This is a genomic window from Arenibacter latericius DSM 15913, assembly GCF_000424985.1.
Classification (GTDB): Bacteria; Bacteroidota; Bacteroidia; order Flavobacteriales; family Flavobacteriaceae; genus Arenibacter; species Arenibacter latericius.
Window position 1 is genome coordinate 57,672 of the sequence record NZ_AUKX01000011.1, and the last position, 55,178, is coordinate 112,849.

Annotated in this window: 52 protein-coding genes (1 of these 52 only partly in view); 27 read left to right on the top strand and 25 right to left on the bottom strand. The window is 36.5% G+C overall.

The features are described from left to right. The 3 genes from yidC to H344_RS0106955 form a co-directional block, all read left to right on the top strand. Positions 1-1,332, top strand: partial view of a membrane protein insertase YidC gene (yidC, locus tag H344_RS0106945; RefSeq protein WP_026809654.1) — the 3' portion only. 525 nt of this gene lie to the left of the window's left edge; 1,332 of the gene's 1,857 nt are visible here — the last part of the coding sequence; its start codon lies beyond the left edge, outside the window; the stop codon is at positions 1,330-1,332. Between the two features lie 264 nt (positions 1,333-1,596). Continuing rightward, complete coding sequence (gene mnmA, locus H344_RS0106950; protein WP_026809655.1) at positions 1,597-2,787, top strand: tRNA 2-thiouridine(34) synthase MnmA; 1,191 nt, start codon at positions 1,597-1,599, stop codon at positions 2,785-2,787. Between the two features lie 115 nt (positions 2,788-2,902). Beyond that, positions 2,903-3,844 carry an NAD(P)H-dependent flavin oxidoreductase gene (locus H344_RS0106955; protein ID WP_026809656.1) on the top strand — a complete coding sequence of 314 codons (942 nt, stop codon included), beginning with the start codon at positions 2,903-2,905 and terminating at the stop codon, positions 3,842-3,844. 28 nt (positions 3,845-3,872) lie between these two features. On the opposite strand, the gene H344_RS0106960 is transcribed toward H344_RS0106955, so the two are convergent. The 10 genes from H344_RS0106960 to H344_RS0107010 all read right to left on the bottom strand — a co-directional run bounded on the left by H344_RS0106960 (position 3,873) and on the right by H344_RS0107010 (position 13,890). Further along, the gene (locus tag H344_RS0106960) at positions 3,873-4,379 is read right to left on the bottom strand and encodes a DinB family protein (RefSeq protein ID WP_026809657.1); all 507 of its coding nucleotides are present in this window, start codon (positions 4,377-4,379) and stop codon (positions 3,873-3,875) included. Positions 4,380-4,393: 14 nt separating this feature from the next. Beyond that, positions 4,394-4,630, bottom strand: coding sequence for a putative signal transducing protein (locus tag H344_RS0106965; RefSeq protein WP_026809658.1), 237 nt, complete (start codon positions 4,628-4,630; stop codon positions 4,394-4,396). 103 nt (positions 4,631-4,733) lie between these two features. Next, positions 4,734-5,393 (bottom strand): SCO family protein, encoded by a 660-nt coding sequence (locus tag H344_RS0106970; protein WP_026809659.1) that lies wholly within the window; start codon positions 5,391-5,393, stop codon positions 4,734-4,736. Between the two features lie 53 nt (positions 5,394-5,446). Next, the gene (locus H344_RS0106975; RefSeq protein WP_026809660.1) at positions 5,447-7,192 is read right to left on the bottom strand and encodes a tetratricopeptide repeat protein; all 1,746 of its coding nucleotides are present in this window, start codon (positions 7,190-7,192) and stop codon (positions 5,447-5,449) included. A gap of 491 nt (positions 7,193-7,683) precedes the next feature. After that, the gene (locus H344_RS0106985; RefSeq protein WP_026809661.1) at positions 7,684-9,018 is read right to left on the bottom strand and encodes a DUF58 domain-containing protein; all 1,335 of its coding nucleotides are present in this window, start codon (positions 9,016-9,018) and stop codon (positions 7,684-7,686) included. Between the two features lie 39 nt (positions 9,019-9,057). Then, on the bottom strand, positions 9,058-10,062 hold the full coding sequence (locus tag H344_RS0106990; RefSeq protein WP_026809662.1) for an AAA family ATPase: 1,005 nt from the start codon (positions 10,060-10,062) through the stop codon (positions 9,058-9,060). A 2-nt stretch (positions 10,063-10,064) separates the two neighbouring features. Next, a complete protein-coding gene (locus H344_RS0106995; protein WP_026809663.1) occupies positions 10,065-11,276 on the bottom strand; it encodes a DUF4350 domain-containing protein in 1,212 nt (403 codons plus the stop codon). Then, positions 11,269-11,997 (bottom strand): DUF4129 domain-containing protein, encoded by a 729-nt coding sequence (locus tag H344_RS19815; RefSeq protein ID WP_051254168.1) that lies wholly within the window; start codon positions 11,995-11,997, stop codon positions 11,269-11,271. The genes H344_RS0106995 and H344_RS19815 overlap by 8 nt, the downstream gene beginning before the upstream one ends. Then, positions 11,994-12,941 (bottom strand): hypothetical protein, encoded by a 948-nt coding sequence (locus H344_RS0107005; RefSeq protein WP_026809664.1) that lies wholly within the window; start codon positions 12,939-12,941, stop codon positions 11,994-11,996. The genes H344_RS19815 and H344_RS0107005 overlap by 4 nt, the downstream gene beginning before the upstream one ends. Further along, complete coding sequence (locus tag H344_RS0107010; RefSeq protein WP_026809665.1) at positions 12,907-13,890, bottom strand: stage II sporulation protein M; 984 nt, start codon at positions 13,888-13,890, stop codon at positions 12,907-12,909. Before H344_RS0107010 ends, H344_RS0107005 begins: the two co-directional genes overlap by 35 nt. Positions 13,891-13,928: 38 nt before the next feature. On the opposite strand from H344_RS0107010, the gene H344_RS0107015 reads away from it, so the two are divergent. Further along, positions 13,929-14,654 carry an RDD family protein gene (locus H344_RS0107015; protein WP_026809666.1) on the top strand — a complete coding sequence of 242 codons (726 nt, stop codon included), beginning with the start codon at positions 13,929-13,931 and terminating at the stop codon, positions 14,652-14,654. 2 nt (positions 14,655-14,656) lie between these two features. Continuing rightward, the gene (locus H344_RS0107020) at positions 14,657-15,277 is read left to right on the top strand and encodes a trimeric intracellular cation channel family protein (protein WP_026809667.1); all 621 of its coding nucleotides are present in this window, start codon (positions 14,657-14,659) and stop codon (positions 15,275-15,277) included. Between the two features lie 45 nt (positions 15,278-15,322). On the opposite strand, the gene H344_RS0107025 is transcribed toward H344_RS0107020, so the two are convergent. Further along, positions 15,323-16,051, bottom strand: coding sequence for a peptidylprolyl isomerase (locus H344_RS0107025; RefSeq protein ID WP_026809668.1), 729 nt, complete (start codon positions 16,049-16,051; stop codon positions 15,323-15,325). Positions 16,052-16,136: 85 nt separating this feature from the next. Here H344_RS0107025 and H344_RS0107030 point away from each other — a divergent pair, with 85 nt between their 5' ends. Together H344_RS0107030 and H344_RS0107035 are read left to right on the top strand one after the other, a co-directional pair. After that, positions 16,137-16,778, top strand: coding sequence for an NUDIX hydrolase (locus H344_RS0107030; protein WP_026809669.1), 642 nt, complete (start codon positions 16,137-16,139; stop codon positions 16,776-16,778). A gap of 38 nt (positions 16,779-16,816) precedes the next feature. Beyond that, positions 16,817-17,620: a lysophospholipid acyltransferase family protein gene (locus tag H344_RS0107035; RefSeq protein WP_026809670.1), complete on the top strand. Its 804-nt coding sequence runs from the start codon at positions 16,817-16,819 to the stop codon at positions 17,618-17,620. Here H344_RS0107035 and H344_RS0107040 read toward each other — a convergent pair. Both H344_RS0107040 and H344_RS0107045 read right to left on the bottom strand, forming a co-directional pair. Continuing rightward, positions 17,617-18,261 (bottom strand): hypothetical protein, encoded by a 645-nt coding sequence (locus H344_RS0107040; protein WP_026809671.1) that lies wholly within the window; start codon positions 18,259-18,261, stop codon positions 17,617-17,619. The genes H344_RS0107035 and H344_RS0107040 overlap by 4 nt on opposite strands. Before the next feature lie 5 nt (positions 18,262-18,266). Then, positions 18,267-18,761 (bottom strand): RNA polymerase sigma factor, encoded by a 495-nt coding sequence (locus tag H344_RS0107045; protein WP_026809672.1) that lies wholly within the window; start codon positions 18,759-18,761, stop codon positions 18,267-18,269. 246 nt (positions 18,762-19,007) lie between these two features. On the opposite strand from H344_RS0107045, the gene H344_RS0107050 reads away from it, so the two are divergent. Then, the gene (locus H344_RS0107050) at positions 19,008-20,300 is read left to right on the top strand and encodes an NAD(P)/FAD-dependent oxidoreductase (RefSeq protein ID WP_026809673.1); all 1,293 of its coding nucleotides are present in this window, start codon (positions 19,008-19,010) and stop codon (positions 20,298-20,300) included. A 40-nt stretch (positions 20,301-20,340) separates the two neighbouring features. Here H344_RS0107050 and xerD read toward each other — a convergent pair whose 3' ends face one another. Further along, positions 20,341-21,237: a site-specific tyrosine recombinase XerD gene (gene xerD / locus H344_RS0107055; protein ID WP_026809674.1), complete on the bottom strand. Its 897-nt coding sequence runs from the start codon at positions 21,235-21,237 to the stop codon at positions 20,341-20,343. Positions 21,238-21,389: 152 nt separating this feature from the next. Here xerD and H344_RS0107060 point away from each other — a divergent pair, with 152 nt between their 5' ends. The 3 genes from H344_RS0107060 to H344_RS22280 all read left to right on the top strand — a co-directional run bounded on the left by H344_RS0107060 (position 21,390) and on the right by H344_RS22280 (position 22,829). Further along, positions 21,390-21,872: an outer membrane beta-barrel protein gene (locus tag H344_RS0107060; protein WP_026809675.1), complete on the top strand. Its 483-nt coding sequence runs from the start codon at positions 21,390-21,392 to the stop codon at positions 21,870-21,872. 83 nt (positions 21,873-21,955) lie between these two features. Then, positions 21,956-22,378: a type II 3-dehydroquinate dehydratase gene (gene aroQ, locus H344_RS0107065; protein WP_026809676.1), complete on the top strand. Its 423-nt coding sequence runs from the start codon at positions 21,956-21,958 to the stop codon at positions 22,376-22,378. A gap of 322 nt (positions 22,379-22,700) precedes the next feature. Beyond that, on the top strand, positions 22,701-22,829 hold the full coding sequence (locus H344_RS22280) for a hypothetical protein (RefSeq protein ID WP_262482275.1): 129 nt from the start codon (positions 22,701-22,703) through the stop codon (positions 22,827-22,829). 156 nt (positions 22,830-22,985) lie between these two features. Here the strand turns inward: H344_RS22280 and H344_RS0107075 are convergent, their stop codons facing one another. From H344_RS0107075 to H344_RS0107090, 4 genes are all read right to left on the bottom strand, one after another. Beyond that, complete coding sequence (locus H344_RS0107075) at positions 22,986-23,276, bottom strand: DUF3817 domain-containing protein (protein ID WP_026809677.1); 291 nt, start codon at positions 23,274-23,276, stop codon at positions 22,986-22,988. A gap of 117 nt (positions 23,277-23,393) precedes the next feature. Continuing rightward, positions 23,394-24,785 (bottom strand): dihydrolipoyl dehydrogenase, encoded by a 1,392-nt coding sequence (gene lpdA, locus H344_RS0107080; RefSeq protein ID WP_026809678.1) that lies wholly within the window; start codon positions 24,783-24,785, stop codon positions 23,394-23,396. Between the two features lie 173 nt (positions 24,786-24,958). After that, positions 24,959-25,456 carry a peptide-methionine (R)-S-oxide reductase MsrB gene (msrB, locus tag H344_RS0107085; RefSeq protein WP_026809679.1) on the bottom strand — a complete coding sequence of 166 codons (498 nt, stop codon included), beginning with the start codon at positions 25,454-25,456 and terminating at the stop codon, positions 24,959-24,961. Positions 25,457-25,604: 148 nt separating this feature from the next. Then, positions 25,605-26,159, bottom strand: a complete 555-nt coding sequence (locus tag H344_RS0107090; protein WP_034256299.1) for a collagen-like protein — start codon at positions 26,157-26,159, stop codon at positions 25,605-25,607. A gap of 176 nt (positions 26,160-26,335) precedes the next feature. On the opposite strand from H344_RS0107090, the gene glgB reads away from it, so the two are divergent. The 4 genes from glgB to H344_RS0107110 all read left to right on the top strand — a co-directional run bounded on the left by glgB (position 26,336) and on the right by H344_RS0107110 (position 32,960). Continuing rightward, positions 26,336-28,234 (top strand): 1,4-alpha-glucan branching protein GlgB, encoded by a 1,899-nt coding sequence (gene glgB / locus H344_RS0107095; protein ID WP_026809681.1) that lies wholly within the window; start codon positions 26,336-26,338, stop codon positions 28,232-28,234. An 80-nt stretch (positions 28,235-28,314) separates the two neighbouring features. After that, positions 28,315-30,714, top strand: a complete 2,400-nt coding sequence (locus H344_RS0107100; protein ID WP_026809682.1) for a glycoside hydrolase family 31 protein — start codon at positions 28,315-28,317, stop codon at positions 30,712-30,714. A 37-nt stretch (positions 30,715-30,751) separates the two neighbouring features. Continuing rightward, the gene (locus tag H344_RS0107105; protein ID WP_026809683.1) at positions 30,752-31,558 is read left to right on the top strand and encodes a M48 family metallopeptidase; all 807 of its coding nucleotides are present in this window, start codon (positions 30,752-30,754) and stop codon (positions 31,556-31,558) included. 73 nt (positions 31,559-31,631) lie between these two features. Then, the gene (locus H344_RS0107110) at positions 31,632-32,960 is read left to right on the top strand and encodes an MFS transporter (protein WP_026809684.1); all 1,329 of its coding nucleotides are present in this window, start codon (positions 31,632-31,634) and stop codon (positions 32,958-32,960) included. Positions 32,961-32,972: 12 nt separating this feature from the next. Here the strand turns inward: H344_RS0107110 and H344_RS0107115 are convergent, their stop codons facing one another. Genes H344_RS0107115 through H344_RS0107125 form a run of 3 tightly spaced genes read right to left on the bottom strand, consistent with a single transcriptional unit; the run spans position 32,973 to position 35,162 of the window. Beyond that, positions 32,973-34,067, bottom strand: coding sequence for a DUF4097 family beta strand repeat-containing protein (locus H344_RS0107115; RefSeq protein ID WP_026809685.1), 1,095 nt, complete (start codon positions 34,065-34,067; stop codon positions 32,973-32,975). After that, positions 34,048-34,611, bottom strand: coding sequence for a hypothetical protein (locus H344_RS0107120; RefSeq protein WP_026809686.1), 564 nt, complete (start codon positions 34,609-34,611; stop codon positions 34,048-34,050). Before H344_RS0107120 ends, H344_RS0107115 begins: the two co-directional genes overlap by 20 nt. Further along, the gene (locus H344_RS0107125; protein WP_026809687.1) at positions 34,608-35,162 is read right to left on the bottom strand and encodes an RNA polymerase sigma factor; all 555 of its coding nucleotides are present in this window, start codon (positions 35,160-35,162) and stop codon (positions 34,608-34,610) included. The genes H344_RS0107120 and H344_RS0107125 overlap by 4 nt, the downstream gene beginning before the upstream one ends. 222 nt (positions 35,163-35,384) lie before the next feature. Here H344_RS0107125 and lon point away from each other — a divergent pair, with 222 nt between their 5' ends. Both lon and cmk read left to right on the top strand, forming a co-directional pair. Next, the gene (lon, locus tag H344_RS19820; protein ID WP_051254170.1) at positions 35,385-37,871 is read left to right on the top strand and encodes an endopeptidase La; all 2,487 of its coding nucleotides are present in this window, start codon (positions 35,385-35,387) and stop codon (positions 37,869-37,871) included. 241 nt (positions 37,872-38,112) lie between these two features. After that, positions 38,113-38,817: a (d)CMP kinase gene (gene cmk, locus H344_RS0107135; RefSeq protein ID WP_026809688.1), complete on the top strand. Its 705-nt coding sequence runs from the start codon at positions 38,113-38,115 to the stop codon at positions 38,815-38,817. An 86-nt stretch (positions 38,818-38,903) separates the two neighbouring features. Here cmk and H344_RS0107140 read toward each other — a convergent pair whose 3' ends face one another. Beyond that, the gene (locus tag H344_RS0107140) at positions 38,904-39,281 is read right to left on the bottom strand and encodes a LysM peptidoglycan-binding domain-containing protein (protein WP_026809689.1); all 378 of its coding nucleotides are present in this window, start codon (positions 39,279-39,281) and stop codon (positions 38,904-38,906) included. 267 nt (positions 39,282-39,548) lie between these two features. On the opposite strand from H344_RS0107140, the gene rpsA reads away from it, so the two are divergent. From rpsA to ppk1, 8 genes are all read left to right on the top strand, one after another. After that, entirely contained in the window at positions 39,549-41,387 is a 1,839-nt protein-coding gene (gene rpsA, locus H344_RS0107145; RefSeq protein WP_026809690.1) for a 30S ribosomal protein S1, read from the top strand. A 188-nt stretch (positions 41,388-41,575) separates the two neighbouring features. After that, positions 41,576-42,115: a bifunctional pyr operon transcriptional regulator/uracil phosphoribosyltransferase PyrR gene (pyrR, locus tag H344_RS0107150; protein ID WP_026809691.1), complete on the top strand. Its 540-nt coding sequence runs from the start codon at positions 41,576-41,578 to the stop codon at positions 42,113-42,115. A gap of 4 nt (positions 42,116-42,119) precedes the next feature. Next, complete coding sequence (locus H344_RS0107155) at positions 42,120-43,046, top strand: aspartate carbamoyltransferase catalytic subunit (RefSeq protein ID WP_026809692.1); 927 nt, start codon at positions 42,120-42,122, stop codon at positions 43,044-43,046. A 7-nt stretch (positions 43,047-43,053) separates the two neighbouring features. Then, positions 43,054-43,386 carry a hypothetical protein gene (locus H344_RS0107160; protein WP_026809693.1) on the top strand — a complete coding sequence of 111 codons (333 nt, stop codon included), beginning with the start codon at positions 43,054-43,056 and terminating at the stop codon, positions 43,384-43,386. Positions 43,387-44,009: 623 nt separating this feature from the next. After that, a complete protein-coding gene (locus H344_RS0107165) occupies positions 44,010-44,915 on the top strand; it encodes a ribonuclease Z (protein ID WP_026809694.1) in 906 nt (301 codons plus the stop codon). 243 nt (positions 44,916-45,158) lie between these two features. Continuing rightward, positions 45,159-45,806, top strand: coding sequence for a pyridoxamine 5'-phosphate oxidase (pdxH, locus tag H344_RS0107170; protein WP_026809695.1), 648 nt, complete (start codon positions 45,159-45,161; stop codon positions 45,804-45,806). Positions 45,807-45,855: 49 nt separating this feature from the next. Then, entirely contained in the window at positions 45,856-46,344 is a 489-nt protein-coding gene (locus H344_RS0107175; RefSeq protein WP_026809696.1) for a SixA phosphatase family protein, read from the top strand. Further along, positions 46,341-48,461, top strand: coding sequence for a polyphosphate kinase 1 (ppk1, locus tag H344_RS0107180; RefSeq protein ID WP_026809697.1), 2,121 nt, complete (start codon positions 46,341-46,343; stop codon positions 48,459-48,461). The genes H344_RS0107175 and ppk1 overlap by 4 nt, the downstream gene beginning before the upstream one ends. Before the next feature lie 227 nt (positions 48,462-48,688). Here the strand turns inward: ppk1 and miaE are convergent, their stop codons facing one another. Then, on the bottom strand, positions 48,689-49,270 hold the full coding sequence (gene miaE, locus H344_RS0107185) for a tRNA-(ms[2]io[6]A)-hydroxylase (RefSeq protein WP_026809698.1): 582 nt from the start codon (positions 49,268-49,270) through the stop codon (positions 48,689-48,691). Positions 49,271-49,441: 171 nt separating this feature from the next. Between miaE and H344_RS0107190 the strand changes: the two genes are divergently transcribed. Next, on the top strand, positions 49,442-50,299 hold the full coding sequence (locus H344_RS0107190; protein ID WP_034256302.1) for an EboA domain-containing protein: 858 nt from the start codon (positions 49,442-49,444) through the stop codon (positions 50,297-50,299). Between the two features lie 147 nt (positions 50,300-50,446). Here the strand turns inward: H344_RS0107190 and H344_RS0107195 are convergent, their stop codons facing one another. Next, positions 50,447-51,292, bottom strand: coding sequence for a 3-keto-disaccharide hydrolase (locus tag H344_RS0107195; RefSeq protein WP_026809700.1), 846 nt, complete (start codon positions 51,290-51,292; stop codon positions 50,447-50,449). Between the two features lie 331 nt (positions 51,293-51,623). Here H344_RS0107195 and H344_RS19825 point away from each other — a divergent pair, with 331 nt between their 5' ends. After that, positions 51,624-54,839 carry a PQQ-dependent sugar dehydrogenase gene (locus tag H344_RS19825; protein WP_051254172.1) on the top strand — a complete coding sequence of 1,072 codons (3,216 nt, stop codon included), beginning with the start codon at positions 51,624-51,626 and terminating at the stop codon, positions 54,837-54,839. Here the strand turns inward: H344_RS19825 and H344_RS20985 are convergent. Continuing rightward, positions 54,836-55,178: transposase (locus tag H344_RS20985; RefSeq protein WP_205667133.1), on the bottom strand; the 343-nt coding region annotated here is incomplete at its 5' end. The two genes, H344_RS19825 and H344_RS20985, sit on opposite strands and share 4 nt — an antisense overlap.

The following is a 55,178-nucleotide window of genomic DNA, read 5'->3' on the forward strand; positions in this document are numbered from 1 at the left end:
GTGGCTGCAGATAAGTATTTGGAGTATAGATATGAAATGAGACCAGATGAGTATTTGGTTGGATTTCAATTACGTTCACAAGGGTTAAATGGGGTGATTAATAATAGTAACCCAGTAAATTTAGATTGGAAATTAAAAGGAATACGCCACTCTAAAAGTGTGCAGTATGAAAATAGATATACCAGGCTTACCTATAACCATGAAGATGGTAAAATTAGTAAACTCTCTGAAGGAAGTTCTGATGAGGAGTTGGAGAAGGATGTGAAATGGTTATCGTTTAGACAGCATTTCTTTAGTTCCATGCTTACAAATGCGAATAATTTTGAATCTGCTAAATTAAGTTCTATTAATTTGGTTGAAGAAGAAAGTCGTACTCAAGGGTTTACTAAAGAATTTGCTGCTGAAATACCTTTAAAATTAGAAGGCGGAGAATTAGCCTATAACCTAAATTGGTATTACGGACCTACGGATGTAAAAGTTTTGGCTCAATATAAAGAGTTAGGCCTAGATGACTCTATTCCTTTTGGTTGGGGAATCTTCGGGTGGATTAACCGCTATATGTTTACACCGATTTATACTTTCTTAAGTTCCTTCTTCCCCTACGGAATCGCAATTGTAGTTATGACTATTTTAGTGCGTTTGGCAATGTCTCCGGTTACCTATAAGTCTTATTTGTCTCAGGCTAAAATGAAGGTTTTAAAACCTGAAATTACCGAGCTGAATGAGAAGTTTAAGGATAACCCTATGAAGAAGCAGCAGGAAACTATGAAACTTTATAGCAAGGCTGGGGTGAGTCCTATGAGTGGGTGTGTTCCTGCATTATTGCAAATGCCTATTTTCTACGCATTATTTATGTTCTTCCCAACTTCCTTTGCCATGAGGCAAAAGTCGTTCCTATGGGCAGATGACCTTTCTTCCTATGATGCAATCGCGCATTTACCGTTTAGTATTCCATTTTATGGGGATCACGTAAGTTTATTCCCAATTTTGGCTTCTGTAGCTATATTCTTTTATATGATGATGACTACAGGACAAAATATGCAGACCCAACCGGGAATGCCTAATATGAAGTTTATATTGTATCTATCTCCGCTAATGATGTTGTTTTTCTTTAACAACTATGCAAGTGGATTGAGTTTGTACTACTTTGTGTCTAACCTTATTACCATCTTTATAATGTTAGCAATTAAGAACTTTATCCTTGATGAGGATAAGATTCATGCTCAAATTCAGGAGAATAAAAAGAAACCTAAAAAGGAAAGTAAGTTCCAAAGAAAGATGAGGGAAATGATGGAACAGGCCGAAGAACAAAAAAAGCTAGGGAAGAAATAATTTACTATTCCTTTAAAAAGCAAAAGCTCCCATTTTCCAATACTTAGTTGGATTTTGGGAGCTTTTTGGTTTAGTTTGGTAACATTTGGGACTGTAAAGATTCACATTAAATACAGTTCCTCAAACTAATAGTTGTAAAGGGATTCTTTTTGTAGGTTAACCTAGGGGCTTTTGATGTTTGGCTCAATTTTTGGGAAATCATTAGAATTATATTTTAAGGCAGCCAATTGGCAATTTTGTATTTTTGCATAATAATTAAAGGTGATGAAAAAGGTAGTAGTAGGACTTTCAGGTGGAGTAGATTCTAGCGTAACCGCATATCTCTTAAAAGAACAAGGATATGAGGTGATCGGGCTTTTTATGAAAAATTGGCACGACGATTCGGTTACTATCTCTAATGAATGTCCTTGGTTAGAGGACAGTAATGATGCTCTTATAGTGGCTGAAAAATTGGGAATCCCTTTTCAGACAGTCGACTTAAGTGCTCAGTATAAGGAGCGTATTGTAGATTATATGTTCCGTGAATATGAAATGGGAAGAACCCCAAACCCAGATGTACTGTGCAATAGAGAAATTAAGTTTGATGTGTTTATGAAAATTGCCATGCAACTAGGTGCCGACTATGTTGCTACGGGGCATTATTGCAGAAAGGGGACTATAATTAATGAAGACGGATCGGAAACCTATCAGCTATTGGCCGGTGCCGATGCTAATAAGGACCAATCCTATTTCTTATGTCAGCTTTCTCAAGAACAACTGGCAAAAACCCTTTTCCCTATCGGAGAGCTACAGAAATCTGAAGTAAGACAGATTGCAGCAGAAAATGAATTGATTACCGCCGATAAAAAAGATTCACAAGGACTTTGTTTTATTGGAAAAGTAAGGTTGCCAGAATTTTTACAACAAAAACTAAGTCCTAAAAAAGGTGTTATTGTAGAGGTGCCTTCAGTATTGCCACAATTAAATAATGAAACTCCCAAGTTTAATTCCAAATTGGAGGAGCTAACTTTTTATGCTCAAAAACCAGTTTATCAGGTATCCGATGGTAAGGTAGTGGGCGAACACCAAGGAGCACATTATTTTACAAAAGGACAACGAAAAGGACTAGATGTAGGTGGAACTAAGGAACCTTTATTTGTCATAGAAACTGATGTGGAAGAGAACGTTATTTATACAGGGCAAGGTAAGAGTCACCCTGGACTATATAGAAAAACACTCTTTGTAAACCTAGAGGAGCTTCATTGGGTGCGTACAGATATGGCTTTGAAGGTGGACCAATCTATGGAGGTTATGGCTAGAATCCGTTACCGTCAGCCTCTACAGAAAGCCACGCTATACAGAGTAGATTCCGGTTTATATGTAGATTTTGAGGAAAAACAGTCCGCTATGACAGAGGGGCAGTTTGTAGCTTGGTATATTGGTGAAGAATTAGTAGGTTCGGGGGTAATATCTTAATAGTCCATAACTTTTTCATCTAATGATGAATTCTTTGGACAGTTATGTTATGAGATTTTACCGTTTCAAACGGATTTAATTTACAAGGTTATTTATTCCAAAATTCGGGCAATTAATGCAGAACAGAATCACTACGCTTTTTAATATATCCTATCCTATAATTCAGGCAGGTATGGTCTGGGCCAGCGGCTGGCGATTAGCCTCTGCAGTTTCTAATGCAGGTGGTTTGGGAGTCATTGGCGCTGGGTCTATGTACCCCGAAGTGCTTAGGGAGCATATTCTTAAATGTAAGCAGGCTACAGACAAGCCTTTTGCCGTAAACGTGCCTATGTTATATCCAGATATTGATAAGCACATGGATATTATTGTGGAGCTAGGGGTAAAAATTGTTTTCACTTCGGCAGGAAATCCCAAAACCTGGACTAAGTTTTTAAAGGATAAAGGCATTACTGTAGTGCATGTAGTTAGTAGTGTAAAGTTTGCTCTAAAAGCAGAAGAAGCTGGGGTAGACGCCATTGTTGCAGAAGGGTTTGAAGCAGGAGGTCACAATGGAAGGGACGAAACTACTACACTAACGCTAATACCTGCTGTTAAGGAGAAAATAAACATACCTATTATTGCTGCTGGCGGAATCGCTACAGGAAAATCAATGTTGGCAGCTATGGTATTAGGAGCCGATGGGGTTCAGGTAGGTAGTAGGTTTGTGGCTAGTGATGAGGCTTCATCTCATCCCGATTTTAAACAAAAAGTAGTAGAAGCCGGTGAAGGAGCTACCAAGTTGACCTTAAAGGAACTTGCCCCCGTGAGAATGCTTAAAAATAAGTTTTTTCACGATATTCAAGATGCATATGCTAAGGGGGCTACCGTAGAGGATCTTAAAACTTTATTGGGACGTGCTAGAGCGAAACGTGGAATGTTTGAAGGAGATATGGAAGAAGGAGAATTAGAAATCGGCCAAGTAGCAGCTATCATTCACGATATAAGACCAGCGGCAACTATTGTTCAGGATATGATTACTGAATTTAGAGAGGCGCAAAAAGAAGTTGCTAAGTTTTAAAAAGCTATCAAATAACTACCTTATAGATTTATTGCAAAACGCGTATGGTCACCAACATCTGACCAATATGGCGCTGACTGTGTTCTGCAGCATGAAATAAGAGACCGAGAACTGTAGAGGGCAATTTTTTACGACCTACCGTTCGGGTCATAGTAAGTTCAGATTCTGGTAATTGTTTGAACATATATAGTGCTTGCTCTACCTTTTTATCAAAATGCCCTACTAAATCGGAAACCCTTATGCTAGGATTTGGTTCTCCTTCCTGTTTTAAGTATTCAAATTGTTGCTCGGAAAGTGACTTCTCCTGAGTATAGGTCATCATCCGATCTAAGACCCCTGTTAAATGCTGCATATGAAACCCTACTGAAGCACAGCCCGAAGGTTTTTCCCATAGGAGGTTATCCGGAAAATTGGCTGTATAATGTGTTAATTCCTTTCTAGATTGCAATAAGGCATGGGCTGCAGGTTGCAATAGGGGAGGTATCCCTTCAATAGGACCTCGTAACCAATATTCAGGTTCTGTTGGAGTAATCATTTTGGCAATAGGTTTTATTCCGAATCAGTAATTGCCGAAATCCGATCTACTACGGATTTAGCCTTTTCGACTTCCTCACTTTGAACATAGATTTCTTGAACTCCCTGCATGGCTGAAGGAAAACCTGCTAATCGTCCAGATTCCGACTCGTCTTTTATAACGGGTGTTATGCCAATTTCTATTAGTTCTGCTTTAATCCTATTTGAAATAAGAAAGTTTCCAGAAAATATTTTTATATAATCCTTGTCCATAGTTTCCAGTTTTAATGTTCACTTAAAGTTAACAAATAATAAGAAACAGTATACGCAATTATCAATTTATAATTATTAGGAATTACAGGGTAGATAGGAGGATCTATTTTTCAGTTTTAAGGAGGTCAATATCTTTCATCAATCGTTTCACTTCTTCATCAAGAGTGCCATTGTAAATTCCCCTAATCTGTTTTTGCTTATCTACTAAAACAAAATTTGGGGTGTGGATAAAATCTTGAAATCCGCCATCTCCTTCATCCACTGCCGCAAAAAAGCTTTTTCGTGCCAAATCGTAAATATGCTTTTTATCCCCTGTAGTAATATTCCATTTGGGTTGGACTGCTCCATTTTTACTAGCATATTCTCGTAATACAGGTACACTATCTAATACTGGAGTTACAGAAAGGGAAAGTAGCTTTACTTCATTGTCTTCTAAAAAGAAATTTTGCAACTTATTCATATTATTGGTCATAATAGGGCAAATACTAGGGCAGCGAGTAAAGAAGAAATCTGCCACATAAATTTTATTCTGATAATCTAGGTGGGTAATGCTATCTCCATTTTGATTGATAAGACTAAAATTGGCCACAACATGATTAATAGAATCCCTTTGTTTGCTAAGATCCACTAATTCTGAGTTGAAGTCTGTGGGATTGTAGATGGGGAGTTGATTCTTTTCCGCTGTTAAATTTTTACTTATATAAACAAGTAGTATTGCAATAATTAATATTGTTATACTACTTGCAAACCTCCTGTTTCCCATGCTTTTCGTCTTAATTAGCTCATTAAAAATAAACTTCTATAACATTATCATATTTAAAGTACAGAGCTGTTAATAGTTAAGTCGGCATACTGCCATGCGGCATCAAATTCTTTTTTTATGTCATTGGCTTCTTCCATTTTGTTCTGTGCCTTTAAACTGTGGTACAATCCAATAAGGGACCACCCGTTTTGGCGAAGTGCATTTAGATCTTCTTTATAGCGCATCTCTGCTTCTTCATATTTTTCGGCTTTCAATAAGACTGCGCCTAAGCTTTGTCGTACAGGGATATGCCAAGGAGCAGGTTCGCTATAAATTAATTGATCCTCAAAGTTCACCCCTTTGTTTAAATGTTCTATTGCCTTAGTTAGATTTCCTTCGGCAGCGGCAAGTTCACCGGCTACCACTTCGTAGGCCACTTTAGCTATAATAGAAGAGGGGTTGGTATAATTAGCAATGATTTTTTCTAGTTCGGGGTTGTTCCGCATTTTATTAAGTGCATCTAATTCTTCTTTAGCTTCTTTTAAGTTGTTTTTTCTTATAAAAGCGATGCCACGTGTGTAATGCCAAATAAGTTTAAGGTGCGAATATTGATCCCCAGGATAAGGAGTAGTTAAAATATCATTCCATTTTCCAAATCGGGTATACGCTAAAAGTGGGGTGGAAGCGAAATCTTGTAAAAAATGTAAGTTTTCTAACTCCCCAACGGGGACTTTTTCGGTGGTTTTTTTAGCTGCGTCAATTGCAGTTTCGCTATCTCCCAATAAGCTGGCAGCTGACCATAAGAAGTGAAGGTTATGTGGGTAGTAGCCTAGGGGATACATTCCTTGAGCATAACATTGTGAAATATAATCTTCATCTGCTAAAATCGCCGCTTTATTGACTTCTACGGCATCTTTATATCTGCCAACACGGATATAAATATGAGAAGGCATGTGTACAATATGGCCTGCTGCTGGCATTAATGATCCCAACCTATCTGCACTTGGAACGGCAAGATCTGGATGTGGAAGCTCTACCATATGGATGTAGTAGTGATGTGCCCCAGGGTGATTAGGATTCAGCTTCATGGCATATTCCAAGGCTGCTTTTCCCTTTGGGGTATTGGTAGCAGGGTAGCCCTCACTATCCCAGTAGTTCCACGGAGTAGTATTCATTATTGCTTCGGCATACATAGTTTGTACGTCTGCATCTTCTGGAAAATTATCTGCCACATCTGCCATAGCATTCATATAGGCTATATTGAGTTCCGCAATATCAGCTGATAAATCATTACTGTATCTATGTGTTAATGCGGCTATTAAGGCTTGTTCTTTTGGAGAAGCACTAGCAGCTAGTTTTTTAGCCTTCAATAGTGCCTCGTACGATCTTATTTTTCGCTCATCATTTGGTAAAGCATCATTAATGTTGGGGCCTAATACATAAGCCTGCCCCCAATAAGTCATAGCCGATTTTGGATCTAGTCTACTTGCTTCCATAAAAGAACGGTGCGCCTCTGCATGGTTAAATGCATAAGCCAACTTTAGCCCCTGATTAAAGAAGGTCTGTGCTTTCTCTACTTTGGTGCTTATGCCAAAATGGTGATTTCCTAGGTTTTCAAATAAAGGTGATATCTGTTGTGTAGTATCTACATTGCTCAGCATAAATTTTGCTACCGTACATTTCATAAAATATAAAGAAGCTTGTTGAGGCTTAGCGATTTCCATAGTTCCTTCATTTGTTGTTTTGGGCTGGGTCATTAAAATGAATAAAGAAATACATAGAACGAAGATTACGATTAGTTGTACGGACTTTGTTTTCATCGGATTATATTTAGTGGTTAATGGAGGTTGTATGCTTCTTATAAGGGAACCTTTTACGCTATTTTAAACAGTTGGTAAATCCCCGTTTTCCAGCCTAAATTGTCTGCTAGAGTTCAGTATTTAATATCTATGTTACTATTCTGTTACCTACTGTACCTAATTGGTCAAGTGCTTTTATAGAAATGGGACACTGTAATGTGGCAGAACGATTAAACTGAATTATGCCCACTATTATTTGGTTTCACAATTGAATTTCTATAATTGACGCCCATATAATAGTATAACAATGGACTAATTTTAATTTCTAAAATAACTTATGGGGAAAGCTTTTTTTTGTTTAGGAGGGATAGATTTTGATGTGGAAACCAAAATAAAATTGGTATTACATACTCTTAAAGATAGTTGATTTTGATTTTATCAACAAAAATAACTCTGTAAAATACTGCAGATATGCACTGTGAATAGGGGCTATTATTGAGTGTTTTGATTAATTATAGCAGTCCCCTTGCTTTAATTTCTAAGTACTTATTGATAGTATTTATTGTTAAGTTTTCTGGTTTGGTAAGGATGGTCTGTATTCCATGTTTGCGAAGCTCGTTTACAATGAGCTTTTTTTCATATACAAACTTCTCGGCTATGGTTTTTTCAAATATTTGTTGGGTGGTTTGAGCTTTTTCAGCTACAAAGTGATTGAGTTCTGTATTCTCAAAGAAAATAACCACTAATAAGTGTTGTTTTGCGATGGCCTTTAAATAGGGGAGTTGTCTTTCTAAAGCATCCAAGGTCTCAAAATTGGTATATAGTAATAGTAAGTTTCTGTGGTTAATATTTCTTTTTATATCTGCGTATAATAGGCTGTAATCACTTTCAACAAAATTGGTCTTTATATTATAAAGAGTTTCTAAAATAAGGTTCATTTGCGAGCTTCGTCTATCTGCAACCACCCTATTTTCTATCTTGTTGCTAAAGGCAAACATGCCTGCTTTATCTTGTTTTTTTATGGCAATATTGGAAATTACCAAACTGGAATTCACCGCATAATCTAATAGGCTAAGCCCTTCAAAAGGCATTTTCATTACACGTCCCTTATCTATTATAGAATATATGGGTTGAGATCTTTCGTCTTGAAACTGATTTACCATCAGTTGTCCCCTTTTAGCCGTTGCTTTCCAATTAATATTTCGGATGTCGTCGCCTTGTACATAGTCCTTAATCTGCTCAAACTCCATGGTATGGCCAATTCTCCTTATCTTTTTTAGACCATATTCAAACAGCCGATTCGTAAAGGCCATAAGATTATATTTGCGTAATTGAAGGAAAGAAGGGTACACCGGCACTTCCTGTTGGTTGCTAAATGTATATTTTTTAGCCACTAGTCCTAGAGGAGAGCTAGCAAAAACATTTAAATTCCCAAAAGCATATACCCCTCTTTCTGTGGGGCGTAGCTGATAAGTATATCGTTTTTTCTTTCCCTTTCCTAGTGAGGATAGAATTCTAAAATCCCGTTTTTGAAATTGAAGGGGAAGCTCATCTATAATTTTAATCCCTACAGGAAATAAATAAGAATTAGAGAGCGAGATTTCAATTTCATTCTCATCTCCGTTCGATAATTTTTCTGGGATTATACGCTGTCCCAAAAGCACTCCTTTTGATGCAAACAGGAGGAGGAAATCGACCATAGATGCCAAAACAAAAACAAAAAACAACAGTTTAACCACTCCCATCAGATCAGGAAAGATAAAGGACAATAGAAATCCTATTACAATTCCTGTAAGGACGATAAAAAATCGTTTCTCTAAATAGGTGTTTTTAATTATGCTTTTCAAAATAGACTGCTGTTTTGGAAATAAATTTCTTTTACTCTTTTACCTTGGTATTTCCATGGTTTCAATGATTTGTTCTATCACCTTATCAGGAGTAAGTCCCTCCATTTCCCTCTCGGGTGTTAATATTATACGATGCCCTAAGATTGCGGGGGCTACCTTTTTTATATCATCTGGTGTAACAAAATCGCGTCCGTTTATAGCCGCCATAGCCTTGGAGGCATCCATAATAGCAATAGAAGCCCTAGGGGATGCTCCAAGATATAAATTGGCATTTACCCGCGTATTATTCACAATGCCGGCTATATACTTCATCAGATTTTGTTCAATTATTATTTCCTTTATGATATCCTGATAAGCGGCAATCTGTTCGGCAGTAAGGATGGGTGTTATTTGATCTTCTGCCACCTTATTTTTTTGCTGGTGCTTGTTTTCAAGGATTTTAATCTCTTCTTCCAAGGAAGGATAGTTGACCTTTATTTTGAAAAGGAATCGGTCTAATTGCGCTTCGGGCAATCTATAAGTACCCTCTTGTTCTATGGGGTTCTGGGTGGCAAAGACTAAAAATGGGGCTTGCATTTGATATTCTTTTGAGTCTATGGTGATTTGCCGTTCTGCCATGGCCTCAAATAAAGCAGCCTGGGTTTTCGCTGGAGCCCTATTTATTTCATCGATCAAAATAATATTGGAGAAAATGGGACCTCTTTTAAACTCAAATTCTGAGGTTTTTACGTTAAAAATAGAGGTTCCTAAAATATCACTAGGCATTAAGTCTGGTGTAAACTGAATTCTACTAAAATTTACGTTCATTGTTTTTGCCAAGAGTTTTGCGGTAACCGTTTTTGCCACTCCTGGTACCCCTTCAATTAAAGAATGTCCGTTTGCTAGGATAGAAATTATTAAAAGCTGAATCATATCTTGCTGACCAACAATTATTTTTCCTAGTTCGGACTTAATTTGGCTCACGGAGTTCTGTAATTCTCCTAGGTCTATTCTATTTGTAAACTCCAAAGGATTGCTGCCTTCTTCTTTTGTTATTTCTTCCATGCTTATTTTTTAAATTGATCTATTTTTTTATTCAAGCTGATAAGATCTTGCTCGGTGTGCTGATTTTTATTTTTTAAGTGAATTAGTAGATCGAGCATCGCCTTGGTTTCGGAAATAGATTTTCCTGATCTGCCCGATAGGTCGCTCACCGCCTTATCATTTAATTGTTGTGTGTTTATATAAAAATGACTCCTTAAATATTCTAGAAAGTAATTGATTTTCTTTGCAATTAGGTCACTGTAATCTTTATTTTCAAAATAGATTCCCCCTACAGTTCTTGCAAAATCGATGGAGGAATTTTCTAAGGGCTTTATTATTGGAATAATACGTTGTTCCCTTTTGGCTTTAAAGAGCACAAAGATTAAAATTCCGCTTATGCCTAAATAGTAGGCCCATTTTAATGCAGGTTGATTTAGGACAAATCGCATAGGGGAATCTATAATTACCCTCCCTGCTTTCTTATAATTATCCCAATAAACCGTTGCGTTCTTTAAATAAGAAAGCGAATTGCCAACATAATCTTCATTGCCACCAAGCATATAATAATTGGTAAAGGCCTGTGGGGTAGTATTGAGGTAAAAATTACCTTCCCCAAATTTCACACGGATAAAATTGGGGCGCTTTACCTTATTTCTGGTGGACACTTCCATTATTCCTTTTTTTTCTAGGAAAGAAATATGTCCTAAAACCGTAGTGTTAAGAGTATCTACAGAAGTGAAATGGGTATTATAAAGTCCACGAGTTAAAGAGTAATCTACTTTTGGGAAAATAGGATTCGTCAGCTTAATTTGCATAGTATCTTCTTGGATAGTATATAAGGACTCGACCTTTATGTTTAAGGTATCCGAAAGATAAGCCCCAAAACTAGTGGCAGCAATAAAAGCATCATTTCCAGATTGCACGTAGCTAAGGAGTTGGTTAGTTTCTTGCTTATCCAATTCTAGGGAGTTGTTTATTAAGAGGTAATTGGTAGTATTGGTGCTGTCTATAGTAGATAAGGTATTGTACAAACTTTCATTTACCGTAATAAGCTTTTGATCTGGAAATAATTGTGGCAATTCTTCAAAGAGAACATAACAACCAAAGGGTATCTTATCGCTCTTGGTGTAGGAAGGGCTCCAATTAACCGGTTTCGGTCGTACTATTTCCGTTACAATAATACCCAACAGCACGGCAATAAATATCCCGACGATGATTTTAGATCGCTTATCCATTGCTGTCAAGTTTATTAATTAGGTCAAATTTAACTTGAGCGGCTACATACCTTTGCTCATCAATCTCTTGTTCCCCGTACCATACATAATCATATAAATAGGAAATCTCCTTAAATACCGATTTAATGTCGGGTAGGCTTATTTCATTCTGGTAATCCTGATTGGTTTTTTCGTACTGCCAAACAATAATTTCCTTTTTAGATAACGTTTTTAAGGCTTTTAAATACTGGTAGCGTATGGCGGATCTATAGTTGTTTTGGGATAGTGCAGTTGCCAATAAGGTGTCTAAATCAATATTCTCTATGTGTTCTTCGGATAGGTCTAGATTGCCAAAGGAGGTTGCTTTCTTACTGAAAATAGCAGATGCTTGTTCCCCTGTTAAAAACCGAACCAAAAGATAAATTGCTAATAATCCCAGTAGGATATATATAATAATTTCTAGCACGTGTGCGGTTCCTGAGGGAAGATCTATTCCAAATACCCTTTGTAGCCAATCTGATAGCCATGTGAAAAACCGCGCTAGCAGGTTTTGAGATTCTCCATCGCCAACATCATAATTAAAGTTATTCCCACTATACCGTTCGTTTAAATCTCTTTTGAAATTCCGTGGAACAATAGGGGTGTTGTGATCCTCGGCTAAGGCAAGGGTATCCCTATTCCTCTGAGAAAATCCTAAGGAATAACTAAATAAGGCGAAAAGAGTATATCGTGTTTTTATCAAAGGTCAGAGCTTCCTATTTGGTCTATTTTACTTCTAGTATGTAGGTTGTGTGTTTTTTCGTGCAAGGAATAATATAAGATTCCGTTTACAAACTGTGATAAGCATTGCGAATATACCATTAGTATTAGCAGTACGCAGGTACCTAGCGTATATACTATAGTAGGGACAATGGAGCCTGCAAGTTCTACATTATTCTGCACTACGTGAAAGGTATAGATCCCTATAAGAATTCCAGGAATCATAAGAACAATTAAAAATAACATTCCGATTAAGAACCCAAGTATAAAATTTACTCCTACAGCTCTCCAGAAATTGTTAGAGACTAAATTCCAACCTTCACCAAGGGCTTCTATTACGCCAGCTTTTTCTTTGAGCATGGCAAAAAATGATACACCCACCCATGCCATAAAGAAATATTGGATTATATATTGGGCAATCATTCCTACTAATGGGATGAAAGTTAGAATGGCAGCGAGCATCATAAACCCAAAAAAGACTAATATTATAATGAGGATAAATACGATAATATTTCCCATATTATTCTTAACCATCCCCCATACTTCCGATTTATCGAAGTTTTGACCTTCTTTTTCTTCGTATTTAATCATATAGGCGGTGCTGAGGCTGTAATTGAGAATAGCTACTACTATGAAAATTAAAAAGAACAAGATTCCGCCGGTAACAAAATAAGAAATAGAATTCTGTTCGTTGGCAGCAAAATTACTCCCGAATAGATTTTCGTTGTTGGCAACAAGCGCAAATACACCGGATACCATCAGGTAGCTTACAATTAGTAAGCCTATGAGGAAAATGCCATTATAGCTTAAGAATATATTGGTGAACTTTTTAATATTAGTTTTAAAGAAATCAAAATACAACGAAATAATATCGCCAAATTCCCGATTTATTTTAAGCTCGATGAAGTTGTTTTTCTTGTCGTTCATACTTTTGGTTTAATAAGATTGGGTATATAATATAATAGTAAATAATAAGGAGCAATGACGCTCCGATAATAGTAAACGCTAGCCAAGGGGACATATTGGAATAACGGGTTATAAAACCTTCAATGAACCCAGCTATGATAAAAAATGGGATGGTACTCACCACTACTTTTAGTCCGTCTTTGGCCCCTTTCATAAAAGAAACCCTTCTAGAAAATGTTTTAGGAAAAAGAATGCTATTCCCCATAATGAGCCCTGCACAGCCCGCAATTACAATTACTGATATTTCTATTGTTCCGTGTAGCCATATTTGTTTATTAGCCTGAAAAAATACTTCTTGGGTATAGAAGAAAGTAATAAAAGAACCTAGCATAACCCCATTGCTAAATAGAATATACATGGTGCCAATACTTGTAATAACTCCAAAGGTAAAAGCTAAAAACGCTACTCTTATATTGTTTATGGTAATCCCTAAAAACGTTCCAATTTCACTACCTCCTTTGTAAATAGCTGTAGGGTCTCCTTTGGCAATATTATTAAGAGTTTCGTTTACATAGGCATCCCCAAGGATTAATCGTACAAAAGTATCATCGTAAATAGTAGAGATACTTCCTATTGCCGTTGCTACAGCAAATAGCAAAAAAGCGATGGCTAGGGTGGGGTGATATTGCCGGAAAAACAAAGGAAATTCTGTTTTCCAAAAATCAACAACCCTATTCCGATGTTCTTTTTTGTTTTTATAAATCTTTTGGTGTGCTTGAGAAGCAAGGGAATTTAAATATAGCAAAGTCTTACTTTCAGGGTAATAAGTCTGCGCATAAGCGAGGTCATTGGTAAGCTGAATGTAACCATTGGCAAGTTGGTCTGGGCTTATTTGGGAATTTAAATTGATTGCCTTTTCAAATGCTATCCATTTTTCCTTATTTTGCCTCACAAAAGCAGCTTCACGCATAGTGGAATTGTTGTTAAAAAAATAAAAATAGTACTAATATGTCCAACCTTCAAATCAATACAACGCAAAATGTTAATATTGATTATAAAATTGTGGGTATTGGGGAGCGGATTATTGCATTTTTAATAGATGCATTTCTATTATACCTCTATGCCATATTGGTACAATACATCGGTTCTGCTATTGGCTTTGTGTTTGATGATAGTTGGACGCAAATGGGATTGACGAGCTTAATTTTCTTGCCAGCTATGTTTTATAGCTTGCTAATGCACAGTCTGTTTAACGGACGTACAGTAGGGAAGATGGTAATGAAAATTAGGGTAGTACGAGTAGATGGAACTCCTGTACATTGGTCTAATTTAATAGTGCGTTGGATGCTTCGTTTTGTGGATATATGGCTGTTTTTTGGTTCGGTAGGGATATTGACGATTTTATTCACGGACAAAAAACAACGATTAGGTGATGCAGCTGCTGGTACTGTTGTTATAAGTACTAAAAACAAAGTAAAGGTTTCACACACCATCCTAGAGGAAGTGGAAGAAACCTATGTTCCTACCTTTTTAAATGTAACTTTGCTTACCGATAAGGATATCAGACTCATCAAGGAAACGTATCATATTGCTATGAAAAGTGGTGATTATAAAACTATGAAGGTCTTGCGGGATAAGGTAGAGGGGCTTCTAAACACCAATTCTGACCTTTATGACACTCAATACCTGAATACCGTTCTAAAGGATTATAATTTTTATACCCAAAAAAGCTAGTTATGATGCATTTTATTTTTGATATGATAGGCACTGTTGCTTTTGCAGTTTCTGGAGTAATGGTGGCTATGGATAAAAAACTAGATCTTTTTGGGGTGTTTATCATTGCTTTTGTAACTGCTGTAGGAGGTGGTACTTTAAGAGATTTTTTAATTGGTGATACTCCGGTGTTGTGGTTAAAAGATCATACGTACCTATATACTATAACAGCAATTACTATCCTTGCAATTCTATTGCGTAGCAAGAAAAAATATGTACGTACCTCCCTATTTTTATTCGATAGTATTGGTATAGGATTTTATACGCTTTTAGGAATTGCAAAAGGCCTTAGTGTAGGTTTGTCTCCTGTAATGTGTATTGCACTAGGGACCATTACCGCTTGTTTTGGTGGAGTAATACGGGATATACTTTGTAATGAAATCCCAGTAATCTTTAGAAAAGAAATTTATGCCACGGCCTGTATTTTTGGGGGACTAAGCTTTTTCTTAATAAGAGAGCTTCCAATTAATGAATTGTATGCAGATATTGCTACTATTCTCCTTGTAATCGGTATTCGTTTATGGGCAGTTAAATTTAAAATATCACTACCCAATATTTATCGTAGCTTTAATACTACAGAATAGAACCTGAGGAAAAAGATAGCCCTATAAGTTAATTGGAGCTTTTTGTTACTTAATTATTTCTGCTTTTTCGATCTTGATGTTCTGTGAAGGCCAATCTCCATCGTCTACTGGTTGACTGTTTATTTCATCCACTACATCCATTCCTTTTATCACTCTTCCGAATGGAGTGTAACCACCATCTAGGTGATAAGAGCCGGGCTTGGTTACTACAATAAAAAATTCGTAGGGTGATGCCAACATATGTGGGTTGTCTATTTCACTACTAGGCATAGATATAGTACCTCTATGGTGTTTATGCCCCTTACGGGTATCTGGGGGTAAAAGGTAGCGACCAATTTCACTTCTCTTTTTTGCAGTCTCTAGATTATCTGCATTACCTCCTTGAATAATAAAATTCTTTACCACCCTATGAAAGTAAGTATTATCAAAATATCCTTTTTTGGTTAGGTAGATAAAGTTGGCCTTGTGATAGGGTACGTTATCGTATAATTCTATTTCTATATCCCCGAACCTAGTGGTAAGTTTAACGGTATTTTCTGTAAGAGTTTTATTGTATTCATAAAAAAACTCTATGGCGTTGTCTTCAGTAAGAACAAATTCTTCTTCTTTATCTTCTTTTGTTTCCTCCTTAACTTTTGCATTTTGGGTTGCCGAGGTGTCTAATTCTACATTGTTATTGTGGTTTTCTTTATTTTTATCTGCAGGTTGTTCTCTACAACTAGAGAAAAAAAGTGTAATAATTATAGTGAAAAGTGAAAACGTTTTAAATGTCATATACTTTAGATTATTTTTACTAGCTTAATATGAGGTATTTCCTCATTTTAGTTTAATTACGCGAAAAATACAAAAATTTGAAATTGTGAATTTCAACGATTTTGCCAAGAGCATATCAAAAATAGAAAATCTTGAACTACCCGGTAGTGCATCTCATTATAAAATGATTCCTGCGTTTAGGCGTAAAGAGCTAGAGGATAATGGGTTATATAATGAGGATACTAGAAAGGCTGCGGTAATGGCACTATTTTATCCGGATAGGAGTTATAATACTAATCTTTTATTAATTTTAAGGAACACATATAAGGGGGTTCATAGTAATCAGATTGCTCTCCCAGGAGGGAAGGTAGAAAAAGAAGATGAAAATTTGCTCGCCACCGCATTAAGAGAAACAAATGAGGAGGTAGGTGCAGAACTAGATAAGATTAAGGTAATACGTCATTTGACGGATATATTTATACCTCCTAGTAATTTTCAGGTGACTCCCTATTTAGGGCTTTACAAAAAAGAGCGCCCATTTATATTGCAGAAAGAGGAAGTAGCGGCTTTGGTGGAGGTTCCTTTGTATGATTTTATGGATGATAGAAAAATTATTCATCAAAAATTAAGCACATCCTATGCTGATAATGTGGAGGTACCTGCCTTTAAATTAAATGGTTACACCGTTTGGGGTGCCACTGCCATGATGCTTAATGAAATTAAGGAGTTGTTTAAACAAGTGCTATAAAGTACTAATTTTGTAGTTTTGACTGTTAATTAATAAATATGGGCTTGTTTAAGAAAAATCCGTTTGGACATATTCTATTTTTAAAAAAATGGCTTATCCGCATTTTGGCGGTTATAACCCACAAAAGATATCGGGGGTTTAATACCTTAGAAATTGAAGGTTCCGAGATTATTAGAAACCTCCCAGATAGGAATGTACTTTTTGTAAGTAATCACCAGACCTATTTTGCAGATGTAGTAGCTATGTTCCACGTGTTTAATGCTAGCTTAAGCGGGAGGGAAGATTCTATTAAGAATTTAGGATACATCTGGCAGCCTAAGCTCAATATGTACTATGTGGCCGCTGCGGAAACTATGAAAAAGAACTTACTGACCAAGATTATGGCCTACGCTGGTTCTGTAAGTGTAGAGCGTACCTGGAGATCCGAAGGGAAAGAGGTGAAACGCCAAGTTAAAATGAGCGATATCTCTAATATTGGAAAAGCATTAGATGATGGTTGGGTAATTACCTTTCCCCAAGGAACAACAACTCCTTGGAAGCCATTGAGAAAAGGTACTTCTCATATTATAAAAAAATACAAACCAATTGTAGTTCCTGTAGTGATAGATGGCTTTAGAAGATCTTTTGATAAGAAAGGGCTTCGTGTAAAAAAGAAGGGAATTCTTCAGTCTATGGTTATAAAAGAACCCCTAGATATTGATTATGAGAATGAGTCTTTCGATTCTATAATAGAGAAACTAGAATACGCTATTGAACAGCACCCTTCTTTCATGAAGGTGATTTCTAAGAAAGATTTAATGGCCTTGGAAGAAGAAAATAAACAAAGGAAATTTAGGGTTTAAAATTCCATGCTTTTGAGTTCCTTATAGTTCTTATTCAATTTTTTTAATAGAATTCCGTATAGCAGAAAATAGATACACCCCATAACAGCAGTCACTATAGTCCCTAATAAAAGTACGGTGGCTATCATGGTGGTTTTTACCTTTGTAGGGTCAGCGTTATCTAGATTGTAATTGTATCCCATAGCATCTAAAGGATTGTCACTTAGATATATGCCTGCTGCCATAACTATATATGAAATAAAGATTAAGGAGAGGCAAAAAATGACGTAATATTTAACCGTTCTTCTAGTTTTTAGAATATTAGATAAGAGCTGTCTTGCATTGTCCAATGAGGAAATTTCCTTATATCTTTTATAAAATTGAAAAATAAAGAAAAGCACAACGGAATATTGTACAATGTTAGACACCAATAAAAAATTACCCAATCCTAGACCTTTCCAAATAGCTATGGTTTTAGACATAGCAGGTAAGAGGTAGAGCAAGTGAGGGAGCAAGAATTCTATTATGCTGATTAGGAAGATCCATTTTACAATAGAGGAGGACTTTTTCCAAATCATCTTATAAATTTCATCATAACCCAATTTGGGCATCTGATGCTCTTTCTTTTTCCAATCCCTTTTTAATAATTCTAGTTCATCCATTGCAATTAGGGATTTAAAATTGTTCGCAACTTATTTTTAATCCTATTCATTTTAACTCGTGCATTAACTTCAGATATACCCAAAGTCTCTGCAATTTCTGTGTAATTCTTGTCTTCTAAATAAAGGAATACTAACGCCTTATCTATGTCGCCCAGTTCTTTTAATGCATGGTACATTAATTTTAATTGCTGCTCTTCTGTAGGGTCGTATTCGTCTGCACTAATTTTAAAGGTTACCGACTCATAATCTATGGTAGGTACGCTTCTTTTTGACTTTCTATATAAGGTTATAGCGGTATTTAAGGCTACCCTATACATCCATGTGCTAAATTTGGATTCTCCCCTAAACTTTGGATAGGCCTTCCATAATTGGATGGTTATTTCTTGAAACAGATCATTATGAGAGTCACGATCATTAGTGTATAAAGTGCACACTTTGTGCACAATATTCTGATTGCGTTCTAGTTCTGTTACAAATTGATGCTCCAGGTCTTTGGTCACTTCCTATTTTTGAATGGTAGTCTGCTATTAGTAGTGCTAAAATAGTTTTTGTTACAACTATGGGCTACGAAAATTAATAATATTCCTATCTTCTAAAAAGGAGAAAAATTAGGGGCTTGTGAAAAGGCCGAATTTAACTTATTACTATATAATGTTAGTACTTCTATTTTATTCAAATATAGTTATTAGCAAACTTCTTATTCTTAGCTATTTCAGGAATGTTTAATTTTTCGCATATTTGATAATATGAATATTCCGAAATCTAATTACCCGAGGATAATAATTATAGGTGGTGGTTTTGCTGGCATTGCACTGGCAAAAAAGCTTAGTAGGAAAGAGGTGCAGGTTGTGCTTTTAGATAAGCATAACTACCACAATTTTCAACCCTTATTATATCAGGTATCTACTGGAGGGCTAGAACCCGATTCTATTGCCTATCCAATTCGGAAGATTTTGAAGGACTTTCCTAATTTTATATTTAGACTAGCTAATGTAGAGGAAATTCTGGCTTCTGAAAATATTGTAAAAACCAATATTGGAGATCTAGAGTTTGATTATTTGGTAGTAGCCACTGGTTCCGAAACTAATTATTACGGAAATAAAGAGATTGAGGTGAATAGTATGGCCATGAAGACCATTCCACAATCCCTCAATTTACGTAGTTTGATTTTGGAGAATTTTGAACAGGCATTACTCACGGATCAATATCACGAAAGGGACGCCTTAATGAATTTTGTAATCGTTGGCGCTGGGCCAACGGGAGTAGAGCTGGCTGGGGCCTTGGCAGAAATAAAAAAGGGAATTCTCCCTAAAGATTATCCAGACTTAGATACAAGGAGAGTGCAAATAAACCTTATACAATCTGGGGATCGCATCCTAAAGGAAATGAGCGATAAGGCATCTGAAAAAGCCGAGGAATTTTTAGAAAAGCTTGGGGTGCAGATCTGGAAAAATATGCGGGTCACCAATTATAATGGTAAAACGGTAACCACCAATACTGAGGATACCTTTGAAACTGCTACCTTAATTTGGACGGCAGGGGTAAAGGGAGTAGGAATAAAAGGATTGGATGATAAGGATTTGCTTGGCAGTGGTAATAGAATTATTGTGAATCAATACAATCAGGTAAAAGGATATTCTAATATTTTTGCAGTAGGAGATGTGGCTTGTATGCAGCAAGAAGATACTCCTTTTGGTCACCCTATGATGGCACAGCCCGCAATTCAACAAGGAAAACAACTTGGGGAAAATCTAGTGCGCTTATTGGAAAATAAACCTTTACAAGCCTTTGAGTATAAGGATAAAGGTAGTATGGCCACTATAGGGCGTAATAAGGCTGTGGTAGATTTAAAGAAAATAAGATTTCAGGGTGTTTTTGCTTGGTTTGTTTGGATGTACGTACACCTGTTTTTTCTTATCGGTTTTAGGAATAGGGCAGTAGTTTTTATAAATTGGGTGTATAATTATATTCGTTTTGATAGGGAAGCCCGATTAATTATAAGACCCTTCAATAGAAACTACGATGCTTTTAAAGATTAAGACTCCTATTCCTTCTTAGGTGAGGTCCCCTCTTTTATACTTATTTTCTAGGGTGGAACGCCTGCATTACTTCTCCTAAATGCACTCTATCTATATGGGTGTATACTTCCGTAGTAGTAATACTCTCGTGGCCTAACATTTGCTGTATGGCCCTTAAATCTGCGCCATTATTTAATAAATGAGTGGCAAAGGAATGTCTAAAAGTATGCGGACTAATAATTTTTTTTAATCCAATTATTTCTGCCAACTGTTTTACAATGGTGAAAATCATAGCCCTCGTTAATTTTCTACCTCTTCTATTTAAGAATAGAATATCTTCATTGCCTTTTTGGATGGGCATATGAACCCTTATTTCATTTCTGTAAATATTGATATATTTCTTATTGATATCGCTTATAGGAACAAAACGTTGTTTATCTCCCTTTCCAGTAACCTTTATAAAATCTTCTTCAAAATAAAGATCAGATAGTCTAAGCTCTAATAGTTCCGATACCCGAAGACCGCAGCCATATAGCGTTTCTAATATTGCTCTATTTCGCTCTCCTTCTGGTTTAGAAAGGTCAATGGCTTCAATTAGTTGATTAATCTCATCTACAGAGAGAGTGTCGGGGAGTTTTCTACCTATTTTTGGAGACTCTATAAGCTCCATGGGATTGTCTTGCCTATAGTCCTCAAAGATTAAATAGTTAAAGAAGCTTTTTAGCCCAGAAATGGTCCGCGCCTGTGACCTAGGGTTTACTTGTTGCGCCAATTCATAAATAAATCGTTGTACAGTTACTTTTGATATGTTTATGGGGGTGTCCGCAATATTCTTGGATTCTAAAAATTGAACGAGTTTTTCCATGTCTAATACATAACTGTTAATAGAGTTTTGAGACAGTCCTCGTTCTAACTTTAAATAGTGTTGGTAGTCTTGTATTGCATGTTTCCAATTCATAGGTTAAAGATAAAACGGATTTTTAATCTCTTAGAACTAATAGTTGTATTTGTTTTGGATGTAATTGAAAATTTTTAGATCACTTTCTATATTTGGGGATTGAATAGGTTTCTCCTATTTTCGTACTTTTAACTTAGTTTAAATTTCTAATTATGAAAAGAATTTTAGTAGTTGCCGTTTTGGCATTGTTTGGATTTAGTGTACACGCACAAGAAGGGTTTAAGGCAGGAGCAAATATTGGATTGCCAGTAGGTGATGCATCAGATTGGTCTGATTTTAGTATTGGCCTAGATGTTGCCCATCATTGGGAGGTTGCTGATAGCTTTTCTGCAGGGGTTGCAGCTGGTTTTACCAATGCCGTAACCAAAAAGATTGCGGGAGTAAAAATTGATGACGTTCAGTTTCTACCTATTGCTGCTTCTGGACGCTTTGCAGCTGGGGAAGACTTTTCTCTTGGTGCCGATATTGGATATGCTATTGGTATAAACGAAGGAAATGATGGAGGATTCTACTATCGTCCAATTGTTGGCTATAAAGTAGGATGGGATATGGAAATAAATTTATCCTATACCGGGATTAGTATGGATGAAAGTTCTTGGAACACAGTTAACCTAGGCGTTTTATTCACGCTATAATTTAATATTAACATAAATAGAGAGGACTAAAGATTTTTTTTAGTCCTCTTTTTTTATGGAATACATTTGACTACTTTTAACACATGAAAATTATCATTATTAACGGTCCTAATCTTAACCTTTTAGGAAAACGGGAGCCAGAGGTTTATGGCAAAACAACTTTTGAGGATTATTTTGCTGATTTGCAATTTAAATTTCAGGATGTTCAGCTAGAGTATTTTCAATCCAATTCGGAAGGAGAAATTATTACTAAGTTGCACGATTGTGGTTTTGAAGGCTATAAAGGGATAGTTCTTAATGCAGGAGCTTACACTCATACCTCAATAGCTATTGGAGATGCTATTAAAGGAATTACTACCCCTGTTATAGAAGTACATATAAGCAATACTTTTGCACGTGAAAAATTTAGGCACCAATCCTACATTTCGCCGGTAGCTAAGGGTGTTATCCTTGGATTTGGTTTAAAAAGCTATGACTTGGCTATAGAAAGCTTTAAGCATAAGTAAGGTTGCCGATTTGTAGTTTATAATGTAGCAATGTACCAATGTGCTAATGTAGCAATGGAACAATGTAGCAATGGAACAATGTAGCAATGTGCCAATGGTGCAATTTTAAAATGCATTAATTAGTTTATTGGGAAATACATTTGCCTAATTGAAACTAAGGGACATAGTTTCCATGTTTAAATGGTCAACCTATATTAGGGATGTGCACAATACTGCTCACTAATTACTGTTCACTGAATTCCGCGTTAGCTTTTGCAACGACATCCTTTTTTTGGCGTGGGAGTAGGAGCTGAAGCTGCTATTTTTTTTAAAGCCTAATGTAATGGAGTGTAATTCTGAAAAAGGAAGCCCTATGGGAGAGGAGAAAAAAAGATATAGTGGAAAGAGCGACCCGATAGGGGAACGCCCAACTTATTATAGATTACCTGCTAAGCCGGAGCGTTCTGTGTAATTAATAGTTATTGAGTTATATCTGTGACTCTAGCTAAAATTGCTAATAAGACAGGCAAACTTTGTTTAGAAAAGTTTGTGTTCTAGAGCTTATAAAAAATAAGGTTCCTATTCTAATATTGATACCTCAATAAAATTTTGTAATAAAAACTAAATGCTAGCCCGCAGCCAACATGGGCTTTAGGTATTTTTTGTCTATATAAAATGTCCCAAACGGAAGTAAGGAGGCTATGAATAGGATAGCGAACATTTTAAATCCCCATTTACGCTCTAAAGTTAAAAGGGCAGCTAGAGCAACATAGGCAATAAATAGAAACCCATGTGCATACCCTATATAAATATTAGGTTCTGGCATGTCTGCCAGATATTTTAACGGCATTCCAAGGCCAAAAAGCATTAAATAAGAAACTCCTTCAAGAATTGCTGTAATACTAAAAGTTTTTAACATGGGTGAAAAATTTTAAACGAACTGAACTTGTTGTGTTTTATAGTTAGCCCCGTTAAGTTTTAATACCTAACAGGGCTATTTTGTAACTAAGAAAAAGATTTTCCTAGGCCATAATTCTTATAAGTGTATTACTTCCCCGTATGCGTCGGCAACCGCTTCCATTACAGCTTCGCTCATAGTTGGGTGAGGGTGTACGGCCTTAAGAACCTCATGACCTGTAGTCTCTAGCTTTCTAGCAACTACTGCTTCAGCAATCATGTCGGTAACACCAGCGCCAATCATATGACATCCTAGCCACTCTCCGTATTTTGCATCGAAGATTACCTTTACAAATCCATCTTTAGCACCAGAAGCAGCAGCTTTACCACTTGCAGAGAAAGGGAATTTACCCACTTTAATATCATATCCTTTTTCAATCGCTTGCTTTTCTGTAAGTCCTACAGAGGCAATTTCAGGGGAACAGTAAGTACACCCAGGAATATTACCATAGTCCAAAGGCTCTACATGCATATCTGCTATTTTTTCTACACATAGAATTCCTTCAGCAGAAGCAACGTGCGCTAATGCTTGGCCAGGAACAACATCTCCAATAGCGTAGTATCCTGGAATATTGGTTTGGTAATAGTCGTTCACTAAGATTTTATCTCTATCTGTGGCGATTCCTACCTCTTCCAAGCCTATGTTTTCTATGTTAGATTTAATTCCAACTGCAGAAAGTACTAAGTCGGCTTCTAAAACTTGTTCTCCTTTTGCTGTTTTAACTGTAGCTTTTACTCCTTCACCAGAAGTATCTACCTTGGTAACTTCAGAAGAGGTCATAATTTTAATGCCTGCTTTTTTAAGGCTACGCTCTAACTGCTTAGACACGTCCTCATCTTCTACAGGAACTACATTAGGAAGGTATTCTACTACGGTTACCTCAGTTCCCATAGCATTGTAGAAATAGGCAAATTCTATTCCTATTGCTCCACTACCTACTACAACCATTTTTTTAGGTTGCTTATCCAAAGTCATCGCTTCGCGGTAGCCAATTATTTTCTTACCATCTTGTGGTAAGCTAGGAAGTTCTCTACTTCTTGCTCCAGTAGCAATAATTATATTTTTAGCGGAATATTCGGTCTCTTTACCATCTGCAGACTTAACACTAACTTTTTTGCCTGGTTTTAGAGTACCATAACCGTTAATGACCTCAATTTTGTTCTTTTTCATTAAGAATTGAACACCCTTGCTCATCCCATCGGCTACATTACGACTTCTTTTAACAACGGCTCCAAAATCTTTATCCACTCCTTCGGCAGATAAACCGTAGTCGCTTGCATGCTGTAGGTATTCAAATACCTGAGCCGATTTTAATAGCGCTTTGGTAGGGATACATCCCCAATTTAAACATACACCGCCTAGGTTTTCTTTTTCTACAATGGCAGTCTTAAATCCTAATTGGGAGGCTCTAATGGCGGTTACATAACCTCCTGGGCCACTACCTAACACAATAATATCGAAATTGCTCATCTATTTGTTTTTTGTGATAACTAAATTTTAAAGTGGCAAAGTTACAAAACCCTACCGAATTCCCACGGATGCCATTTCAAATTAATGCTAAATTTGATGAAGCTCTATTTGGGGCACTAAGAAAAGATAATCTAGGGGTTATGATTATTTTAAAAATACGATGTAAAAATCTGCTATTGGGCTGGTACAAATTTAAGGGCTGCTCCGTTTACGCAATGCCGTTTTCCTGTGGTCTCACTAGGACCATCATTAAAAACATGACCTAGGTGACCTCCACAGTTAGCACAGTGCTCTTCAGTGCGGGCATACCCTATTTTATGGTCCACATCAAAAGCCACATTCCCCTTAATTTCTCTATCAAAGCTTGGCCATCCGCTGCCAGAATCATATTTATGTTCACTTTTAAATAGCGCCGTGCCACAGGCTGCACAGGTATATACCCCTTTTTGCTTGTTGTGTAGTAACTCGCTAGATCCTGCAACCTCCGTACCCGCTTTTCGTAGTACATAGAACTGCATATCTGTAAGCTGCTCTCGCCATTCGGCTTCCGATTTGGTGATTTTAAATTGCTCTTTTTTTGGGGAGGTCTCTTTTGGGGACACTTCTTTTTCTTGAGAGGATCCTTTACATCCTATAAATACTAAGCAAATTATAAACAGTAATTTTTTCATGGTTTTCTAGTTATGATGATTTAGACGAATTAATTGGTACTTCCTTTCAATGGAGGTATGTTGAGTAGCGTACTTTTATTTAATAAAACAGGCCCTTGTTTTTGTTAAAAATCAAAGGCCTATTAGTTAATGAGGGGTATTATTTTATTTAAAAATGCTGTACATCCTTTTCTGTGAGTCCAAGGGTTTTCATTACCGCGTTAATATTAGATTTATCCATTTTGGATGATAAATTAACATCGGCAGGAATAATAAGTACCCTAAAAATCTGATTTGTTACAAGGTCGTTGGCTACAGAAGCAGCATCAAAATCTGGTTCAACATAAATCTTATAGTCGTTTTGCGTGAAATCAAAATTGTAATAAAGAAGACCTAGATCCGTAAAGAAAGGTTGTGGAAGTTGTCTCCAAACATCAAGTCCGCTATCTACTTCTTCTAATCTATATACCAAAATAGCGTCATTTTGGAAGAGTTCAATGTTATGTGCAGAGAAAGCTTCTCCGAATTCGTAGGTGTTAGCTTCTGTATTTAACGACAGGTCCACGTCAATTTCAAAGACAAGTGCTTCAAAAACAGAACCGTCTATCCCATCTTTACCATCCAATCCATCAAGGCCATCAAATCCAGGAGGTCCTGCAGGGCCTTCGCAGGCTATAAAAAATAATGCTACAAATGTTCCGAGAAGAATGCTGAGTTTTTTCATAATTATATTGTTAAGGGTTAATTGAAATATGCGTTTGTTGTTTATTGTAAATTATTCAAAAAGCGTTCCATTTTTTATATTTATACTTGCAAAGTAAGTATTTTATAAGAATAAGTAGACAGCAATGTGGATAGCGCTTGCTTAAGTTACTTATATTTGAACTAAATAATTCAATCATGACCAAGGTAGTACCCCATAGTTTATTTTCCGATTTTGATATAGACTTGTTTAAATCGGGTAAGCATTTTAAGCTTTACGAGAAATTAGGATCACACGTTATAGAAGTAGATGGTGTTAAAGGAACTTATTTTTCCGTTTGGGCACCCACAGCAAGAACAGTGTCCGTTATAGGAGATTTTAATAGTTGGGACGACTCTAAGCATCAGCTATATGTACGTTGGGATGGAAGTGGAATTTGGGAAGGTTTTATTCCCGAGCTAACTACGGGTACTCTATATAAATATCGCATCCATTCTAATAACCACGGTGTAGTTACTGAAAAGGCAGATCCATTTGCTAAAAGCTGTGAGCACCCTCCTAAAACTGCCTCCATAGTTTGGGATGCCTCTCATAAGTGGAAAGATGAGGAGTGGATGGACAGTAGAAAGGAAAAGAATGCCCTGGATAAACCCTATGCGGTTTATGAAGTGCATTTGGGATCTTGGAAGAGGAAAGCCGATAACCAATTTATGTCTTATAGAGAACTGGCTGTTGATTTAGTAGAATATGTGAAGGACATGAATTTTACTCATGTAGAATTTATGCCCATAATGGAATATCCTTATGATCCTTCTTGGGGATACCAGCTAACCGGCTATTTTGCACCAACTTCAAGGTTTGGGAAGGCAGAGGATTTTAAATTCTTGGTAGATACCTTGCACCAAAATAATATAGGGGTAATCTTAGATTGGGTACCATCTCATTTTCCTGAAGATGCCCATGGATTAGGATTTTTTGATGGGTCTCATCTTTATGAACATCCAGATAGAAGAAGAGGATATCATCCAGATTGGAAGAGTTTAATCTTTAATTATGGGCGTAACGAAGTACGGGCCTTTTTAATTAGTAATGCCATGTACTGGTTAGACCATTACCATATAGATGGACTTAGGGTAGATGCTGTAGCTTCAATGCTCTACCTAGATTATTCTAGGGAAGAAGGGGAGTGGGAGCCTAATATATATGGGAATAATGAAAATTTGGAAGCTATTTCCTTTATTCGGGAACTAAATGAAACCGTGTATTCTAACTTTGAAGGCATTCAAATGATTGCTGAAGAGTCCACCTCATTCTCTATGGTCTCAAAGCCTGTGAACATGGGCGGATTAGGATTTGGGATGAAATGGATGATGGGATGGATGCACGATACTTTAGAGTATTTTAAAAAAGACCCTCTTTATAGGAGATTCCATCAAAACGATCTTACTTTTAGTGCTACTTATGCCTTTACGGAGAATTTTATGCTCCCATTCTCTCACGATGAGGTGGTGTATGGCAAACAATCCTTATTGTATAGAATGCCAGGGGACGAATGGCAGCGATTTGCAAATCTAAGATTGCTATTTGGTTATATGTACACCCATCCAGGAGCTAATCTAATTTTTATGGGAGGAGAATTTGGTCAGTCTTCCGAATGGAATTTCCAGAAAAGTTTGGATTGGCATTTGCTGGAATACGATTTTCACAAAGGGGTGCAAAGTTTGGTAAGGGATTTAAATTCCTTGTATAAGGATTACCCTGCGCTTCATGAGAAGCAATTTAGTGCTGAAGGTTTCCAATGGATAGATTATGGGGATCATGAAAATTCGGTTCTGACCTATATTAGAAAAGGGCATGATATAGAGAAAGATATTTATATAGCGTGTAACTTTACACCTAACCCCAAAAAGAAATATAGGGTAGGGATGCCTGTAACAGGATCCTTGAAAGAAATATTTAACAGTGACGCTTTAAAATATGGTGGTTCTGGACTAGAAAATGGAACCCTTAAAACAACAAAGACACCGTGGCATGGATATAAAAACTCTATAGAAATTACCATACCACCACTTGGAGTGGTAATTTTTTCACAATAAAGGGTGACTATTGTGCTTTGCGTAGTTAATTAATAAATAGAAAGGAATGTGTTTTTTAATTCATTCATAATCAAAGGTGCATGATCACTAATACTGAACTAGAATACAAAGGGAATTTATACCCTGATTTAATTGTTGATTTTAACAGGGTTGGAGATAAATTATACTTCACTACCAAGAACGGGGTTATACTTGAGGTGACGGTTTTGCGAGATAGTGTATTTAGATTCAGGTATGCAACCGATAGGATTTTTGAGCCCGATTTCTCCTATGCCGTAAACACAAATGCTAGTCTTGGTTATAATCATTTAGAGGTAGAGGAAACGGATACAGAGTATTTGGTGTTCACCTCAAAGCTTAAATTATTAGTAGACAAAGCGACCTTAAGGACACAAATCTCGGACCTCACTGGTTTTATTATCTGTGAAGATGAACTTGGTTTTCATTGGGAGGAAAATTACGAGTACGGTGGCAATAAGGTGAAGATGAGTAAAATTACTCAAGCCACGGAAAGCTTTTACGGGCTTGGAGATAAGGCTACACACAGTAATTTAAAGGGGAAACAGGTAAGTAATTGGGTAACGGATCAATATGCCTATGGTAAGGATCAAGACCCGCTTTACAAAGCTATTCCTTTTTTTATAGGACTCCACCACGAACAGGCGTACGGTATTTTCTTTGATAACACCTTTAAGACGCATTTCGATTTTGCTCATGAACGAAGGAATGTCACTAGCTTTTTTGCAGACGGAGGGGAGATGAATTATTATTTCTTCTATGGCCCTACATTTGCTCAGGTAGTTAGAGGATATACAAATTTTACGGGCACTCCAGAATTACCTCCTATGTGGGCTATGGGGTACCATCAGTCTAAATGGAGCTACTTTCCTGAAAGCAATGTTCGCGATTTGGCAGCGAAATTTAGAGACTTAAAAATTCCTTGTGATGGTCTTTATTTGGACATAGATTATATGGACGGATTTAGATGTTTTACCTGGGATAAAAAACATTTTCCCAATCCCAAAAAAATGATATCCGATTTGGAAAAAGACGGATTTAAGACCGTGGTTATGATTGATCCCGGAATTAAAATCGATAAGGATTTTTGGGTCTATCAGGAAGCTATAGAAAACGATTACTTCTGTAAGCGTGCTGACGGTGCTTATATGAAAGGAAAAGTATGGCCAGGGGAGTGTAATTTTCCCGATTTTACTAACCCAGAGGTTAGGGAATGGTGGGGGGAACTATATAAGGAGATGATTACCGAAATGGGAGTTCATGCCGTTTGGAATGATATGAACGAGCCCGCCGTAATGGAAGTGCCTACCAAAACTGCTCCTTTAGATACTAGACATAATTATGATGGTCATCCCTGTTCGCATCGTAAAGCCCATAATATTTACGGGATGCAAATGGTAAGAGCTACCTATGAGGGAATTAAAAAATATATTTATCCAAAGAGACCCTTTGTAATTACTAGGGCTGCCTATGCCGGTACACAAAGATACTCCTCTACTTGGACAGGGGATAATGTGGCTACATGGGAGCACCTATGGATAGCTAACGTTCAGGTGCAAAGGATGTGTATGAGTGGTTATTCCTTTGTAGGGTCAGATATTGGAGGCTTTGCAGAGCACCCTAGCGGAGAGTTATTTGCAAGGTGGATACAATTGGGAGTGTTTCATCCATTTTGCAGGGTTCATTCTAGTGGAGATCATGGTGATCAGGAACCGTGGTCCTTTGACGATGAGGTCACTAATATTGTCCGAGAATTTATTGAGCTTCGCTATCAATTGCTTCCCTATTTGTACACCATGTTTTACAAATATTCTAAGGAAGGTGTTCCAATGATAAAACCTTTGGTTTATTTTGACCAAGCAGATCCCCAGACTCATTTTAGAACGGATGAGTTTGTTTTTGGAGAACAAATTCTTGTTTGTCCCGTTCAGGAGCCTAACGCTCAGGGACGTAGAATGTATATTCCTAGGGGAACGTGGTATGATTATTGGTCGGATGAGGTGGTGCAAGGAGGAATGGAGAAATGGGTCGTTGCCGATATAGACAGAATACCGGTTTTTGTAAAAGAAGGCGCTATTATTCCAAAATATCCTGTTCAACAATATGTGGGAGAGCTAGAGATTAAAGAGCTGGTTTTAGAAGTGTACTATAAAAATGGGGTGGAAACTTCCACAGTTTATGAAGATGCACAGGATGGTTATGATTATAAAAAAGGAAGATATAGCCTTCGGAACTTTAACTTTAGAGGTAAAACGGACGAGTTAATCATTCAGCAATTTAAAGATGGAACTTATATTACTCCTTATGAAACCTTTAAAATAAATTTTCACGGGCTTCCCTTTAAAATTATGGAAGTTTGGGTAGATAGTGAATTAATAGATATAAAGGACCTTAAGACAAACGAGAACAATAATATTCATATCAGCAAAGATTTTACTGTATTGCACATTCTAGGAGCGTAATATTTTTGTAATTTTCGGCAATAAATACCATATAAAAATGAAAAAAGTAATTCTTATAATAGCCGTTTTTTTTGGGGTGTTGGCCTGTAAGACCAATCCATTTACAGGACAGAAAGTTTTAAACTTTTATGGAAATAGTCAGATTTTTCCAACTGCTTTTGCGCAATATGATCAATTTTTAGGAGAACATAAGGTGGTTAAAGGGACCACAGAATCTAAAATGATTGTAAAAACAGGACAGCGAATTGCTGCAGCAGCAGAACGTTGGTTAACAGCAAATGGATACCCAGGATATCTTAAAGATTATAAATGGGAATATAATCTTGTAGATGATAAAACTGTAAACGCCTGGTGTATGCCAGGAGGAAAAATTGTATTCTATACAGGAATCCTACCTATTTGTCAGACAGAAACTGGGATTGCTGTAGTAATGGGTCACGAAGTGGCTCACGCTCTGGCTGACCATGGTGCTCAGCGTATGAGTGCGGGTACCTTACAACAATTAGGTGCAGTAGCAGGAAATATAGCCATTCAGGATCCTGAAAAACTCAATTTATTTAATCAGGCTTATGCGGTTGGCTCGCAAGTAGGAGTTATGCTTCCTTTTAGTAGAAGTCACGAGACTGAAGCTGATCGTATTGGTTTGCAGATTATGGCGATTGCTGGTTATAACCCAGATGAAGCCGCAGAACTGTGGAAACGAATGAAAGCACATGGAGGAGCTGCTCCGCCAGAGTTTTTAAGTACCCACCCTTCAAACGAAACTAGAATTCAGAATCTGACAGAATGGGCTCCTTTAGCTAAAAAAGAGGCTGCTAAGTTTGGAGTAACTAGTTTTCAATAAAGAATTCTAGTGTATACTATTTTTAAAATAATTATTGGGAGCCGTTCTTAGGAACGGCTTTTTTATATTGCGTATGGTAAAGCAACATGCAACAAAAGGCAGTAAGAAATTGTTGAATGCTTGGGCATTTTATGATTGGGCAAATTCGGTTTACAGCCTAGTGATTACTTCGGCCATATTTCCCATTTTTTATGGGGCTTTGTTTAGAATGGCAGAAGTAGAAAAAGTGACTGTCTTTGGCGGTGAGATAGCACGTGCCCCGCTAATTAGTTACGTAACTTCCATAGCATTTTTATTTATAGCAGTGCTGACACCCCTTATATCTGGTGTTGCAGATTATTTAGGTAATAAAAAGCTTTTTATGAAGTTTTTCTGCTATTTGGGGGCGCTCTCTTGTATAGGTCTTTATTGGTTTTCTCTAGAACAAATATACTTTAGTTTAACCTGTTACTTCTTCGGATTGGTTGGGTTTTGGATTAGTTTGGCTATTAATAACTCCTATTTGCCAGATGTAGCCTTTCCCGAGCAACAGGATAAGGTCAGCGCCAAAGGGTTTTCTCTTGGTTATGTTGGTAGTGTTTTGTTGTTGCTATTTAACCTAGCGATGGTTATGAAACCAGATTTTTTCGGAATAGAATCTGACGTCTCGGGTGTTGCGGAAGTGAAAGCGATGAGGTATTCTTTTCTTACAGTTGGAATTTGGTGGGTAGGATTTGCACAATACACCTTTTATTTCCTTCCTCAGGGATTTAAAAAAGAGGGAGAACGACAGAATATAGTTCTCAACGGTTTTAGAGAGCTTAGAGGGGTATGGCATAAATTAGGGGAACAGATTAAACTGAAGAGATATTTAGCGGCCTTCTTTGTGTATAGTATGGCTGTACAGACGGTAATATTAATCGCTACCTACTTTGGAGAAGAGGAAATAAAATGGGGTGGTGATAATGAGCGAACGATGGGACTTATTATTAGTATTCTCGTAATACAATTAGTAGCAATTGTTGGTGCTATGGTTACGGCCAAAATGTCTGCTAGATTAGGGAATGTTAGAACGCTTATCATTATAAATTTACTGTGGTTGGCAATTTGTATTTATGCTTATTTTGTGGTGACCCCTACCGACTTTTATTTCGCAGCAGGATGCGTGGGATTAGTGATGGGAGGGATACAGGCGCTTTCTCGTTCTACCTATTCTAAATTTCTACCAGAAACCACGGACACCACCTCTTTTTTCAGTTTTTATGATGTAGCCGAGAAAATAGGGATTGTAATAGGTACTTTTATCTACGGATATATAGCCCAGGCCACAGGAAGTATGCGAAATGCTATTATATTTTTAGGAGTGTTCTTCCTAGTTGGTTCCTTTTTATTGAATAGGGTAAATAAGGTAGATAAAGGGTAGTCTGTTTAGAAGCTATTCTTTCTTTTTAAAGGAGATTCCCCCATATTCACTGCTAATAGAAATAGACTTACCGCTATTCTGGCTTCCATAGAATCCTTTGTAATAGTTCTCGCTAGATTTCTCATTACTGACTTCTATCGTGAAATTTTCCTTGCCGCTCACCCCAGCATAGGAAGTTTGTATTTCAAAATTAAAATGATAATCAGGAGCATAGCCTAGTTTTATCCCTGTGTATTCTGTCTTCAGTTGTAGGTTTCCTGCATCGGATGCTATTTCATCAATTTTTATGGAGCCGTAACTAGACCTAATATTTAGGTCGCCATGGACTTTGCCGAGAACGATATTAATATAATCGCCTTGGCCTTTTATATTTCCTAGCTTTCCTACGGCTAATTTTCCATAATCACTGGTATAGGTAAGGTCTTCCATACTATTTATATTGGTATTGGTGTAATCTGCTACAATATTTAAATTACCAGCTTTTTCTATGGTAAAGTCAGAGTAGTCTGCACTTATACTTCCACTGTTAATATAGTCTATTCTAGATCGGGAGGTATAGTCAAAAGACAACTTATTGTTTTTACCGTGCAGCTCTCCTATTTCTAGTCTGCCATAGTCACAACTAATATTTGCGTGCCCATCTATTCTATTCAGAAAGATGTTCCCATAGTCGTTACTAAGGTTAACGCTATTTTTTATGGGAATCTTTATGGTGTAATTTACCTGCATGTTTACATGGTTATTTTTTCTCCAGCCCCAGTTCCAATTGCTTTTAGATTTATTAAATTCTGTTGTGGCGGCAACCATGGATTTCGTCGCTTCAAAATCAATAGTTATTTCATCTAATTTACGTTGAACCATTTCCTCATTATCGCCTGTGGTTTTTACCTGTACCTCGATTAGGATACGGTTTTCATTCCAAGAGATAATGTTTAAGTTTCCATAGCTATTTTTCACTTTTAATAGGGCATCAGGGTTTACTACATATTCTTTTTTAATTATTTTCTCCTTAGTGTATTTCCCATTTAAAATTCCGTCTGTGGCATTGGTAAAGAAGGGGATAGTCAGTATTATTGCGATAATATATCTATGTAATATTGTTTTCATCTTTATGATCTTTTAAGGTTTTAATTTCTTCTATTTGTTGTAAGATCTCATTTAATAAATCTATTCTTGTTTGAAAATTCCCAATCATAGCGCTTAGGATTAATTTACTGTTACCTCCATTTAATAAGTCTTGCTCCATTTTTTTATAATCGTTTTCTAGAGTTCTGAGTTGCATCATGGCATCGGCGATTATTTTCTCAGTTAATGGACTATTCTCATTTTGAAGCTGTTTTACTTGCTCTTCTATTAAGCCTGCGAAGTAATTTTGGGTATTGGTAATTTCTGAGGAAATACGGGATACCTGTTGCTCTACTGTAGGATTGTTATTACTTAAAATATAGGCTAAGGAGAATAATAAGATTATTGATGCGGCTATAGATAAGGGTTTCCACCATGTTGCTTTATTTTTTGATAAAGGTGATTTTGGTGAAGACTTCTGCAACTTGTTGATAAATCGTTCCCGGTGGCCGTTTTGCGGTTCTTCTAAGTCAAACTTCCCATGAAGTTGGCTAAAGAGTTTATCTACATTATTTCTTTCTATCATAATACGGAATTTAATTTTTCTCTAAGGCTACTTTTGGCTCTAGACATAATGGTTCTGCAATTGGCATTGCTGATGTGCATAATATCGCTAATCTCTTCGTAATCATAACCTTCAATTAAATGTAGTGTTAGGGCAATTCTATAATTGTCGTTCAATAATTTCATGGTTTCGAGTACTTTTTTAGCCTTTGGATTTTCTTGTTCAGTATCTAAAATATAGCCATTCTGGTCTTCTACCTTGTATAGAACGTTTTCTATATCAACCTCTTGTCTTTTGCGTTGTTTTCTATATTCTTGTATACTATTGTTAATCACAATTCGTTTTAACCAAGCACCAAAACTCACCTCCCCTTTAAAAGTGTTTAATTTTGTAAAAGCACTTAAAAAGGACTCTTGCATTACATCTTCTGCAATGGCGCTATCTTTTACAATTCTATTAGAGACGTTATACATGCTTTTGTAATAGCGATCATAGATCTCTAATTGTGCAGAAGGGTTTCCTTTTAAGCACAGTTGTAAAAGTGAATCAATATGTATCTTTTCTTGGCTCAAAAAAGGAATCGATTTTATTAATAGATGTAGTAATTTAAGGTTTGTTACAGTTTATTTATATTAAAAATGTGAGTTGGCATAGGAATTGCCTAATTAATAGTAGTTATAAATTGAATAAAATGGCTTGATTCTATATTTTATAGGGGTTGAGCGAATATTGAACATAAAATTAAAAATACAGTTCTGTTCAAAGTTAAGTGACAGAATGACCGAAATAAAAATATGGGTAATTTGAAAAAATTAAAATTTGACACTATGTCATTGCAGGGCATCGATGAGGATGCAGAGTTAATTCCCTTAATGACAGCTGAGGACGAGGAAGAGATAAACAATGAAAGTTTACCCAATACCTTGCCTATTCTGCCATTAAGAAATACCGTTCTGTTTCCAGGAGTTGTAATCCCAATCACGGCTGGTAGAGACAAATCTATTAACCTTATTAAGGATGCTAATAATGGCTCTAAGGTTATTGGTGTAGTTTCTCAAAAAGATGAGGAGGTTGAGAATCCAGGGGTAAAGGATATAAATACCTTAGGAACAGTTGCTAGAATATTAAGGGTGCTACAAATGCCTGATGGTAATACTACGGTTATTATTCAAGGTAAAAAGAGGTTTGAGGTTGCTGAAGTGCTTACCGAAAACCCGTATATGACCGCTACGGTTCGTGAAACTAAGGAAATAAGACCAGATAGGGATGATAAGGAGTTTAGAGCAATTATAGACTCTATAAAAGAGCTTTCCTTGAAGATTATTAGAGATAATCCCAATATTCCTAGCGAGGCATCTTTTGCGATAAAAAATATTCAGAGCGATTCCTTTTTGATCAACTTTGTTTGCTCTAACCTCAATTTGAGTGTACAGGAGAAACAAGAGCTGTTAGAAATTGGGAATCTACAGGAGAGAGCTTTGGCTACCCTAAAACATATGAATGTTGAGCTTCAAAAATTGGAACTGAAAATTGATATTCAGTCCAAAGTGAGGAGTGATATGGATCAACAGCAGAGGGAGTATTATCTACATCAGCAAATGAAGACTATCCAAGAAGAGCTTGGTGGTATTTCATATGAGCAGGAAGTAGATGAAATGAGAGCGAAGGCGAAAAAGAAAAAATGGGATGAAAAAGTTGCAGAACATTTTGAAAAAGAAGTTTCTAAGTTGCAGCGAATGAATCCGCAAGTAGCGGAATATTCCATTCAGCGTAATTACCTAGAGCTTTTCCTAGACCTCCCATGGAACGAATTTTCTAAGGATAAATTCGACTTAAAAAGAGCTCAGAAAATATTAGATCGAGATCATTACGGCCTAGAGGATGTAAAGAGAAGGATTATAGAATATCTGGCGGTTCTTAAGTTGCGAAATGACATGAAATCGCCTATACTTTGTTTATACGGACCTCCAGGGGTGGGTAAAACCTCCTTAGGGAAGTCGGTAGCAGAGGCGCTGGGTAGAGAATATGTACGTATTTCTTTAGGAGGATTAAGGGATGAAGCTGAGATACGAGGTCATAGAAAAACCTATATTGGAGCTATGCCTGGTAGGATTATTCAGAGTTTGAAAAAGGCAGGTAAATCTAACCCTGTGTTTATCTTAGATGAAATAGATAAGTTGTCTAGCAGTCATCAAGGAGATCCTTCTTCAGCTATGCTAGAAGTTCTAGATCCTGAACAAAATAGCGAGTTTCATGATAATTTCTTAGAGCTTGGATATGATCTTTCTAGAGTGATGTTTATTGCAACTGCGAATAATTTATCAAGTATTCAGCCTGCACTAAGAGACCGTATGGAAATTATAAATGTTACGGGTTATACCATTGAAGAAAAGGTGGAGATTGCCAAAAGACATTTATTGCCAAAACAATTGAAGGAGCATGGTCTTACTGTTAAAGACCTTAAAATTGGAAAAGTACAGCTAGAAAAGATTGTAGAAGGATATACCCGTGAATCGGGAGTGCGAACCTTAGAGAAACAAATTGCCAAAATGGTGAGGTATGCGGCCAAATCTATTGCTATGGAGGAGGAGTATAATTTAAAGGTTAGCAATGAGGATGTAGAGAAAATTCTGGGGCCTGCTAGGCTAGAAAGAGATAAGTATGAGAATAACGAAGTTGCAGGAGTAGTAACAGGTTTGGCTTGGACTAGCGTTGGTGGGGATATTCTATTTATAGAGTCCATTCTTTCTAAGGGGAAAGGAACGCTTACCATAACAGGAAACCTAGGAACTGTAATGAAAGAATCTGCAACTATTGCTATGGAGTATATAAAGTCTAACAGCGATAGGTATGGAATTAATCCAGACGTGTTTGATCAATATAATGTGCATATTCATGTCCCTGAAGGAGCAACTCCAAAAGACGGACCTAGTGCTGGAATTACTATGCTAACCTCCTTAGTGTCGCTCTTTACTCAGAAGAAAATTAAGAAGAGTATAGCGATGACCGGTGAAATAACCTTAAGAGGAAAGGTATTGCCTGTTGGAGGTATAAAAGAGAAAATCTTAGCGGCTAAACGTGCAAAGATTAAAGAAATTATACTGTGCGAGGACAATAGAAAGGATATCCTAGAAATAAAAGAGGAGTATTTAAAAGGGTTAACTTTCCATTACGTAACCGATATGCAAGAGGTTATAGATATCGCTATTACGGATCAGAAAGTAAAGAATGCTAAGAATTTGGAGACGTTTAATAAGCATTTAGAGAAGGGTGGTAATTAGGTGCCTTATGATATAGTTTTAGGAACCTTACCAAGCCTCTGATGTCAACTTTATAGTTGATATTGTATATAAATCACACTTAGTGAGTAAAAAATGCCTGTCTCGATTAGAGACAGGCATTTTTGCTATAAAATAGAAGGGTTGTTTTAATACTTTGAAGTATTTTTACTGATTAATAAGGTTGTTAATAAGGGGGAGTACCATAAAGGGAAATTGGCCCGATATCAAAATTTATAATCCCATGGGAAAAATAACTATAGCTATTGATGGATTTTCATCAACTGGGAAAAGTACGATTGCTAAACAATTAGCGAAATTGCTTGGATATGTGTATGTAGACACCGGTGCTATGTATAGAGCAGTAACCTTATATGCTATGCAGAAAGGGTATATTGGTAATGAAAATGAAGAGGAAAAAATAGATGAGTTAATTGCCGACCTGTCCAATATAACTTTGAAATTCGTATATAACGATACTCTTGGATTTTCCGAAATGTACTTAAATGGGGAAAATGTAGAAAAGGAAATAAGAGCATTGCCTGTTTCTAAATTGGTAAGTAGAGTTGCCACTTTAGAAGAGGTGAGGAAAAAATTAGTGGCAATGCAGCAAGAAATGGGGAAAGACAAAGGCCTTGTTATGGACGGAAGGGATATTGGTACCGTTGTATTTCCCGATGCAGAATTTAAGGTTTTTATGACCGCTTCTCCGGAGACAAGGGCTTTTAGGCGTTATAAAGAGTTGTTAGACAAAGGAGAGAAAGTAACCTATGATGAGGTGTTGAAGAATGTGAGGTATAGGGATTATACTGATTCAAATAGAGAATTTTCCCCTTTAAAGAAAGCAGATAGTGCTATTGAATTTGATAATAGTGATATGGGTTTAAAAGAGCAATTAGAGCGTATCTATAATTTTGCATTGCGTAAAATAGAGGAGACTAAAGCATAAACGCCTTTTTTATAATAGTTTAGGAAAGGCGGATGCCCAACAAGTTGATGTTGGATATCCGCCTTTTTTAATTAAGAATCTGACGTTTAGTTTGGAATAACCAATACTTGATCGGGATGGATTACGTCAGGATTTTTAAGGATATCGGTATTGGCTTCAAAAATTTTCTTGTACTTCATAGGGTCTCCATAGTACTTTTTGGCAATCTTGCTTAGAGATTCTCCGCTTTTTACAGTGTGTCTATGGTATACACTTTCATCAGCAACAGTAATATTAGCTTTTATATCAGAAGGGTTTTCACCACCGATCTCTTTTATTTTATCCCACAATATATTTTTTTCATATTGGGTTTTTGTTTCGCCTTTAATTTTTAAAATTCCGCCTTCTTCGGAAACGTCTCCATTCTTAACGTTTAATTTTTCACCTAGGTTTAACACCTCTTGATACTTCGATTTTACGCTCATATATTTAATTTTTAATGGTTATGATTTTAGACTACAATATAAGGGTTTATTGGCTTGGTAGCGTGTAAATTACAATAAAATGTGTGCTCGTTTGATGTCATTTTGGTTTTATGTTGGTAAAACCAAAAATTAGATGTAAATTTGCACTCCTTTTTTAACAAGATACCAAGAGGAAAAAGGATGAAAGTAAAAAATAATTATAACAACTTCCCTGGATATTGTTTTAAACTCTTGTAACTCCTTGGAATACAAATTATAAATCAGCAAATGGCTGAAGACAAAACACCAGCAGAGGTAGAAGCTACTACTAATGCTACTCAAGAAACAAAAGTAGAAACCCCAGCTCAAGATCCAAAAGAGTTTTTGGAGAATTTTAACTGGGAAAAGTACGAGCAAGGTATTGAGCGCGTTGATGATTCCAAATTACAGGAATTTGAAGATATGGTTGCGGAAAACTTTGTGGATACTGCAGACGAAGAAGTGGTAGAAGGTACAGTAGTTTACCTTACCGAAAGAGAGGCAATAATTGATATTAATGCTAAATCTGAAGGGGTAATATCACTTAATGAATTCCGTTACAATCCCGATTTAAAGGTTGGAGATAAAGTAGAGGTGTTGATTGATATCCGTGAGGATAAAAGTGGACAATTAGTTCTTTCCCATAGGAAAGCTAGAACAATCATGGCATGGGATCGGGTTAATGCCGCTCATGATAATGAAGAAATTGTTAGTGGTTTTGTAAAATGCAGAACTAAAGGTGGTATGATCGTTGACGTTTTTGGAATTGAAGCGTTCTTACCAGGTTCTCAAATTGATGTTAAGCCAATCCGCGATTACGATCAGTACGTAAACAAAACTATGGAGTTCAAGGTGGTTAAGATTAACCATGAATTTAAGAACGTAGTTGTTTCGCACAAAGCGTTGATCGAAGCTGACATCGAAGAGCAGAAGAAAGAAATCATCAGCCAGTTAGAAAAAGGACAAGTATTAGAAGGTGTTGTTAAAAACATTACTTCTTACGGTGTGTTTATTGATCTTGGTGGTGTTGATGGATTAGTTCATATTACTGACCTTTCTTGGAGCAGAATCAACCATCCAAATGAAGTGGTTGAACTTGATCAGAAACTAAATGTGGTAATTCTTGACTTCGACGAAAACAAGTCTAGAATCCAGTTAGGTCTTAAGCAATTGGAGAAACATCCATGGGATGCCTTGAGCGAAGACATTAAAATTGGTGATAAAGTAAAAGGTAAAGTAGTTGTTATTGCAGACTACGGTGCATTTATTGAAGTTGCTGAAGGGGTTGAAGGATTAATTCACGTTTCTGAAATGTCATGGTCTACTCACTTACGTTCCGCTCAGGATTTCGTAAAAGTAGGAGATGAGATAGAGGCTGTTGTATTAACATTGGATAGAGAAGATCGTAAAATGTCTCTTGGTATCAAGCAATTGACTCCAGACCCATGGACTGATATTACTTCTAAGTATCCTGCAGGTTCTAGACATAAAGGAATTGTACGTAACTTCACTAACTTTGGTGTATTCGTAGAATTAGAAGAAGGAATAGACGGATTGATATACATTTCTGATCTTTCTTGGACTAAGAAAATTAAGCACCCATCAGAGTTTGTAACCGTTGGTGATACTTTGGAAGTGGAAGTTTTAGAATTGGATGTTGAAGGACGTAAATTAAGTTTAGGTCATAAGCAGACTACTGAGAACCCATGGGATAAATACGAAACCGAATTTGCTTTAGATACAGTTCATAAGGGAACTATAGCTGAAATAGTAGACAAAGGTGCTACTATTGAGTTTAATGAGGATATCGTAGCCTTCGTACCTACTCGTCATCTAGAAAAAGAAGATGGTAAGAAATTGGTAAAAGGTGAGGAAGCTGAATTTAAGATTATTGAATTCAATAAAGAATTCAAGAGAGTAGTAGCTAGTCATACTGCTATATTCAGAGAAGAAGAGAAACGTAATGTAAAAGCCGCCGCTAAAAAGGCTGCAGCTTCTGCAGACGAAGCTAAGCCTACTTTAGGTGACGCTAACGAAGCTTTACAAGCGTTGAAAGATAAAATGGAAGCTGGCAACAAGAAAAAGTAAGAAAGCCTCTATTTTAGGAAATATAAGAAAGCCCCGGCATATGTCGGGGCTTTTTTTGTATTAAATAAGCTTGTAATACGGTGTGCATCAGCTATTAAAATTTTGATGAAACACTAATTCGTTAACAATCCATTATATTAGATAGAAATCCCTACTTTTGTAATTCAAAGGCATTGGACAAAATATCTATGAGTCAAAAAGTATTACTTTCTTCTAAAGAAATAAATATTATCCTTCATCGCCTGGCTTGCCAATTGTTGGAGAATCACCTTAACTTTAAGGACACTGTGCTAATTGGTTTACAACCAAGAGGTATTTACCTAGCAGTACGTTTAGCCAAAATTCTAAAGGAGGACTATGGCGTGGATCATATAGATCTAGGGTTCCTAGATATAACCTTCTTTAGAGACGATTTTAGACGAGGTGACAAAACATTGGAGGCTAATAAAACCAAGATAGATTTTTTGGTGGAAGATAAAAATGTGGTGTTTATAGATGATGTTCTCTATACGGGGCGTAGTATAAATGCAGCTTTAACGGCTATTCAATCATTTGGAAGGCCCAAAGAGGTGGAATTACTGACGCTAATTGATCGTCGTTTTAGCAGGCATTTACCCATACAGCCAAATTATAGAGGCAGGCAGGTAGATGCCATAAATGGAGAAAAGGTAAAAGTAATGTGGGAGGAGAATGATGGGGAAGACGTTGTATATTTAGTAAAGACATAAGCGCATGAGCGAATTGAGTGTAAATCACTTGTTGGGGATTAAATATCTGAAAGAGTCGGATATTCAGCTCATTTTTGAAACTGCAGATCATTTCAAGGAAGTTTTAAACCGATCTATTAAAAAAGTTCCTTCGCTTCGTGATATTACCATAGCGAATATCTTTTTTGAAAATAGTACGCGAACAAGGCTTTCTTTTGAATTGGCTGAAAAACGACTCTCTGCAGATGTAGTGAATTTCTCAGCAGGGCAATCCTCGGTAAAGAAAGGCGAAACCTTAATAGATACCGTAAATAATATCCTATCTATGAAAGTAGATATGGTAGTAATGCGTCATCCTAATCCAGGAGCTGGAATATTTTTATCTAAACATGTTAAGTCTGCCATCGTTAATGCTGGTGATGGTGCCCATGAACATCCAACGCAAGCTTTATTAGATTCCTATTCTATTAGAGAAAAGCTAGGGGATGTAAGTGGTAAAAATGTGCTTATAGTTGGAGATATTCTCCATTCTCGAGTAGCACTTTCTAATATTTTTGCCCTAAAATTACAAGGCGCTAATGTAAAAGTTTGCGGTCCTAAAACCTTAATGCCTAAGTATATTGAGTCTTTAGGGGTGGAGGTAGAGCCAGATTTGCGAAAAGCGCTAAATTGGTGTGACGTTGCTAATATGTTGCGGATTCAGAATGAGCGATTAGATATTAGCTACTTCCCTACTACAAGAGAATATACCCAACAATATGGTGTAAATAAAGCACTTTTAAACAGCTTAGATAAGGAAATTGTAATAATGCACCCCGGTCCTATTAATCGTGGAGTGGAGATTACAAGTGACGTTGCCGATTCTAAACAATCCATTATCCTAGATCAGGTAGAAAATGGAGTGGCTATAAGAATGGCAGTAATATATTTGTTGGCTTCAAAAATTAAATAATAGACTTATGATTTTAGATAGAGAAGAAAAGGTAACTATTGTATTGCAGGAAAATACTTCCTTAAATGCATTTATAGCTAATTTTAAAGAGAGCTATCCAAAGATTAAAAATGATAATATTATTCTCAATCTTTTTTCTTTTTCCAAATTAACATCAGGAGATGTTTTGGAGTTTTTAGAGCTTTCTGATACTCATAGGAAATCAAAAAAATCGTTTGTTTTGGTTACAGATAAAGTTTCTTATGACGAAGTTCCCGATAGCATCTGTGTGGTTCCTACCATTCAAGAAGCTAGAGATATCATAGAAATGGAGGAAATAGAGCGGGAGTTAGACTTATAGGTAGAAAAATAATGTCACTCTAATCTGGGTGGGTAGTGCATTTATTTCCAGTTGTTGGTTTAATATGGTGGTAAAATTAACTTTATTACTTAGTTGTAGTGTGTTGGAAGAGTGCTAAATTGAATGAATCTCCTTTCCCTGATAAAATCCCAAAATGAATGTCTTCAAGTTAGTATAGGAATGGAAAGCTTAAAACAGTTCCTTAATAATGAAGGAGGAAAGTTTTCATTTTAAATGACAGGCAGATCATAGATTTATTATAAGCTCATATTTTTCTTTTACTAATTTACTCCTAGCCAACGCAACTAAGCCTACAAGAACACGTTGAATAAGATTTATCCTTTCTTGTTATTTATTGTATTTTAGACTTCCAATTAGTGTCCTATTTTCTGTTAGTGTGGTTAATTATCCGTGTAGGTTTTGGATTAATATAGAAATGTATTTTTAACCCTAAGGGATAAATGGTAAGTTAGGAGAATTATTATTTGTTCTTATTCTAAGTTTCAATCACATTGTGATATATGGAACATGGCTCCTAAGGAATAAATCTAGTTAATTGTGAATATAGATTTCTTTAAACCCTATAGGTAGATTGTTAGATCTGCTTAAAATTATCTTGTTTTATGAAGCTAACCATTTTAGGATGCTATGCAGCTACTCCTAGATCTTTAAAAAATCCTACTTCTCAAGTGTTGGAGATAAAAAATCACTTGTTTTTAATTGATTGTGGTGAAGGTACTCAAATGCAATTGCGAAAACAGAAGATTAAATTCTCTAGAATAAATCATATTTTTATATCTCATTTACATGGCGATCATTTTTTTGGATTACCTGGATTAATTTCAACTTTTCGGTTATTAGGCCGTAACACAGAATTACATGTTTATGGGCCTAAGGGAATTAAAGAAGCCATAACTTTACTATTGAAATTAGGTGATTCTTGGACCAATTATCCACTTTATTTTCATGAGCTTAATTCTAAAGATTCGGAGGTGATTTTTGAAGATGGTAAAGTTACAGTAAGTACCATTCCGCTACAACATAGAATTTATACGAATGGCTTTTTATTTAAAGAGAAGCCAGCGGAGCGAAAATTAAACGTAGAGGCAGTTGCGAAATATGGAGTAGATAAATGTTATTTTCATAATATAAAGCAGGGAAAGGATGTAGTCTTAGATAATGGAGAAATAGTTGATAATCGTTTGGTGAGTTTTGACCCATTGCCCGCTAAGAGTTATGCATTTTGTAGTGATACTCAGTATTCTGAAGAAATTATACCCTTGATAAATGAGGTGGATGTTCTTTATCACGAAGCTACTTTTTTGGAATCTGAAAAAGCTTTGGCGCCAAAGACAAAGCACTCTACGGCCATAGAAGCTGCTACCATTGCCAAAAAGGCCGGAGTAGGAAAACTAATACTCGGTCATTTTTCTACTCGTTATGCATCTACAGATTTATTTAAGGAAGAAGCAGTTTCTGTGTTTCCCGAGGTGGAATTGGCAGAGGACGGTAAATGCTTTGAGTTTTAATTAATTGTTAGTCAGTGTTGTGTATTGATGAACTGATTTAGTAGTGCAAGATTAGTTGTATAAAGTATCTTTTGCAGTCAATGAACAAAAAAATTCCATGCTGGACTTATGTAATTTGGTTTGTTTTGTGCAAATTTGTAGTTAGGGATAAGTCGATTTGCAGTAGCAAAAAAGCCTGTATTTTAGCTAACTAATTGCGGGTTAGTAATTTAAGTTTCCTTTCTCCAATTTCAATTCGTCCTTATGCAAAAAGATTTAGGCAGTTATAGAAGATCTTATGAAAAAAGTGAGCTTTCTGAGGCTAGTATTTCAGATAACCCTTTGGAGCTTTTTCAAAAATGGTTCTATGAGGTAGAAGCTAGCGGAGGTGTAGATGAGCCTAACGCTATGACTGTTTCTAGTATTGGGGCTGACGGATACCCTAAAAGCAGGGTAGTGTTACTGAAGAAATTTACTTACGAAGGCTTTATTTTTTACACCAATTATGAAAGTGAGAAGGGGAAAGCTATTCTTGCGAACTCTAAGGTGTGTATTTCTTTTTTTTGGCCAAATATGGAAAGGCAAATAATTATTAAAGGGAATGCAGAGAAAATAGCCGAAAATTTATCCGATGGGTATTTTGAGTCAAGGCCAGAAGGTAGTAAGTTGGGAGCTATAGTATCACGACAAAGTGAAGTGATTCCGAATAGGGAGTATTTGGAATCCAAATTGAAAGAACTTGAAAAGTCGTATTTGGACAAGGAAATCGAACGTCCCAGCTATTGGGGCGGATTTATTGTAAAGCCTGTGTCTATAGAGTTTTGGCAAGGAAGGCCAAATCGACTACATGATCGGATACGATATAGTCTGCAAGCCGATTATGATTGGAAAATAGAACGTTTGGCACCTTAGCTAAATCCTACTTTTACTTTTGTAAGTAAGGGTAATTAAAATTAGAGCGATGAAAACAATATTATTGGTAAGGCACGGGAAGTCTTCATGGGATTACGGTGTTTCGGATAGAGACAGGCCACTTAAGGAAAGAGGGATTAGGGATGCTGCTAAAGTAGCTAAGGAGTATATGAAAAATAGTATTAATATTGATGCTGCTTACTCTAGTCCAGCGAATAGGGCAATGCACACGGCGATAATATTTTTAAGGACAATTAACTTTTCATTGGAAAACTTTAATCTATCGCATACCTTGTATGACTTTTCGGGGGATGATGTACTTAGGTTTATCCATTCCCTAGATAATAGTAAGGATACGGTACTGCTATTTGGCCATAATGAGGCCTTTACTCATATTGCCAATACTTTAGGAGACGTATATATAGAAAACGTTCCTACAAGTGGATTTGTAGAAATAAAATTTGACACTAATGATTGGAGCGCAGTTGTAAAAGGAACAACAGAGCGAACATTATTTCCAAAATTAATTAAAGAATGATCAAGTATAAGAATCAATATATAAACAGAGAAATTAGTTGGCTGAGTTTTAATGAGAGGGTCTTACAAGAAAGTGCTGATAAAAATGTGCCCTTAATTGAACGTTTACGCTTTTTAGGAATTTTCTCTAATAACCTAGATGAATTTTTTAAGGTTAGGTATGCCACTGTAAAACGAATTGTAAGTGCTGGTAAAAGCGGTAAAAGTGTATTGGGAGGAGAGAGTGCAAAGGACCTTCTAGAAGAGATCACTGAAATTGTAATAAAGCAGCAGACCTTAAGTCTTAAGATTCTTGGTAATATTAAAAAGGAATTGGAGGCTGAGAATATTTTTGTAATCGATGAAACCGAAATTACAGAAAAGCAAGCCTGCTTTATAAAAAATTACTTTATTGAGGAGGTAAGTCCCCTGCTAATGACTATCATTTTAAATGATACGGTAGGCTTTCCTATGTTAAAGGATACTGCGGCTTATTTGGCTGTTAAGATGATTCTTAAAAAGCAGAAGGGATGCAAATCTCAGGAAAATCAGAAACGCTATGCGTTAATCGAGATTCCTAAGGGTATTGATCGTTTTGTAGTGTTGCCCAAGGAAGGTGATAAGAATTATATAATTATTCTGGATGACCTTATTAGGTATTGCCTCGATAGTATCTTTAATATGTTTGAATACGAGTCCATTTCTGCGCACATGATTAAGATTACGCGAGATGCAGAATTGGATATTGATAATGATTTGAGTAAAAGTTTTATTGAGAAAATATCTTCTAGTGTAGAACACCGTAAAATTAGTGATCCAGTCCGTTTTGTTTATGACAAGAAAATAGGAACGGATACCCTAAATTTCCTAAAGGAAAAAATGGATGTAGAGGATACAGATAGTGTTATTCCAGGAGGGAGATATCACAATAGAAGAGATTATATGGGCTTCCCTAGCTTAGGAAGAAAAGATTTGCTATACGAGCCTATAACTCCTCTGCCAGTAAAAGGTTTATCATTAGAAGGGAGTCTTTTTGAATGTATTGCAGAGAAAGACTTTTTACAATATACACCCTACCAATCCTTCTCTTATATTATTAAGTTTTTAAGAGAAGCGGCCCTAGATCCGAAGGTGAAGAATATTAAGATCACTGTGTACAGGTTGGCCAATAATTCCCAAGTAGCTGCATCATTGATTAATGCTGTTAAAAATGGGAAGCAAGTTACAGTGCAAATTGAGCTTCAGGCTAGATTTGACGAACAAGCCAATATAGAATATGCAGAACAACTACAGGCAGAAGGTGTAAGGCTGATCTTTGGGGTACGTGGTTTAAAAGTTCACAGTAAAATTTGTTTAGTAGAACGTCAAGAAGGGAATCGTATTAAACGCTACGGATTTGTAAGTACTGGTAATTTTAATGAATCTACGGCACGTATTTATACAGATTATACCCTGTTTACTGCCCATGATGGAATTTTAAAAGAATTAAATAAGGTATTCGATTTCTTCGAAACCTCTTATAAGATTCAAAAATATAAACACCTTATTGTTTCTCCCCACTATACAACCAATGTATTTAAAAAATTAATAGATAAGGAGATCCAGAATGCCAAGGCAGGGAAGGAAGCATATATAAAAATTAAAATGAACAGTTTTACTTCCTATAAAATGGTAGATAAACTGTACGAGGCTAGTAATGCAGGTGTTAAGATTCAGTTGATTATTCGAGGAATATGTTGTCTGATACCTGGTGTGAAAGGGTTGAGTGAAAATATTGAGGCTATTAGTGTGGTAGATAAATTTTTAGAGCATCCGAGAATATTTATTTTTGGAAATGAAGGTAATCCTAAAGTATATATATCCTCTGCAGACTGGATGACGAGAAACTTAGATTACCGTGTAGAAGTTGGAGTTCCTATTTATGATAAAGATGTAAAGCAGGAGCTTTTAGATACCTTCGAAATCTCTTGGAAAGATAATGTTAAAGCACGTGTTTTTTCAGAAAACCATGACAATGCTTATAGAAAAAATAAAAACGCCAAGGTAAGGTCGCAGTTTGCAACCTACGATTATTATAAGAATAAATTGGAAGAGCAGTCAGAAAAAAATAGTCATGAGTGGAGTAAGATGCTACGGTAATTCAATTGTTGTAATTTGCTCACTGAATAATGAGCTCATTTGAGGTAATAAGAATGCTGCTGCTTTTGTGTTTGTTTTTAGTGTTATTCACTCCTATCTCATAGGTTTGCTCCAAGATTATAGATATTGTTATTACAGTAAAAACACGAAGCCCTCTTTATCAAGAGGGCTTCGTGTTTTTGTTATGGGAATTAAAATTTAAGTGTCAACCTAAAGATCTATAATTACTATCCGTGTACAGTTTCTTTATTCCCTAAATCTTTCATTATTTCCGCTTCATAAGTAAGCAGTGCATCCCATTTTTTATCTACCTCCTTACGGTCGCCATATTGTCTTGCGAATTTTAGGAACATGGTATAATGTCCTGCTTCGCTAACCATAAGTTTGTGGTAGAATTCAGCAAGTTCCTTATCTTCTAGTTCTTCAGAAAGGAGCCTGAATCTTTCGCAGCTTCTAGCCTCAATTAGGGCAGCATATAGTAACCGGTGTACTAATTGAGTAGTTCTACTTCCTCCTTTGGGGAAGAACTTCATCAAAGCAACCACATATTCGTCTTTCCTGTCTCTTCCTAAGGCTTTTCCGCGTTTTAGAATTCGGTCGTGAACCATTTTAAAATGTCCCATTTCCTCTCTTGCAAGTGCCACCATCTCTTCTACTAGCTCCGTATATTCTGGGAAGCTTACAATTAGTGAAATAGCCGTGCTCGCTGCTTTTTGTTCGCAGTAAGCGTGGTCCGTTAAAATTTCATCTATGTTCTTTTCTACAATATTGACCCATCGTGGGTCTGTTGGTAATTTTAAGCCTAGCATATCTTTTATTTCTAACTCAAAAATAGAAAGAATAGCGCAATGTCCCATACTATATTAAGAGATAGTTTTATCTTTAAACCGAAGAAGGTGTATGATTATAAAAATAAACGCCGTTATCGGATCAGCAATAAAATTTGGTCTGTTATAAAATCATTATTTATTAAGCGTATTATGGCATTTAAAAAAGTTAGTGAACAGTTATTAGGAATATTAGAACATAATGTTCTAGAGGGTGAAAGGGAATGGTTGTTATTAAAACTGAAGCAAATAATAGGGGAAAAGTCCACCAGGGATTTATATATGACCTATAGTTTAATTCCTTCTAAAATTACATTGACAACCTCTTTGTCTCTGCAATTGGCTGACGCAGATCTAAAGGCGTATTTAAAATTACAGGAGGCCAATATTCAACAGATATCTAGAATATATCTTCTTGTCCGAGTATTAGAAGAGAATTCAGAATTTTTCACACCTAAAGTGGCAAATATTATACAAGTAGCAGATACGGGTGAATTAGAGACCTTTTTAAAGTTTTTGGTTCTTTTGCCCAATCCTGAAGAGTACAAGAATCAAGCTGTAGAAGCATTAAGAACAAATATTGCTACGGTGTTTAATGCTATTACAATGCATAATCCATATCCTGCGTTGTATTTTAATGACCAACAATGGAATCAGATGTATCTTAAGGCTGCTTTTATGCAACAGGATCTTAGAGGGATTCTATCTGTAGATGAGCGTGCTAATAAGGATCTAGCTAGAATCATTTCTGATTATGCTCATGAACGATGGGCAGCATCTAGAGATATTGACCCCTATTTTTGGCGACCTGCTGCAGCCTTCTTGGAAGATGGGTTATTGCCAGATATGGAAAGACTATTTAAAAGTGACAATGTTCTAGAGAGAAAAGTTGCCTCACTTTGTTGTGTTGCCTCGGAATCTGAGCAGGCTAAAAGCTTGTTATTAAAACACCCTGAGTTTGTAAGTCAAATTGAATCTGGTGAATTGAGTTGGGAGAATTTAGAAAAGTAATATGCCTCGCTAGAGTTATTACTTAATATAAAAAGAGCCTATTTCCATGATTGGGAATAGGCTCCTTTATATTTAGACTCTTAAAAACTCCCCTGCTAATCAGGGGAGTTTTCTTTTATTGATCTGTTTTAACTAGAATTTTCATCATTAGTATCCTGGGTTTTGAACCAGATTTGGGTTGTTTGCTACGTCTTGAATTTCAGGGAGGTAATTCATTTCTATAAATTCATAAGAAATATTCTTAAAGGCCATGGGACCATGGTCTCCTTGAATCATTAAAGGACCTGTTGCCGATTCCTCTGAGGCAATAGATCCTCCGGTAGGAATAGGGACTTCCACATTGCTGTGAATCAACACTCCATTTAATTCTACGGATACAAATTTAGCATTGGCAATCTTTTCTCCGATGTCATTAAACCTTGGGGCTTGGAAATGTATTTTTAAAGTTTGCCATGATCCAGGAGCCTTATAAGGACTAGCCTTAGGGGCAATACCCATAAATGCTTTTGAAGGCTCCGTTTCCCAATTTCTATGAATACCCCCAAAATCACTAGAGGTCGGATTAGTAACACCGTAACTATCTTTTATTTGCAATTCATACCGTCCCTGTAAATATATTCCAGAATTCGATGCTTTTGGTATAAGGACTTCCATCTCTAACTTTATGTCGCCATGTTCCCATTGTGTAAGCAGGTTGTCTTTTTGTGTAAAACTGTAGTTGTTCAATAAAACTCCTGTTCCTGGTGTAAACGCTATGGGGTTGGTCTTTTCTAGATGTTTTTTCTGTTTTCTGTTTTCTTTTTTGCTCTGTTTCTGAAACTCTTCGTCCTGATGGGTGTATACGGAAACATATGGATTAGCAGTCACATCACCAACAATTTCCCAGTTCCCAGCTTGATCAAAAAAGTCACTTAGGTTGTTAAGAGGTAGTCGCTCTTGTGCTAATGCTACTGAACCACAAAGTAGCGCGCTGAATAAAATATTGATTTTCATTTTGGTGTGGGTTAAGTGTTAATTTATTAGTTCGGATTAGTTGTTTAAAAAAGTTGGAATTTAGATATTAATAACTCTTTTTATCTAACGGTAAAAATGGAAAGGTGTTGTGTTTAATTTTTTTTATCTGAAAAAAATCGATGTTCTCTCACTCTTCATAGATGTAAGGTAGTAGAGATAATATAAAGGTCAATTTTGAAAAAATATGATTGGTATTGCTATAAGTGTCAGACACTTGATCCTAGTATTTTCTTTACTTTAGTAATATCTATAAATAATTTCTACACCCCCTATTGTTTAAAACTTGTAAAGGGTTCAATAAAATAATAAAATGAGAAGGAAAGCAGTCGCGTCGTTTTTATTAACTGCCATTTTTGGGGTATTAATATCTTGCTCTAAAAGAGTGGAAAAAGTGTTGGTGTTTAGTGAAGTAGTAGGGAGTGAACATGATTTTTTAAAAGTGAGCCTAGATAATTTAAAATTATTGGGAGAGGAGAATGGGTATCAGATAGAAATATCTGATGATGTCACCAATTTTACAGATGAAATTTTAAAGCAGTACTCTGCTGTTTTATTTTTAAATTCTACAGGGGAAGCTTTAAATGCTCCCCAAAAAGCAGATTTTGAAAGATATATCCAATCTGGAGGTGGTTTTGTAGGGGTATATTCCACTGAAGTTTCGGATGTTGATTGGCCGTGGTATAATAAATGGGTGGAGAGGTCTATTGTTGAGAAAGCTAAAACTGCCGAGGAGAAACAGACAGAATCACTAAAAATAAATCCTAGGGTTTGGAATCATGACTACGATGGAGGAAGAGTTTCTTTTATTACTCTAGACCAAGCAGCTGAATCCAAAGAGAACTCTAATATTTATAAAGATATATTAGAGGGGATAGAATATGCTAAGAGTAGGGAGAGACTAAATTACAATAAAGCTAGGACAGAACGGATTCCAGAAGAAAATAGATATCTCAGAACGGTGTTAGACTTTAACTTAGACGAACCAATGGAGTTAGATGAGTTACCGGGAAGAGGGATTTTGTTTATTGAAAGAAGAGGGGCCTTAAAGCTCTATGATTTTGAAAAGGAAGAAACGCTCCTTACAGCTCAATTGCCATTGTTTTATGGGAATGAAGACGGATTGTTAGGGCTTGCAGTAGATCCTAATTATAAGGATAACAATTGGATTTACCTGTTCTATTCTGTTGAGGGAGGTGAATCTAAACAACGTGTGTCGAGGTTTGATCTAGTAGATAATACCTTGGATTTTGATTCGGAAAAAGTACTGTTGACTATTCCTACTTTACGTAAATGCTGCCATAGTGGAGGAGCCTTAGAATTTGGACCCGATGGTAACCTATTTATTGGTGTGGGGGACAACACCAATCCTTTTGAATCCTCTGGATTTGCTCCTATAGATGAACGTGAGGGAAGGGCGTTGTGGGATGCTCAAAGATCGGCGGGAAATACCAATGATCTTAGAGGAAAGATTTTGCGAATAAAACCTGAGGATGATGGTACTTATTCTATTCCAGAAGGGAATCTTTTTCCAGTTGGTACGCCAAACGCTAGGCCAGAAATATATACTATGGGATTGCGTAATCCATTCCGATTTTCCATAGATAGTAAAACGGGATATGTCTATTGGGGAGATGTGGGTCCAGATGCAGGAAAAGGAGACTCCAACCGTGGTCCACATGGGATGGGGGAATTTAATCAGGCTACAAAAGCTGGTAATTGGGGTTGGCCCTACACCCGTGGTAATAATCAAAGATATAACGATTACAATTTCACTACTGAAACTTCAGGGGCTAAGTTCGATCCAAATAATCTTATCAATGATTCACCTAACAATACGGGGTTAAAAGAATTGCCACCGGCACAAGAATCTATGATTTGGTTTTCTTATAAAGAGTCGGAAGAATTTCCTTGGTTGGGTTCAGGTGGGGTAAATCCTATGGGCGGACCTGTATTTCATTCAGAAGATTTCCCTGATGCTAAAAATAAATTTCCTTCCTATTTTGAGGGAAAACTTTTGCTTTATGAATGGATGAGGGATTGGATTTATGTAATTACTTTGGATGAAGATCAAAAATATGTAAAAGCAGATCCCTTTATGCCTAGTAGTGAATTTTCACACCCTATGGATTTGATGTTTGGATCTGATGGAAGTCTATATGTATTGGAATACGGTCAAAAATGGAACTCACGGAATATGGATGCCCGTCTAAATAGAATTCATTATGTAGCAGGGAATAGAAAACCTATTGCAAGGATTACTACAGATAAAACTGTAGGAGCTGCTCCCTTTACCGTTCAATTTTCGGGAAGTGAATCTGAGGACTATGATAGGGATAAACTAACCTACAAATGGTTTTTCACGGCCGATAGTGTACAAGATACCAATGAAAATGCGAGCTATACGTTTAAAGAGCCTGGAAATTATACGGTTCGCTTAGAAGTAACCGATGAGGCTGGGAATTCTGCTTATGGCACAACAAAAATCTTGGTTGGTAATGATGAACCTGAGGTGGAAATAAACGTGAATACCGAGAATTATATTTATTGGGATAATAGAACCCTAGATTACGCTGTAAACGTTGTAGATAAGCAAGATGGTAGCACTGCTGATGGTACAATTGACTCTAAATCAGTAAAGGTCACATTTACTTATATTCCTGAAGGTGAGGATATGGTAAAAGCTACTTTAGGCCATCAACAAAATACGGTGCCAGAAGGGAAACTCCTTATCGATGGAACTGACTGTAAAGCCTGTCATGGTGTTAATGAGAAAGTTAACGGTCCTAGTTATAATGAAATTTCGAAGCGTTATACGATGACCGATAAGGCGTATCTGGTGGATAAGATAAGAAATGGAGGATCAGGAGTTTGGGGAGAGGGTATGATGTCTGCACATCCACAATTAAAAGTTGAAGAAATAGATAAAATGGTAGATTATATCCTATCCTTAAATAAAAACACAGAGAGTGATGAAGATTTACTTCCATTAAAAGGTACCCTAAACTTTAAAGAACATATAGGAAAAGGCAGTGAAGGTAAATATGTTATTACAGCCTCTTATTTAGATAATGGCGGCGAAGGATTGAAAGAGGGGAGATTGTCATCACAAGCTCAGATTATTTTTAAATATCCTAAGCTACAAGCGGAAAACGCGAATGAGTTAAGTGAGGAGCTTACCACATGGGATGCAATGGGAGATAATTTAGTTGGAGGTATAAAGGATGGCTCCTATCTTACTTTTAATAATGTGTTATTAACGGGGTTGAATGAAATTCGCTTGTCTATGTTTTTTGGCCCTGATACCCACTATCGCGGAACTGTTGAAGTTAGGGAAGGCGGTGCTGAAGGAAAAATAATTGGTTCGGGTACAATAGACCATTATAATGGTAAGGATGGACTTAAAAAGGAGATGGATATTCGCGTTTCTCCAAGTGGAAACGAAAATACAATTAGCTTAGTGTTTAAAAATGAGACCGATAAGGAGTTGGTAATCACAAATTTGGATTGGATGTCGGCTCTAGTTTAAGTTTGCGTTGATATTAGTTTTTCATACCTAGTGTCTATATTTCTGTATCTGGCATAGGTTCCAATGTCTTCAACGGTCTTGGGAACAAAGGCCTGGAGCATGTCCTTACTACCCTTGAGGTGCTCCTTTACCCTAAACCAATTCAGATACTGCTGAAGATATTTGGTCGAAACGCCCCAAAAAGTGCCGTCTATCCATTTCTTTAGTCTATTGTGCGTGGAATTCACATGTTGTATATGGTAAACGCCTTGCTTTACCCGTTGTTTTATAATTCCCTTCAGGGCATGGTGTTCCAGTTTTCGATCCATTGCAAAACCTTTGTAGATTACCGATGCATCA

What these genes read in the sequence shown, in the direction of transcription:
- mnmA (WP_026809655.1), top strand. Translation starts at nt 1,597, where the DNA reads ATGAAAAAGGTAGTAGTAGGACTTTCAGGTGGAGTAGATTCTAGCGTA.
- H344_RS0106955 (WP_026809656.1), top strand. Translation starts at nt 2,903, where the DNA reads ATGCAGAACAGAATCACTACGCTTTTTAATATATCCTATCCTATAATT.
- H344_RS0106960 (WP_026809657.1), bottom strand. Translation starts at nt 4,379, where the DNA reads ATGATTACTCCAACAGAACCTGAATATTGGTTACGAGGTCCTATTGAA.
- H344_RS0106965 (WP_026809658.1), bottom strand. Translation starts at nt 4,630, where the DNA reads ATGGACAAGGATTATATAAAAATATTTTCTGGAAACTTTCTTATTTCA.
- H344_RS0106970 (WP_026809659.1), bottom strand. Translation starts at nt 5,393, where the DNA reads ATGGGAAACAGGAGGTTTGCAAGTAGTATAACAATATTAATTATTGCA.
- H344_RS0106975 (WP_026809660.1), bottom strand. Translation starts at nt 7,192, where the DNA reads ATGAAAACAAAGTCCGTACAACTAATCGTAATCTTCGTTCTATGTATT.
- H344_RS0106990 (WP_026809662.1), bottom strand. Translation starts at nt 10,062, where the DNA reads ATGGAAGAAATAACAAAAGAAGAAGGCAGCAATCCTTTGGAGTTTACA.
- H344_RS0106995 (WP_026809663.1), bottom strand. Translation starts at nt 11,276, where the DNA reads ATGGATAAGCGATCTAAAATCATCGTCGGGATATTTATTGCCGTGCTG.
- H344_RS0107005 (WP_026809664.1), bottom strand. Translation starts at nt 12,941, where the DNA reads ATGAACGACAAGAAAAACAACTTCATCGAGCTTAAAATAAATCGGGAA.
- H344_RS0107010 (WP_026809665.1), bottom strand. Translation starts at nt 13,890, where the DNA reads ATGCGTGAAGCTGCTTTTGTGAGGCAAAATAAGGAAAAATGGATAGCA.
- H344_RS0107015 (WP_026809666.1), top strand. Translation starts at nt 13,929, where the DNA reads ATGTCCAACCTTCAAATCAATACAACGCAAAATGTTAATATTGATTAT.
- H344_RS0107020 (WP_026809667.1), top strand. Translation starts at nt 14,657, where the DNA reads ATGATGCATTTTATTTTTGATATGATAGGCACTGTTGCTTTTGCAGTT.
- H344_RS0107025 (WP_026809668.1), bottom strand. Translation starts at nt 16,051, where the DNA reads ATGACATTTAAAACGTTTTCACTTTTCACTATAATTATTACACTTTTT.
- H344_RS0107035 (WP_026809670.1), top strand. Translation starts at nt 16,817, where the DNA reads ATGGGCTTGTTTAAGAAAAATCCGTTTGGACATATTCTATTTTTAAAA.
- H344_RS0107040 (WP_026809671.1), bottom strand. Translation starts at nt 18,261, where the DNA reads ATGGATGAACTAGAATTATTAAAAAGGGATTGGAAAAAGAAAGAGCAT.
- H344_RS0107050 (WP_026809673.1), top strand. Translation starts at nt 19,008, where the DNA reads ATGAATATTCCGAAATCTAATTACCCGAGGATAATAATTATAGGTGGT.
- xerD (WP_026809674.1), bottom strand. Translation starts at nt 21,237, where the DNA reads ATGAATTGGAAACATGCAATACAAGACTACCAACACTATTTAAAGTTA.
- H344_RS0107060 (WP_026809675.1), top strand. Translation starts at nt 21,390, where the DNA reads ATGAAAAGAATTTTAGTAGTTGCCGTTTTGGCATTGTTTGGATTTAGT.
- aroQ (WP_026809676.1), top strand. Translation starts at nt 21,956, where the DNA reads ATGAAAATTATCATTATTAACGGTCCTAATCTTAACCTTTTAGGAAAA.
- H344_RS22280 (WP_262482275.1), top strand. Translation starts at nt 22,701, where the DNA reads ATGGAGTGTAATTCTGAAAAAGGAAGCCCTATGGGAGAGGAGAAAAAA.
- H344_RS0107075 (WP_026809677.1), bottom strand. Translation starts at nt 23,276, where the DNA reads ATGTTAAAAACTTTTAGTATTACAGCAATTCTTGAAGGAGTTTCTTAT.
- lpdA (WP_026809678.1), bottom strand. Translation starts at nt 24,785, where the DNA reads ATGAGCAATTTCGATATTATTGTGTTAGGTAGTGGCCCAGGAGGTTAT.
- msrB (WP_026809679.1), bottom strand. Translation starts at nt 25,456, where the DNA reads ATGAAAAAATTACTGTTTATAATTTGCTTAGTATTTATAGGATGTAAA.
- H344_RS0107090 (WP_034256299.1), bottom strand. Translation starts at nt 26,159, where the DNA reads ATGAAAAAACTCAGCATTCTTCTCGGAACATTTGTAGCATTATTTTTT.
- glgB (WP_026809681.1), top strand. Translation starts at nt 26,336, where the DNA reads ATGACCAAGGTAGTACCCCATAGTTTATTTTCCGATTTTGATATAGAC.
- H344_RS0107100 (WP_026809682.1), top strand. Translation starts at nt 28,315, where the DNA reads ATGATCACTAATACTGAACTAGAATACAAAGGGAATTTATACCCTGAT.
- H344_RS0107105 (WP_026809683.1), top strand. Translation starts at nt 30,752, where the DNA reads ATGAAAAAAGTAATTCTTATAATAGCCGTTTTTTTTGGGGTGTTGGCC.
- H344_RS0107110 (WP_026809684.1), top strand. Translation starts at nt 31,632, where the DNA reads ATGGTAAAGCAACATGCAACAAAAGGCAGTAAGAAATTGTTGAATGCT.
- H344_RS0107115 (WP_026809685.1), bottom strand. Translation starts at nt 34,067, where the DNA reads ATGAAAACAATATTACATAGATATATTATCGCAATAATACTGACTATC.
- H344_RS0107120 (WP_026809686.1), bottom strand. Translation starts at nt 34,611, where the DNA reads ATGATAGAAAGAAATAATGTAGATAAACTCTTTAGCCAACTTCATGGG.
- lon (WP_051254170.1), top strand. Translation starts at nt 35,385, where the DNA reads ATGGGTAATTTGAAAAAATTAAAATTTGACACTATGTCATTGCAGGGC.
- cmk (WP_026809688.1), top strand. Translation starts at nt 38,113, where the DNA reads ATGGGAAAAATAACTATAGCTATTGATGGATTTTCATCAACTGGGAAA.
- H344_RS0107140 (WP_026809689.1), bottom strand. Translation starts at nt 39,281, where the DNA reads ATGAGCGTAAAATCGAAGTATCAAGAGGTGTTAAACCTAGGTGAAAAA.
- rpsA (WP_026809690.1), top strand. Translation starts at nt 39,549, where the DNA reads ATGGCTGAAGACAAAACACCAGCAGAGGTAGAAGCTACTACTAATGCT.
- pyrR (WP_026809691.1), top strand. Translation starts at nt 41,576, where the DNA reads ATGAGTCAAAAAGTATTACTTTCTTCTAAAGAAATAAATATTATCCTT.
- H344_RS0107155 (WP_026809692.1), top strand. Translation starts at nt 42,120, where the DNA reads ATGAGCGAATTGAGTGTAAATCACTTGTTGGGGATTAAATATCTGAAA.
- H344_RS0107160 (WP_026809693.1), top strand. Translation starts at nt 43,054, where the DNA reads ATGATTTTAGATAGAGAAGAAAAGGTAACTATTGTATTGCAGGAAAAT.
- H344_RS0107165 (WP_026809694.1), top strand. Translation starts at nt 44,010, where the DNA reads ATGAAGCTAACCATTTTAGGATGCTATGCAGCTACTCCTAGATCTTTA.
- pdxH (WP_026809695.1), top strand. Translation starts at nt 45,159, where the DNA reads ATGCAAAAAGATTTAGGCAGTTATAGAAGATCTTATGAAAAAAGTGAG.
- H344_RS0107175 (WP_026809696.1), top strand. Translation starts at nt 45,856, where the DNA reads ATGAAAACAATATTATTGGTAAGGCACGGGAAGTCTTCATGGGATTAC.
- ppk1 (WP_026809697.1), top strand. Translation starts at nt 46,341, where the DNA reads ATGATCAAGTATAAGAATCAATATATAAACAGAGAAATTAGTTGGCTG.
- miaE (WP_026809698.1), bottom strand. Translation starts at nt 49,270, where the DNA reads ATGCTAGGCTTAAAATTACCAACAGACCCACGATGGGTCAATATTGTA.
- H344_RS0107190 (WP_034256302.1), top strand. Translation starts at nt 49,442, where the DNA reads ATGGCATTTAAAAAAGTTAGTGAACAGTTATTAGGAATATTAGAACAT.
- H344_RS0107195 (WP_026809700.1), bottom strand. Translation starts at nt 51,292, where the DNA reads ATGAAAATCAATATTTTATTCAGCGCGCTACTTTGTGGTTCAGTAGCA.
- H344_RS19825 (WP_051254172.1), top strand. Translation starts at nt 51,624, where the DNA reads ATGAGAAGGAAAGCAGTCGCGTCGTTTTTATTAACTGCCATTTTTGGG.